The 56,802-nt window shown below is 71.4% G+C and carries 49 protein-coding genes (2 of these 49 running past the window's edge); 26 read left to right on the top strand and 23 right to left on the bottom strand.

Features of this window, described 5'->3' with window-relative positions; all coding sequences use genetic code 11:
• On the bottom strand, positions 1-3,030 hold the 5' portion of the coding sequence (locus tag ACQP1V_RS19365; RefSeq protein WP_433425885.1) for a phosphodiester glycosidase family protein. 372 nt of this gene lie to the left of the window's left edge; the window shows 3,030 of its 3,402 coding nt (coding positions 1-3,030); it begins with the start codon at positions 3,028-3,030; its stop codon lies beyond the left edge, outside the window.
• 361 nt (positions 3,031-3,391) lie between these two features.
• On the opposite strand from ACQP1V_RS19365, the gene ACQP1V_RS19360 reads away from it, so the two are divergent.
• A complete protein-coding gene (locus ACQP1V_RS19360; RefSeq protein ID WP_433425000.1) occupies positions 3,392-3,709 on the top strand; it encodes a hypothetical protein in 318 nt (105 codons plus the stop codon).
• 364 nt (positions 3,710-4,073) lie between these two features.
• Here the strand turns inward: ACQP1V_RS19360 and ACQP1V_RS19355 are convergent, their stop codons facing one another.
• From ACQP1V_RS19355 to ACQP1V_RS19345, 3 genes are all read right to left on the bottom strand, one after another.
• On the bottom strand, positions 4,074-5,393 hold the full coding sequence (locus ACQP1V_RS19355; protein ID WP_433424998.1) for an aspartyl protease family protein: 1,320 nt from the start codon (positions 5,391-5,393) through the stop codon (positions 4,074-4,076).
• Positions 5,394-5,617: 224 nt separating this feature from the next.
• Positions 5,618-7,000, bottom strand: coding sequence for an alpha/beta fold hydrolase (locus ACQP1V_RS19350; protein ID WP_433424997.1), 1,383 nt, complete (start codon positions 6,998-7,000; stop codon positions 5,618-5,620).
• A gap of 163 nt (positions 7,001-7,163) precedes the next feature.
• Entirely contained in the window at positions 7,164-8,078 is a 915-nt protein-coding gene (locus tag ACQP1V_RS19345; protein WP_433424996.1) for a LysR family transcriptional regulator, read from the bottom strand.
• An 80-nt stretch (positions 8,079-8,158) separates the two neighbouring features.
• Between ACQP1V_RS19345 and ACQP1V_RS19340 the strand changes: the two genes are divergently transcribed.
• Positions 8,159-9,121 (top strand): EamA family transporter, encoded by a 963-nt coding sequence (locus ACQP1V_RS19340; protein WP_387418078.1) that lies wholly within the window; start codon positions 8,159-8,161, stop codon positions 9,119-9,121.
• Between the two features lie 152 nt (positions 9,122-9,273).
• Here ACQP1V_RS19340 and ACQP1V_RS19335 read toward each other — a convergent pair whose 3' ends face one another.
• The 3 genes from ACQP1V_RS19335 to ACQP1V_RS19325 all read right to left on the bottom strand — a co-directional run bounded on the left by ACQP1V_RS19335 (position 9,274) and on the right by ACQP1V_RS19325 (position 13,824).
• On the bottom strand, positions 9,274-12,021 hold the full coding sequence (locus ACQP1V_RS19335) for a DUF6493 family protein (protein WP_433424994.1): 2,748 nt from the start codon (positions 12,019-12,021) through the stop codon (positions 9,274-9,276).
• 263 nt (positions 12,022-12,284) lie between these two features.
• Positions 12,285-12,812 carry a hypothetical protein gene (locus tag ACQP1V_RS19330; RefSeq protein ID WP_433424993.1) on the bottom strand — a complete coding sequence of 176 codons (528 nt, stop codon included), beginning with the start codon at positions 12,810-12,812 and terminating at the stop codon, positions 12,285-12,287.
• Between the two features lie 97 nt (positions 12,813-12,909).
• Complete coding sequence (locus tag ACQP1V_RS19325) at positions 12,910-13,824, bottom strand: pseudouridine-5'-phosphate glycosidase (protein ID WP_067126247.1); 915 nt, start codon at positions 13,822-13,824, stop codon at positions 12,910-12,912.
• 134 nt (positions 13,825-13,958) lie between these two features.
• Here ACQP1V_RS19325 and ACQP1V_RS19320 point away from each other — a divergent pair, with 134 nt between their 5' ends.
• From ACQP1V_RS19320 to ACQP1V_RS19305, 4 genes are all read left to right on the top strand, one after another.
• Positions 13,959-14,894, top strand: coding sequence for a LysR family transcriptional regulator (locus ACQP1V_RS19320; RefSeq protein ID WP_433424991.1), 936 nt, complete (start codon positions 13,959-13,961; stop codon positions 14,892-14,894).
• Positions 14,895-15,014: 120 nt separating this feature from the next.
• Entirely contained in the window at positions 15,015-15,704 is a 690-nt protein-coding gene (gene ureA / locus ACQP1V_RS19315; RefSeq protein WP_433424990.1) for an urease subunit gamma, read from the top strand.
• A complete protein-coding gene (locus ACQP1V_RS19310; RefSeq protein WP_433424988.1) occupies positions 15,701-17,347 on the top strand; it encodes an urease subunit alpha in 1,647 nt (548 codons plus the stop codon). Before ureA ends, ACQP1V_RS19310 begins: the two co-directional genes overlap by 4 nt.
• A gap of 18 nt (positions 17,348-17,365) precedes the next feature.
• A complete protein-coding gene (locus ACQP1V_RS19305) occupies positions 17,366-18,346 on the top strand; it encodes an agmatine deiminase family protein (RefSeq protein ID WP_433425883.1) in 981 nt (326 codons plus the stop codon).
• Positions 18,347-18,406: 60 nt separating this feature from the next.
• Here the strand turns inward: ACQP1V_RS19305 and ACQP1V_RS19300 are convergent, their stop codons facing one another.
• On the bottom strand, positions 18,407-18,922 hold the full coding sequence (locus ACQP1V_RS19300; protein ID WP_433424986.1) for an NUDIX domain-containing protein: 516 nt from the start codon (positions 18,920-18,922) through the stop codon (positions 18,407-18,409).
• A 160-nt stretch (positions 18,923-19,082) separates the two neighbouring features.
• On the opposite strand from ACQP1V_RS19300, the gene ACQP1V_RS19295 reads away from it, so the two are divergent.
• The 5 genes from ACQP1V_RS19295 (at position 19,083) to ACQP1V_RS19275 (ending at position 24,438) form a co-directional block, all read left to right on the top strand.
• Positions 19,083-20,222, top strand: a complete 1,140-nt coding sequence (locus ACQP1V_RS19295; protein ID WP_433424984.1) for an ADP-ribosylglycohydrolase family protein — start codon at positions 19,083-19,085, stop codon at positions 20,220-20,222.
• A gap of 170 nt (positions 20,223-20,392) precedes the next feature.
• Entirely contained in the window at positions 20,393-21,886 is a 1,494-nt protein-coding gene (locus ACQP1V_RS19290) for an alpha/beta fold hydrolase (protein WP_433424982.1), read from the top strand.
• 136 nt (positions 21,887-22,022) lie between these two features.
• Positions 22,023-23,249: a histidine kinase gene (locus tag ACQP1V_RS19285; RefSeq protein WP_433424980.1), complete on the top strand. Its 1,227-nt coding sequence runs from the start codon at positions 22,023-22,025 to the stop codon at positions 23,247-23,249.
• Positions 23,240-23,881, top strand: a complete 642-nt coding sequence (locus tag ACQP1V_RS19280) for a response regulator (RefSeq protein WP_433424979.1) — start codon at positions 23,240-23,242, stop codon at positions 23,879-23,881. The genes ACQP1V_RS19285 and ACQP1V_RS19280 overlap by 10 nt, the downstream gene beginning before the upstream one ends.
• A gap of 8 nt (positions 23,882-23,889) precedes the next feature.
• The gene (locus ACQP1V_RS19275; RefSeq protein WP_433424977.1) at positions 23,890-24,438 is read left to right on the top strand and encodes a hypothetical protein; all 549 of its coding nucleotides are present in this window, start codon (positions 23,890-23,892) and stop codon (positions 24,436-24,438) included.
• 98 nt (positions 24,439-24,536) lie between these two features.
• Here ACQP1V_RS19275 and ACQP1V_RS19270 read toward each other — a convergent pair whose 3' ends face one another.
• From ACQP1V_RS19270 to ACQP1V_RS19260, 3 genes are all read right to left on the bottom strand, one after another.
• A complete protein-coding gene (locus tag ACQP1V_RS19270) occupies positions 24,537-26,798 on the bottom strand; it encodes a heavy metal translocating P-type ATPase (RefSeq protein WP_433424975.1) in 2,262 nt (753 codons plus the stop codon).
• 100 nt (positions 26,799-26,898) lie between these two features.
• Positions 26,899-27,108, bottom strand: a complete 210-nt coding sequence (locus ACQP1V_RS19265) for a heavy-metal-associated domain-containing protein (protein WP_387418388.1) — start codon at positions 27,106-27,108, stop codon at positions 26,899-26,901.
• A 101-nt stretch (positions 27,109-27,209) separates the two neighbouring features.
• A complete protein-coding gene (locus ACQP1V_RS19260) occupies positions 27,210-27,491 on the bottom strand; it encodes a metal-sensitive transcriptional regulator (protein WP_433424973.1) in 282 nt (93 codons plus the stop codon).
• A 397-nt stretch (positions 27,492-27,888) separates the two neighbouring features.
• Here ACQP1V_RS19260 and ACQP1V_RS19255 point away from each other — a divergent pair, with 397 nt between their 5' ends.
• Positions 27,889-28,764 (top strand): D-alanyl-D-alanine carboxypeptidase family protein, encoded by an 876-nt coding sequence (locus ACQP1V_RS19255; protein ID WP_433424971.1) that lies wholly within the window; start codon positions 27,889-27,891, stop codon positions 28,762-28,764.
• A gap of 108 nt (positions 28,765-28,872) precedes the next feature.
• Here the strand turns inward: ACQP1V_RS19255 and ACQP1V_RS19250 are convergent, their stop codons facing one another.
• Entirely contained in the window at positions 28,873-32,019 is a 3,147-nt protein-coding gene (locus ACQP1V_RS19250) for an AfsR/SARP family transcriptional regulator (RefSeq protein WP_433424969.1), read from the bottom strand.
• A gap of 203 nt (positions 32,020-32,222) precedes the next feature.
• Here ACQP1V_RS19250 and ACQP1V_RS19245 point away from each other — a divergent pair, with 203 nt between their 5' ends.
• On the top strand, positions 32,223-33,161 hold the full coding sequence (locus ACQP1V_RS19245; protein WP_433424967.1) for a M23 family metallopeptidase: 939 nt from the start codon (positions 32,223-32,225) through the stop codon (positions 33,159-33,161).
• 120 nt (positions 33,162-33,281) lie between these two features.
• Positions 33,282-33,692, top strand: a complete 411-nt coding sequence (gene panD, locus ACQP1V_RS19240) for an aspartate 1-decarboxylase (RefSeq protein ID WP_433424965.1) — start codon at positions 33,282-33,284, stop codon at positions 33,690-33,692.
• 90 nt (positions 33,693-33,782) lie between these two features.
• On the opposite strand, the gene ACQP1V_RS19235 is transcribed toward panD, so the two are convergent.
• The 3 genes from ACQP1V_RS19235 to ACQP1V_RS19225 form a co-directional block, all read right to left on the bottom strand.
• Positions 33,783-34,664 carry a carbohydrate ABC transporter permease gene (locus ACQP1V_RS19235; RefSeq protein ID WP_433424963.1) on the bottom strand — a complete coding sequence of 294 codons (882 nt, stop codon included), beginning with the start codon at positions 34,662-34,664 and terminating at the stop codon, positions 33,783-33,785.
• Positions 34,664-35,569: a carbohydrate ABC transporter permease gene (locus ACQP1V_RS19230; RefSeq protein ID WP_433424961.1), complete on the bottom strand. Its 906-nt coding sequence runs from the start codon at positions 35,567-35,569 to the stop codon at positions 34,664-34,666. Before ACQP1V_RS19230 ends, ACQP1V_RS19235 begins: the two co-directional genes overlap by 1 nt.
• Positions 35,570-35,659: 90 nt before the next feature.
• A complete protein-coding gene (locus ACQP1V_RS19225) occupies positions 35,660-36,928 on the bottom strand; it encodes an extracellular solute-binding protein (RefSeq protein WP_433424959.1) in 1,269 nt (422 codons plus the stop codon).
• Positions 36,929-38,485: 1,557 nt separating this feature from the next.
• Here ACQP1V_RS19225 and ACQP1V_RS19220 point away from each other — a divergent pair.
• Together ACQP1V_RS19220 and ACQP1V_RS19215 are read left to right on the top strand one after the other, a co-directional pair.
• On the top strand, positions 38,486-38,671 hold the full coding sequence (locus tag ACQP1V_RS19220) for a hypothetical protein (RefSeq protein WP_433424957.1): 186 nt from the start codon (positions 38,486-38,488) through the stop codon (positions 38,669-38,671).
• Between the two features lie 146 nt (positions 38,672-38,817).
• On the top strand, positions 38,818-39,918 hold the full coding sequence (locus ACQP1V_RS19215; protein WP_433424955.1) for a DUF222 domain-containing protein: 1,101 nt from the start codon (positions 38,818-38,820) through the stop codon (positions 39,916-39,918).
• A gap of 789 nt (positions 39,919-40,707) precedes the next feature.
• On the opposite strand, the gene ACQP1V_RS19210 is transcribed toward ACQP1V_RS19215, so the two are convergent.
• On the bottom strand, positions 40,708-41,493 hold the full coding sequence (locus ACQP1V_RS19210; protein WP_067134861.1) for a DeoR/GlpR family DNA-binding transcription regulator: 786 nt from the start codon (positions 41,491-41,493) through the stop codon (positions 40,708-40,710).
• A gap of 125 nt (positions 41,494-41,618) precedes the next feature.
• On the opposite strand from ACQP1V_RS19210, the gene ACQP1V_RS19205 reads away from it, so the two are divergent.
• From ACQP1V_RS19205 to ACQP1V_RS19185, 5 genes are all read left to right on the top strand, one after another.
• Positions 41,619-42,542, top strand: coding sequence for a 1-phosphofructokinase family hexose kinase (locus ACQP1V_RS19205; RefSeq protein ID WP_433424952.1), 924 nt, complete (start codon positions 41,619-41,621; stop codon positions 42,540-42,542).
• On the top strand, positions 42,515-43,351 hold the full coding sequence (locus ACQP1V_RS19200; protein ID WP_433424951.1) for a class II fructose-bisphosphate aldolase: 837 nt from the start codon (positions 42,515-42,517) through the stop codon (positions 43,349-43,351). Before ACQP1V_RS19205 ends, ACQP1V_RS19200 begins: the two co-directional genes overlap by 28 nt.
• Positions 43,352-43,620: 269 nt before the next feature.
• Complete coding sequence (locus ACQP1V_RS19195; RefSeq protein WP_157570430.1) at positions 43,621-43,797, top strand: hypothetical protein; 177 nt, start codon at positions 43,621-43,623, stop codon at positions 43,795-43,797.
• A gap of 235 nt (positions 43,798-44,032) precedes the next feature.
• Complete coding sequence (locus tag ACQP1V_RS19190; RefSeq protein ID WP_067134866.1) at positions 44,033-44,287, top strand: monovalent cation/H+ antiporter complex subunit F; 255 nt, start codon at positions 44,033-44,035, stop codon at positions 44,285-44,287.
• A complete protein-coding gene (locus tag ACQP1V_RS19185; RefSeq protein ID WP_433424949.1) occupies positions 44,284-44,583 on the top strand; it encodes a monovalent cation/H(+) antiporter subunit G in 300 nt (99 codons plus the stop codon). Before ACQP1V_RS19190 ends, ACQP1V_RS19185 begins: the two co-directional genes overlap by 4 nt.
• Positions 44,584-44,661: 78 nt before the next feature.
• Here ACQP1V_RS19185 and aztA read toward each other — a convergent pair whose 3' ends face one another.
• A complete protein-coding gene (gene aztA, locus ACQP1V_RS19180) occupies positions 44,662-45,348 on the bottom strand; it encodes a zinc ABC transporter ATP-binding protein AztA (protein ID WP_433424947.1) in 687 nt (228 codons plus the stop codon).
• 52 nt (positions 45,349-45,400) lie between these two features.
• Between aztA and aztB the strand changes: the two genes are divergently transcribed.
• The 5 genes from aztB (at position 45,401) to ACQP1V_RS19155 (ending at position 51,133) form a co-directional block, all read left to right on the top strand.
• Positions 45,401-46,318: a zinc ABC transporter permease AztB gene (aztB, locus tag ACQP1V_RS19175; protein WP_433424945.1), complete on the top strand. Its 918-nt coding sequence runs from the start codon at positions 45,401-45,403 to the stop codon at positions 46,316-46,318.
• On the top strand, positions 46,315-47,541 hold the full coding sequence (locus tag ACQP1V_RS19170; protein ID WP_433424943.1) for an ABC transporter: 1,227 nt from the start codon (positions 46,315-46,317) through the stop codon (positions 47,539-47,541). Before aztB ends, ACQP1V_RS19170 begins: the two co-directional genes overlap by 4 nt.
• 5 nt (positions 47,542-47,546) lie before the next feature.
• Positions 47,547-48,575 (top strand): zinc ABC transporter substrate-binding protein AztC, encoded by a 1,029-nt coding sequence (aztC, locus tag ACQP1V_RS19165; RefSeq protein WP_433424942.1) that lies wholly within the window; start codon positions 47,547-47,549, stop codon positions 48,573-48,575.
• 173 nt (positions 48,576-48,748) lie between these two features.
• The gene (gene aztD, locus ACQP1V_RS19160) at positions 48,749-49,942 is read left to right on the top strand and encodes a zinc metallochaperone AztD (protein ID WP_433424940.1); all 1,194 of its coding nucleotides are present in this window, start codon (positions 48,749-48,751) and stop codon (positions 49,940-49,942) included.
• A gap of 273 nt (positions 49,943-50,215) precedes the next feature.
• Positions 50,216-51,133: a phosphotransferase family protein gene (locus ACQP1V_RS19155; RefSeq protein ID WP_433424938.1), complete on the top strand. Its 918-nt coding sequence runs from the start codon at positions 50,216-50,218 to the stop codon at positions 51,131-51,133.
• A 64-nt stretch (positions 51,134-51,197) separates the two neighbouring features.
• Here ACQP1V_RS19155 and ACQP1V_RS19150 read toward each other — a convergent pair whose 3' ends face one another.
• The 6 genes from ACQP1V_RS19150 to ACQP1V_RS19125 form a co-directional block, all read right to left on the bottom strand.
• Positions 51,198-51,386 carry a hypothetical protein gene (locus ACQP1V_RS19150; protein ID WP_433424936.1) on the bottom strand — a complete coding sequence of 63 codons (189 nt, stop codon included), beginning with the start codon at positions 51,384-51,386 and terminating at the stop codon, positions 51,198-51,200.
• 285 nt (positions 51,387-51,671) lie between these two features.
• Positions 51,672-51,974 (bottom strand): hypothetical protein, encoded by a 303-nt coding sequence (locus ACQP1V_RS19145; protein WP_433424934.1) that lies wholly within the window; start codon positions 51,972-51,974, stop codon positions 51,672-51,674.
• A 392-nt stretch (positions 51,975-52,366) separates the two neighbouring features.
• Positions 52,367-53,749 (bottom strand): family 2B encapsulin nanocompartment shell protein, encoded by a 1,383-nt coding sequence (locus ACQP1V_RS19140; protein ID WP_433424932.1) that lies wholly within the window; start codon positions 53,747-53,749, stop codon positions 52,367-52,369.
• Positions 53,750-53,753: 4 nt separating this feature from the next.
• Positions 53,754-56,024, bottom strand: coding sequence for a terpene synthase family protein (locus ACQP1V_RS19135; RefSeq protein WP_433424931.1), 2,271 nt, complete (start codon positions 56,022-56,024; stop codon positions 53,754-53,756).
• A 21-nt stretch (positions 56,025-56,045) separates the two neighbouring features.
• Positions 56,046-56,675: a family 2B encapsulin nanocompartment shell protein gene (locus ACQP1V_RS19130; RefSeq protein ID WP_433425881.1), complete on the bottom strand. Its 630-nt coding sequence runs from the start codon at positions 56,673-56,675 to the stop codon at positions 56,046-56,048.
• Positions 56,676-56,703: 28 nt separating this feature from the next.
• Positions 56,704-56,802, bottom strand: partial view of a cyclic nucleotide-binding domain-containing protein gene (locus ACQP1V_RS19125; protein WP_433424929.1) — the final stretch only. 630 nt of this gene lie beyond the right edge of the window; 99 of the gene's 729 nt are visible here — the last part of the coding sequence; the start codon falls outside the window, past its right edge; its stop codon occupies positions 56,704-56,706.

The raw sequence follows: 56,802 nt of genomic DNA, 5'->3' as shown, positions 1-56,802 counted from the left end.
GGCCTCCTTCGCCGTCACCGGGTCGACGCCCCACAGCGACCAGCCGGTGAACCCTCCGTCGTCGGCCGCCGTGGCCGGGTTCTTGCCGGAGTTGCCGTTGATGAAGTACGGCACGGCGTCGACGTGCGAGGCGTGGAACGTCCCGACGTGACCGCCGATGTAGGCCGCCCCCTTGCCGGTGGTGCGCTGGAAGTCGGCCAGCCAGCCCTCGACCAGCGCGGCCTCCTTGCGGTCGCCGAGCTGGCTGCCCTTGCCTGGCGTGGGGTCGCGCGGGGGCACGTGGAACAGCACGGCCACCGAGCCGATCGCGGGGTCCTTCGCGGCCGCGTCGAGCTGCTTCCTGAGCATGGCCACCTGCTCGAACCCTCCGCCGAGCAGGTTCAGCCGCGAGGTGTCGAGGGTGATGAAGCGGGTGCCCTTGTGGTCGAACGTGCCGTAGGTGTCGCCGAAGACCGCCTTGAAGTTGTCGATCTTCCCGCCCATCACCTCGTGGTTGCCGGGCACGTAGTGGAACGGCAGCTCGCCGCCGAGTTCCTCGTCCAGGATGCGCTTGGCCAGCGCGAAGTCCTCGGGGGACGCCTCGTCGACGAGGTCGCCGTCGATGATCAGGAAGTCGGGCTTGGCCGCCTTGATCTCCCGCAGGGTGCGGCGGACGTTGGCGACGATGTCGCTGCCGGGGGCGCGCGCCACGAACTGGCCGTCGGACATGACCGCGAACCGCCACGGCATGCCGGCCACCTCGGTGCCGGTACGGACGACCGGGTCGGTCACCTTGGCGGCGGCCGGGGCGCTCACCTGCGGCGGCACCTTGGCGACCAGCCCGTCGATGGCGATCTCACCGTTGTACAGCGTGTCGGCCCTGGTCTCCGCGACGTAGAAGCGCCGGAGCTTCAGCGGGTAGTTCACCCCAGGCGGGACGGCGAACTCGACGTACTTCCAGCCGGTCCAGGTGAGGTAGGGGCCGCGCAGGATCTGCGACTGTCCCTGGGCATCGTAGAACTCCAGGCTCGGCCACTCCCCGTGCCCGGAGGAGTTGATCCACATCCCGAACGCCTGCGGCTGCCCCTCCACCGTGATCTGCTGCGGCGGGCTGGCGTAGGCCGCCCGCGTGGCGGTCGACTGGGTGAAGTCGTACGCGAGCCGCAGCCCGCCGCCGCTCTGCCCCGGCGTCGGCGACAGCGATCCGGTGGCGCGCGCCGCGGAGAACGTCCAGGACTTGGCGTCCTCGAAGTCGGCGACCGAGACGTCCTGGTAGCCGATCGTCACCGGCACCGCGGTGGTCACCTTGCCGGCCGTGACGGTGATCGTGCCCGAGCCGGTCGCCTTCTTCGACGTCACCGTGAACAGGCCGTGCTCGGCGGGGGCGACGTCGAACAGGGTCGTGTCGTAGTCGAGGCGCAGGTCGCCGGGCTCGATGGGGGCGGAGTTGCCGTTGCGGTCGTAACCCACCACGCCGAAGACGCCCGCGTCGTCCGCGCCGCCGAGGCCGACCAGGTCGGCCGTGGCGCCCAGCCGTTCGAGGGGCTGCAGGACGGTGAGCTCGATCGTGCCCTTGACGCCGCCGCGCGAGGCGGTGACGGTCGTCTGGCCGGGCGTCGAGGCGTGGAAGACGCCGTCGCGGCCGACCTGCCCGTGCACGGCCGGTGTGGCCCGCCACGAGGGCGCGCCGTCCACCGGGCCGTACGTCTCGTCGTAGCCGTCAGCGGTGAGCTTGCGGGTGAGCCCGGGGAAGACGCGGTCGGTGCTCCCGCCCGCGGTCGGCCCGGTGCCCGGCGCCTTCACCGGGTCGGCGGCCGTCTCGACCCAGAAGCCCTTGAGCTTGCCGCTGCCGGCGGGGGCGTAGAGGGCCAGGCCGTTGGGGACGTGCCGCTCCTCGCCGTCGGAGGGGCTGTTCTCCACGCGGGCGTCGGCGGAGCCGGGCTTGCGGGCGAGCATCGTGGAGGAGCCGCCGCCGTCGAGGTTGATCGCGTTGTGCGCGCCGAGCTCGGCCATCATGGTTCCGAGTTCGGTGAGGGTGACGCCCCGGCTGTCGGCCTGGCGGCCGTCGACGGTCAGCATGTACATCGTGCGGCCGTCGGCGGAGAAGCCGACGGCGGTGCGCGGGTGGGCGGCGTTGTCGGAGGAGACCTGGGCGACACCGTCCTTGACGAGGATGTCACCGCCGCCGACCGCGGTCTTGACGGCGCCGCCGTCGGAGGCCTTCGGCTGGTACGCCACGTCGACGCGGTCGCCCGGCTTCAGTCGGGCCAGGGCCGCCGCCCCGGCCTCGCGGCCGAGGAGGATCGTCGTGCCCGCCGGGATCGGGCCGCCGCCGGCGGCGGAGCGTACCTCGGCCACGGCACCGTCGCGGAGCACGACCTCGGTGACCGTGGCGGCACCCGCGACCGCGCGGCCTCGATCGTAGGAGCCCCAGAGCGGGGTGAACACGCCGACGCCGCCGGCCTGGATGAGCTGGTTGAACTGGGTCAGGGTGATCGGTTCGCCGCCCGCCGGGGTGGCGGTGCCGTCGAACCGCATCTGCAGGACGCGCCCGACGCCGTCGGGCGTGAGCGCGACCGCGTTGCCGTGGCCGGCGACCGAGGACTGGACGAGCTCCCCGTCGCGGACGCCGACGCCCTGGGCCGCCCCCGAGTTGTTGATGTCGAAGAAGTCGCCGTTGACGGCGGCGATGGCGCGGCCGCGCTTCACCGGCCCGGACAGCGGCTCGGTCTTCGACACCTCCCCGGAGAAGACGTAGCCGGCGCTCGCTCCGCCGGTGAGGTCGGCGGTGATCGCGTCGGCGCGTAACCAGCCGGCCGCGTCATAGCGGTCGAACGAGGAGAGTGTGACGCCCGGCGCGACCGGCCGGGTCTGCTTCGCCGTCTCCAGCCGCTGTGTGCCGGGGGTGGCGAGCAGCGTGGAGGCGGCCGGATACGAGGATGCGGGGGCGGCGTCCTCGACGAGGGGGTGCTGTGGCTGCGGGGGTTGCGCATCGGCCGTGGCGGGCCCGGCGGTCGCGCCGAACGCGAGCAGCGGGGCGAGGAGGGCCACGGCCAGCAAGCGGGGGTGGTGACTTTGATGACGTTGTGACACGAGCGAACTCAATCGCGTTCTGGTTACAAGTTTCAAGACTTGGACGTGTCCTAAAAGAAAACTTCATGCGGCCTCCGCGATCTCTCATCCCACCCCCGACCCGGCCTCCATGGGCGCGGATACCGCCTCAGACCTGGGCAAATGACCGCTGCCGCCAACGCCGCCCCCGCCACCGAAGCCGACCCGAGCAGAGCAAGAAACCCAGTGCCGCCCTTTACAACGTAGATCACCAAGAGACTCAACTACGGCGATCACGGATGCCGAGCGCGGCTGAGTGCATCATTGCCGCCCGATATACCGATTGGGGAAGATCGAATGCATGAAAGCCACCCGCCTCCTCCCCTACCCGGCACTGCTTGTCGCGGGCGTGTTCTACGCCCACGGCGTATGGGAGGGACGTTTCTTCGAACTGCGCCCCACCAGCGAATACTGCGCCGACAAGCCGTTGGCGTCCCCTGCGACGAGTTGGACATGGTTGCCGCTCACCCATCGATGCCGGTGGAGCGACGGCACCACCACCGACCTGGTGCCCGCGTACGTCAACCCCGTCGTGTATGCCTGCTTGGCCCTTGTCCTGGCCTGCATGGTGATGGCCGTCCGGGCCGCCCGTCGCAACAGGCGGCAACCTTTGAAGTAGCCCGCCGGGGCAGGCGCGCGCACGGCCAGGCACGGTCTGGTCAGCTACGACCGGGCGGCGGAGCGGGTGAAACCACGTTCACTCAGCGCTTGGCCTGGTCGTTGAGATGCCCCAGCCGGACCATCGCGGAGCGCCGGATTCGCTTCGTCCTCCCAGTCTCCGCCAGCTTCTCCAATACGCTGACATCATCACCTGTCTGCGCGAACTGCAACTGCAGCCAATCGGTCCAATCCGAGATCGAATACCTTCCATTCTCCACGCGCCCTTCGGGAAGGGATCCCAATATCTCGATGTCGCGCGCCCTGATATCGGCGTATTCCTGATGCGAACCACGGGAGAGCCGTTGGCGCCGCGGGGTGCCGCGCTACCTGCTCGCGATGTAGAAGTTCATGCCGGCGTAGTCGAAGGTGATGGCGTGGGGCTTGAAGAACTCATGAGTGAAGTTGGCGATCGTCTCGAACCCGAAGAGCTTGATCCACGGCCATCCGCCGGCAACGCCGGGGATGTTCCGACCGACCGTTTTTCCTAGACCTATCCTGGCCGGGGTGATCGGGTAGAACGTTATTCCACCACCTGTCGTCGGATGATCGTAATCGATCTCGATACCCGCTCGTTTCGCATTCTCCTCGGTCGTCATGACGCCCATGCTCATGCCTCCCGTGTCGAGAGAGACCACCCGCGGCCCGTAATCGTTGAGGCTCCCCAGGGTGCAAGGGATGTGGTCGCCCGCCAGCCACAACGGCAGGCGGTCGACTCCGGCACGCCTGGCCTCCACCAGGAACTCCCGCAGTTGTGTTCCCGTCTTCCGCCGGAGGACGAGCGCCTGATTCGCGTAGTCCATCGTGGCCAGGAAATGGTAGAGCAGCGTGGTCCCGATGACGCCTGACGGCCGAGAGCCGTCCGGTAGGTCCGGCATTCTCAGGTCGTACCAGACGACCGGAACATTGCGCAGCACGATGTCACCCAGTCGGAACGACTCCATAACGCCGTGATAGGTCGTGAGGGTCTGCCCGGCGGGATTGCTCGTGCTGGTGGACACCGCGCGAAGACCGGCCTGCTCCGCCGTTTCCGTGGACAAGGCGAGCGTTGCCCCGGTGTCGATCAAGAACCTCTTCGGCTTCGCCCCATTCACCGCTGCTTCGACGCAGGGCAGAGGATCGACGCACACGAAGGGAACGCGCGTCTTCTGCGCGCCCTGCGTCTCATACGGCGTGCCGGTCACGCTGGCGTACTGGGCGGCGAACGCCGCGTCGCTCAGATCGCCGGTGCCCCGGAGCAGCGGCACCGCGCGGGCGACCCGGTCCTGGCGGACGAAGCATTCCGCCAGCTGCCGCTTCGAGAAGTTATCGTCAGGCGCCAGATGGATGGCCCTGGTCAGAAACTTCTCGGCGTCTTCGAACTTGTTGGACAGCAGCGCGATGCGCCCGCGCTGCGCCGCGGCGTGGGCGTTGCCAGGAGCTCTGCGCAGGAGATGCGCATAGCCCTGATCGGCTTCCTTGAACTTGCCGGCTGTGAAGAGGTCGTCGGGGGTGATCCTCGATGTTGAAGAACTCGGGGTCATTGCGAGGGATGTGCTCGCCCAAGGGGCCCCCAATTGCGGAAGCACAGCGCCGGCACCGACGGCCAGCCCGGTCCGCCGCAGAAACTGGCGTCGATCGATGTTCTCAGGGGCGCTCTTATTCATGCTGGCATGCTCCTTACGTCTTCTTACGTCTTCGTCGGCGACGAAGAAGAAGGTCGCTCTTGCTGCGCGGCTTATGAATCTGGGCGCATGTGAGGACATGTCGTCACTCATTGCGGGCCGGGCAGTCCGTCCATGCGCAAGGGGAGGTTGCTTGATCAGGTGTTAGATCGAAGTAAGACCCCTTGCCCTCGGCTCGGGACGGCGTGCGTGATTGACGTTCTCCGTCAGCACGTCACCGTGGCCGCTGTGGGCAGCACACCGGTGGTGAAATACCGGTTGATGTGGGCGCGGGCACAGGCGTTGGCACCGTAGAGGGTGTGGCCGGGGCCCTCATGGCGGACGGTGGCACTGCCCGGCACCTGCGCGAGCACCCGCTGGACGGCGTCCGACTCGCCCCACGCGCCCGCGCCGAGCATCGGCGGCAGCCCCTTCGGCAGCGGGGTGGGCGGGTTGCTGACCGGGACCGGCCAGCCGACGCAGCCGAGGCTCCCGGTCGCCAGGGTGTTGGCGGCTCCGGCGTCGGGGGCGACCTTGCGCAGCCGGGCGACCAGCGACTCCAGTTCGGCGCGGCCGGAGGGACGGGGCCAGTCGAGGCATTCGGTGACGCCGGTCGACTGGTCGGGATAGCGAAGGCCACGCTCGGGGACGAAACCGGAGGCGTCACCGGCGGCGGCCGCGCGGATGTCGCGTGCCAGCTTCGGCCACGCCTCGGCGCCCTGCTTGGCGGAACCGATCGCGAAGGCCTGGAGGTCGCTGCCGTCGTACGCGATGCCGGACTTCTTGGCCGGTATCGGCGCGCGGCCGGCCCTGGCGATCAACGTGCGCCACTTCCCCGGCACGTCGCGGCACTTGCCCGCGGCCGCGCACCAGTCGAAGAACCGGTCGATGGCCCGCTGGTTGCTCCTGGCCATCTCCTCCTGCTCGCCGGCCCAGTCGCCGGTGCTGTGGTTCCACGTGCCGTCGAGCACCATCGTGCGCACCTGGCCGGGGAACAGCCGGGCGTAGTCCTGCCCGTAGAACCCGGCGTAGGAGGCACCGTAGAAGTTGAGCTTGGCGCCGCCGAGCGCCTTCCTGATCGCCTCCATGTCCCTGGCGTTGTCCGCCGAGCTCATGGCGGCGAAGAGCTCGGGGTCCTTGGCGCGGCAGGCCTCGGCGTAACCGCGGTTGGCGTCGGCGAGCCGCCCGAATTCGGCGTCGTCCCCGGGGAGCTTCGGGAGCGGGAGCCGGGTCCAGGTGCACGCCAGGCCGGTGCCGAGGCCGCCGAACTGCTCGCCGTACCCCCGGGTGTCCCACGTGACGATGTCCATGCGCTCGCGGAGCCCGGACCACCAGTCGAGGGACTGGGTGAGGGCGATCCCCGGCGCGCCCGGCCCGCCGTACGCCACCACCACAGCGCCCTCGGAACGGCCGGTCGCCTTGAGCCGGCCCAGTTTCAGCGTGATCGTGCGGCCGTCGGACTTCCGCCAGTCGACCGGAACCTCGAGGTCGGCGCATTCCATCCCGACCTTGTCGCCGGGGCAGGGCTTCCATTCGAGCGGATCGGCGGTCTGCGGCGCGTGCGCGCCCGAACCCAGCAAGGTCAGCGCTACGGCGATTGATTTCAGCATGCCGATCACGATCGCCGAACCGGCGCCCCGGCCGCATCGGACCGGGGGCTGGTTCGGGGACCGGCGGGTCAGACCGGGGGATGTCATCCCACCGCGGCACGACGGCGCGCCCGTCAGCCCGCCGGTTCGCGGCCGGAGTGACAGGGGCCCGATCTCACCCCGGTCACTCCTGTCGCTCCTCAGAGCTGTGCCGTTCCGCAAGCAGCTCGGCCGGGGCTCCGACGGCGGCGAGGAACGCGGACGCCGCGGGTGTGAGGCTGAACCGGCTCCACGCAAGGTGCTCGACGCGGGCCGGCGCGTCGGACACCTGGACGGTGATCACGCCGGTGAGCTGCGGCGTGTAGGCGGACGGTAGCATGGCGATGCCGAGCCCCTGCCGGACGAGCTGCGCCATGAAATCCGCGGCGGTCACTTCGAAGGCGACCTCGCGGCCGAGGCCCGCGGCCGCGAAGGCCTGGTCGGACTGGATCCGCCCCGCCGTACCGGCCGGGAAGTCCACGAACACCTCGGACGAGAGCCGGTGGAGATCGACATGCGGCTCCCCCGCCAGTGGATGCCCCGGTGCGACCACGGCGACGAGCCGGTCATGGGCGAGCTCGCGGGAGCGGACGCCCTGCGGGCGGGCCGTTGCCGGCAGGCCCAGGAAGGCCACGTCGACGGTCCCGTCCTTGATCTGTTCGACGAGGTCCTCGCTGGCGCCCACGCGCAGACCGACGCGCACGTTCGGGTATTTCCGGCGAAAGCCATCCAGCGTGGCCGGGACGTCGATCGCGGCGACGGTGGGGATCACCCCCACGGTGAGCCGTCCGCGTACCTCCCCGGCAGCGGCGGCGACCTCGGCCACGGCGCGCTCCGCGGCGTCCAGGCATTGGCGGGCGGCGGGAAGGAACGCCTCACCGGCCGGCGTCAGCCGCACCATGCGGCTGGTGCGGTCGAAGAGCCGCGCGCCGAGTTCACGTTCCAGCCGGGCGATCTGGTGACTGAGTGCGGACTGGACGACCAGGCACCGCTCGGCGGCGCGGGTGAAGCTGTTCGTCTCGGCCACCGCGAGGACGTAGCGGATCTGCTGGAGCTCCATGGATCTATCGTGGATCACGATCGATGAAGTGACAAACATGTGTTGGACTCATTGATGCCGTACGGCCCAGACTCGGTGACGTGAGAAACACGGCGACACACACCATCTCGACGGGAACCACCACAGGTCGCTCGTACGGGAACCTGGCCGGTACGGCGGCGACGGCGCTCGCGCCCGTGGTCTGGGGCACGACCTACATCATCACCACCGAGTTCCTCCCCCCGGGGCATCCGCTGTTCGCCGGACTGCTGCGGTCGCTCCCCGCGGGCCTGATCGCGCTCGCGTTCACCCGGACGCTGCCGCGCGGGGCGTGGTGGTGGAAGGCCGCGGCGCTCGGTGTGCTGAACATCGGCCTGTTCTTCCCGTTCCTGTTCACGGCCGCGGAGCGGCTGCCGGGCGGCGTCGCCGCCACGCTGGGGGCGGCTCAGCCGATCATCGTCGCCGCCCTGGCCGTGATGGTCCTCCACGAGCGCCCGTCCCCGCGCCGCTTCGTCTGGGGTGCGGTCGGCGTCGCGGGCGTCGGCCTGGTGGTGATCGGCCCTGCCGCGGCCTTCGACGCGGTCGGGATCGGGGCCGGACTCGCCGGCGCGGTCGTGATGGCGTTGGGCGTGACGCTCACCAAGCGCTGGGGACGCCCCGCCGGCGTCAGCCCCACGGCGTTCGCCGGATGGCAACTCACCTCCGGCGGCCTGTTCCTGGTGCCCGTCACGTTCCTCGTCGAAGGGCCGCCGCCCGCGATCGACGGCACCGCCGCGATCGGCTACCTCTGGCTCGGTCTGGTCGGCGGCCTGCTCGCCTACGTCCTGTGGTTCCGCGGCGTGACCGCGCTGCCCGTCACGTCGGTCGCGGTCCTCGGCCTGATCTCCCCGATGGTCGCCGCGCTTCTCGGCGCCCTCCTGCTCGGCCAGACGCTGGGCCCGATCCAGCTTCTCGGGTTCGCGCTGGCGCTGGCCTCGATCGTCGCGGGACAGCTTCCCCCGCGCACGTCCACGCGCCGCCGCCTCGGCGTCCGCGCGGCGTCCGAGCAGCACACCGCCGCATGACACCGTGAAAACGACACCGTGAAAACGACACGGTGAAAATGACACGGTGAAAACGTCGACGCCGTCCCCGCTGCTTCACCACCTTCTCCCACCAAGACGAGATCATCGGGCGGGGCGGGGCGGAGTCGCGACCGGGACGGCGTTCCGGCTTTCTAGCCCCCGCCGAGCCGCTCGTGCAGGCGCCGGGCCGCACGGACGAATCCGCTCGTCCCCTTGCGCGCGGCGATCTCGGAGATCACCGGGAGCGGGCCGCGCGCGTCCGCCCGGCGGGCGGCCTCGCCGGCGAAGGTGAGCGCCTGGGTGTGGCCGGAGTGCGCGCGTTCACCCGGCCCCGGCAGGTAGACGGGCAGTAGGCCGGTCATGATCTCCCAGACCTCCCGGTGCGCGCCCTTTCTCGCGCAGGCGTCCAGCGACTCCGTCACCCGGCTCAGCTTGACCGAGGCCCGCCGGAGGATGAGGCCGAGTTGTCTGCCGCACTCCGCCGCGGGCAGGCAGCCGGCGGCGACCGCGCGCAGCAGCAGCTCCTGGCCACGCTCAGGCGTGTGGTGCCAGAAGTGCTCCGCCAAAAGGCAGGCGATCAGAAGCGCCAGCCCCTCACCCACGGGTCCGTCTTGGTGGAACAGCTCGGTCACGCGCTCCTGCAAGTAGACGGGCCGCTCCTGCAGGGGGAGCAGGGAGGGCACGAGGTACATGGCCACCGCCTCCCGGTCGGAGGGCAGGACGAGCCGCCAGTACGCCATGGCGGCGCTGTCGTCCCGGCTCCAGCAGTGCGGGTCGGCCAGGAGCGCGTCGACCAGCTCCATCCCCGTCGGCTCCAGCAGGATGCGGGGACGCAGCCTGGGGCTCTGCTCTCCCGGCTGCCGGTCGTGGGTGTAGTCGCCGCCGGCGTGGGACCAGTCGACGCGCATCGCGGGCTCGGGCCGTTCCTTCAGCCAGCGGGCCAGCGTGACGCCCGCCTCCGAGGTCAGCCTCCCGGCGCGCCCCATCACGTCGGGATCCGCCTCCCTCGGCAGGCGGAGCAGCGCCTGCTGCAGGTCGGCGGACAGCGCCCGCACACCTGCCTGCTCGTAGCCCTCCAGGCGGTCGACCAGCACGGCGGGGTCGATGTGCCCCGAGGTGAGGGTCGGGGTGGCCAGCAGGTACGGCGGGAGCTCCCCAGCCTTCAGTGCGGCATGGATCTCGGCGCAGCGCAGGAGCACGGCCCACTGCGGCAGGGCGAGGGTCTCCGGGCCGGGCAACCGGTCTCGCGACATGCCCGGCTCGGGCTCGCAGGTGGTCGGTTCCTGGCCGGGGTCGGCCGCTTCACGGAGCAGCGCCTCGATCCACTGCTCCGGCCGGGACCAGTGCCGCCGGCGGTACAGCTCCTCCTGGCCGGGCCGCCCACGCTTGTCGCCCGCCGCCTTCCTGGCCGCCGGGTTGCGCACGAAGGCGTCGAGCCAGCGCTCGAACGCGACTGCAACGTCGAGATACCTGTGGATGCCGGCCAGATCGTCGCGGGTGGATGGGAAAGGCCTGCGGGTGGGCGTCGGGAACGACGGAAGCGGAACGGCCTGGAAGTCGTCGGCCTCCACCGGCGGGGAGTCCACCTCGCCGTACGCCTCGGCCAGCCGCGCCACCAGGTCCCCGGGCAACACGGTCGCCGCCTCGCGAACGGCCTCGGCGCCGATCGGCGAGAAGCGCCCGGCGTACTTGGCGGCCAGCCGTACCGCCCGCTCCTGCGCCTCGTACGACTCGCACAGGAACGCGGACGCGAGCGCGGGCGCCAGATGGTCGAGGTCGTCGCCGGCGTCGCGGGCCGCCTGGTCGAGCAGGGCCAGCCCGGCGCGTACCAGCTTGCCCTCGGCACGAAACAACAGCGCCTCCACCGCCTCGTTGACCTCGTCGCCGCTGAGGCCGCCGGCGCGGCGCAGTTGCTTCAGGGCCAGCTCGGCCACCGGCCCCGGTGCGGCGGGCAGCAGCCGCAGGTAGTCGCGGGAACGCTCCTGGCTGGGGGCGGGGTCGAGCAGTTCGTGCAGCCGGACGAAGAAGCGCAGGTCGGCGGCGTTGCCGCCGAGCAGGAACCGCCGGACGCAGCCGTCGACCAGCAGGTCGCGGCTGACCCGGCCCGCGTCGGCCAGGTCACGGAGCGCGAGCAGCCAGGAGCGCCGGTCCCGGTCGTGTTCGGGGGCGTCGAGCCGCTCGTCGCGCAGCGCCCGGCCCACGCCCTCGGCCTCGAAGACGCGGTGGACCAGGTGCTCGGTCAGCGGGTCGCCCTCCAGGTCGGGCGGGGTGGACACCCAGGCGACCACGAGCGGATCGTGGTCGGGCGGGACCGCTCCGGTGCGGCGCAGCAGTTCCAGCGCCAGCGCCGCGCTGTCGTCCCTCGCCTGTGCCCGGGTGCCGCGCAGCCGCAGGGCCAGCCGGACGGCGAGGTCGGCCTGCCATTCCGCCGGACGGGCCGTGATGACCTGGAGCAGCGGGCCCAGCTCGGTCACCGCTCCCCAGCGGGCGAAGTCCCGCCGGTACAGCCAGGTCGCGACGGCCGCCGCGCCGCCGAGCGTGCCCGCGCCGGCGACCCGCATCGGCTCGATCCAGCGGTCGCGCTCGCGCCAGTCCACCGTAAACGAGCGGCGGTTGTGGCGCCCACTCATCCTCCAGTTCCGGTGCGCCTCGTCGCTGGAGACGCCCCGGGCCGTCTCGGCGCGGACGAACTCCTTCATGGCCAGCTCCTCGGCCTGGGACACCTTGGCCTGGCGGCGCTCGTGGCGCTCATGGGCCTCCTGCCTGGCGGCGCCGATGTGGCCGGGCAGCTCGCGGGCCACCTCGCGTCGTCCCGCGTCGTCGAGGCCGAGCACCTCGGCCACCGTCCGCACGGCGTCGCCGGCGGCGATGACCTTGCGCACCCTCTCCCAGGCGTTCATGCGGTCTCCGCCTGTGCCATGAAGAGGCGCGGGTGGGAGCCCGGCAGCACGCTCCCGCCATACGGGGACGGCCCGAGGAGGGCACCGGCGGAAGATATGGGGGAACAGACGTCGGAACACGCCTGCGTCGCAGTCGTCATGCCGCAGAGGCTAGAGATCACCTCCGACAAAACCACGGCGCGGGGACGGCCCCGGCAGCCTCGTCGCGCTTCAGAAAGGCGGAATGTCATCCGCCGGGTCAGGTGGCGGGCCGGCCGGCGGCCTCAGAGCCGGGAGCCCGAGGCGATCCCGGCCCTCCACCGGTGGACGGCACGGCTGGAGCGCAGGTGGACGAGGGTGAGATCGGGATGCCGGGCCACGCGCTCGACGGTCTCGCGTCTCCTGCGTTCGTACTGGGACCAGGCCCAGCGGATGGGATGTCCGGGGTCCAGCCAGTCGCTGAAGCCCTCGCGGTTGCCGTTCCACAGCTCGCGCCGTGTGACGGCCCGGACGATCGAGCGCCACACGACGCGCCGCGTCACCGTGAGACGGGGCAGGTCAAGCCAGACGACCGTGTCGGCCCGCTGCCACAGCAGATCCCCCAGGTCGTTGTGGTACTGGTCCTCGGTCACCCAGCGCGGCCCCGCCGAGAACGACTCCACGTCGGACCGGAACTCCGGCCGCTTGCGCCAGCCCGGTCCGTGGTGCAGGGCGTCGAGCTCGTACCGGGGCAACCCCAGCGTCGCGGACAGCGCCGCGGCCAACGTCGTCTTCCCCGATCCGGAAATTCCGGAGATCAACACCCTGTCCATGGCACCTAATCTGGCCTGTCGCGCCGCCACCGGTCCAATCGCCGCCGCCCGATCCACCCCGGGACCGGGTGCGGCACGGCGCTGGCCGTCGGCCCGGCTACTCGGCGGACAGCGCCCCCGCGACCTTGGCGGCGAGGGTGACATTGCCGCGGTAGACGTCCACGTTGACCTCCAGGCTCCGCCCGCCCGTGTCCCGCTGGATGAAGTCGAGCAGGAACGGCGTCGCGGCGTTGCCGCCGATCCCCTGCCGGTCGGCCTCCGCCCAGGCGCGTCGCAGCACGTCGTCGAGTACCTCCGGCGGCAGCTGCCGCGACTCGTCGACGGGGTTGGCGAGCAGGACCGTCTGCCGCAGCCCCAGCTCGTCCCGCGCGGAGATGATCTTTGCGGCCTCCTCGGGAGAGTTCACCGAGTAGTGCAGCTCGTATCCGGAGTCCGAGACGTAGAAGCCGGGGTAGCGGCGGGTCCCGTACCCGATGACGGGGATGTTCAGCGTCTCGAACCGCTCCAGGGTCGCCCCGATGTCGAGGATCGACTTCACGCCCGCGCTGACGATCGTGATGGGGGTCACGGCCAGCGTGGTCAGGTCCGCCGACTCGTCGAACGTCTCGGACGCCCCGCGGTGGACGCCGCCGAGCCCGCCGGTCGCGAAGACCCGAACGCCGACCCGGTTCGCCAGGTACGCGGTCGCCGCGACGGTCGTGCCGCCGTGCCGTCCGAGCCCGGCGACCACCGGCAGGTCGCGCAGGCTCACCTTGTCGATGTCGTCGGTCTCCGACAGCGTCGCGATCTGTTCGGCGGTCAGCCCGACCGTGGGGACGCCCTCGTAGACGCCGATCGTCGCGGGGACCGCGCCCTCGGCCCGGATCCGGTCCTCCGCCTCCAGGGCGACCGCCAGGTTCCGGGGCCGCGGCAGGCCGTGGGTGAAGATCGTGGATTCGAGCGCGACGACGGGCGCGCCGGCCTCCAGCGCGCGGGTGACATCGTCGGAGACGTGGATCGCAAGACGTGACATACGTTCAGACCTTCTTCGGAGCAGACCTTCGTCGAGCCGCCCACGGAGCGTCACGTGAGCACGGGCTTCCCAGGCTAGAGAGGCGCGTACTCAAGAACCAGAATGAAAAACGCGGTCTGCGATAGCTTCACGCTATGAAGTTCACCCTCCGGCAGGTCGAGGTCTTCCTCGCCGTCGCCGACTGCCTCCATTTCGGCCGCGCCGCGGACAGGCTGCACATCTCGCAGCCGACGGTGAGCCAGGAGGTCGCCCGCCTGGAACGGGCCGTCGGCCTCGCCCTCCTCGACCGCAGCCGCCGTACGGTCACGCTGACCCCGGCGGGCAGGGTCATGGCGTCCGAGGGCCGCCTGCTCCTCGACCAGGCGGGCTCCCTCATCGGGAAGGTCCTGCTCCACGAGGACTCGAGGATGAACACCGCCCGCCTCGTCGCGTCGCCGAGCGTGGTGAACCGGCTGCTTCCCGCCGTCATCAGCCAGGCGGAGACCGAGCTTCCCACCCTGAAGATCGACGACATGTCCGTCGAGACCGGCGCGGTCTCCTCGACGCTCGCCGCCGAGGTGGCCGACATCGGCCTGGGACGCTTCCTCGACGACCTGCCCGGCTTCCGCACGGAGACGATCGCCGACGAACCGGTCTACGTCGCGATCAGCCGCGGGCATCCGGCCGCCGGGCGGCCCGCCGTGGCCCTGCGCGACCTCCAGGACGTGCCGCTGCTCCTGTGGCCGAGGGAGCAGCATCCGAGGTACTACGACTTCATCCTGGCGATGTGCGCCGATCGGGGGCTCGAGCCGCACGTGCTCATGAGCCCGCCCCGGATCGTCGGCTCCCGCCTCTACCTGCTGTCGCAGGGGCGGGCGTTCTCGCTCGTGCCGGGCTCGACGACCGGGCATCTGTCCGGGGACGTCGTCGCCGTTCCCCTTCAGGAGCGGGCGACGCTTCCCCTGGAGATGCAGTGGCGGTCGGACGACCGGCGACCGCAGCTCCTCGCGCTGCGCGATCTCATCCGCGCGAAGGGGGCGGAGCTGGCGGACCGTACACGCCTCGGCGAGACGGCGCCGACGGCTCCCTGACGACGGATCCCGGACCTGGGCTAGGCGACAAAACTTGAGTAGGATTCAAAATCTATCGGCCCGCTGTCCGGTGTCCTCGTGAGGGCCGCGCCGCTCCCCCTGTCCGATCCGGAGGAAGACGTGAGACTGACGCCCACAGAGCGGGACCGGCTGCTGCTGTTCACCGCGGCCGAGCTGGCCCGTTCCCGGCGGGCCAGGGGTGTGCGGCTCAACGTGCCCGAGGCGACCGCGCTGATCGCGGACACTGTGTGCGAGGAGGCCCGCGCGGGCGCGCGGCTGGCCGACGCGATCGAGGCGGGCCGCGGTGTCCTCGGCCCGGACGACGTACTGCCCGGCGTGCCCGACATCGTGACCGAGATCCAGGTCGAGGCCGTCTTCGACGACGGCACCCGGCTCGCCGTCGTCACCGACCCGTTCGGCGGCGGCTCGCTCGGCTCCGACGCCCCGGGCGCGGTCCTGGCCGCCGAGCCCCCGGCCGACGACGACGAGGAGCCGGTGGAGACCGTCGAGATCGAGGTCGTCAACACCGCCACCGTCCCGATCAGCGTGACCTCGCACTTCCACTTCTTCGAGGTCAACCCGCTGCTGCGGTTCGACCGCGCCGCCGCCTACGGCCGCCGGCTGGCCGTCCCCGCGGGCTCCACGATCCGGTTCGACCCCGGCGCCCGCCGTGCGGTGCCGCTGGTCCCCATCGGCGGCGCGCGGGTGGCGATCGGCTTCGCGGGCCTGGTGGACGGCCCGCTGGACGCGCCCGGCGCGTTCGAGACCGCGATGGAGCGGGCGCGGGCCTGCGGATATCTGGGGGCATGATGAGCCTGTACGGCTACCGCAAGGGCGACCGGGTACGGCTGGGCGACTCGGGACTGGTCGTCGAGGTCGAGCACGACTCGCAGAAGCGGGGCGAGGAGTTCCTGGCCGGGTTCGGCAAGACCGCCAGGGACGGGCTGCATCTGAAGGCCGCGTCCGTACGCGACACGTGCGACCTGGTGATCAGCAACGTGCTGATCCTGGACCCGGTCCTGGGCGTGCGCAGCGCCTCGATCGGCGTGCGCGAGGGGCGGATCCACGCGATCGGCCGCGCCGGCAACCCCGACACGCTCGACGGCGTGGACGTGGTGGTGGGCACCGGCACCACGATCGTGTCCGGCGAGGGCCTGATCGCGACGGCCGGCGCGATCGACACCCACGTGCACCTGCTCTCACCGCGGATCATGGAGGCGTCGCTGGCCTCCGGCGTGACAACGATCATCGGCCAGGAGTTCGGCCCGGTGTGGGGCGTCGGGGTGAACTCGCCCTGGGCGCTGCGGCACGCGTTCAACGCCTTCGACGCCTGGCCGGTCAACATCGGCTTCCTGGCCCGCGGCTCTTCCTCCCACCCCGCGCCCCTGGTCGAGGCCCTGGTCGAGGGCGGCGCGTCCGGCTTCAAGGTGCACGAGGACATGGGCGCGCACACCCGCGCCCTGGACACCGCCCTGACCGTCGCCGAGGAGTACGACGTCCAGGTGGCGCTGCACACCGACGGGCTGAACGAGTGCCTGTCCGTGGAGGACACCCTGGCCGTGCTCTCCGGGAGGACGATCCACGCGTTCCACATCGAGGGCTGCGGCGGCGGGCACGTACCCAACGTGCTCAAGCTGGCCGGGGTGCCGAACGTGATCGGCTCCTCCACCAACCCGACGCTGCCGTTCGGCCGCGACGCCGTCGCCGAGCACCACGGGATGATCGTCTCGGTGCACGACCTCAAGCTCGACCTGCCCGGCGACGCCGCGCTCGCCCGGGACCGGATCAGGGCGGGAACCATGGGCGCCGAAGACGTCCTGCACGACCTGGGCGTCATCGGCATCACCTCCTCCGACGCGCAGGGCATGGGCCGGGCCGGGGAGACCGTCCGGCGCACGTTCGCCATGGCCGGCAAGATGAAGGCCGAGCGCGGCGCCCCCGACCGGCACGACAACGAGCGCGTGCTGCGCTACCTGGCCAAGCTGACGGTCAACCCCGCCATCGCGCACGGCCTGTCCCACGAGGTCGGCACGCTCGAGGTCGGCAAGCTCGCCGACATCGTGCTCTGGCGCCCGGCCTACTTCGGGGCCAAGCCGCAGCTCGTCCTGAAGGCGGGCTTCCCCGCGTACGGCGTGACCGGCGACCCGAACGCCTCCACCGACGTCTGCGAGCCGCTGGTGCTCGGGCCGCAGTTCGGCGCGCACGGCGCGACCGCCGCCGACCTGTCGGTCGCCTTCGTCGCGCAGGCCGCCGTGTCCGGCGACCGCATGCCCACCCGCAGGCGCCGGGTCGGCGTGCGCGGCACCCGCGGCATCGGCCCCGCCTCGATGGTGCGCAACGCCCGTCTCGGCCGCGTGGACGTCGATCCGCACGGCCGCGTCTCGCTGGACGGCGAGCCGGTCGAGTCCGGCCCGGCCGACTCCGTTTCCCTGAACCGCCTCTATTTCCTCTGAGGAGCGATCTCCGTGTTCATGCCGCCGGAGTGGCACCCGCACAGTCGTACCTGGATGTCGTGGCCCGTCGGCTACGCCCTGGACCGGGCGGAGGCGTCGTACCGGGCGTGGTCGGCGGTCGCCAACGCGATCGTGCGCCACGAACCCGTCACGATGCTGGTCGACCCGTCGGAGCGGGCGTCCGCGGCCGCCTGGCTCGACCCGCGGGTCGAGGTGGCCGAGCAGCCGCTCGACGACTGCTGGATGCGCGACAACGGCCCCACCTTCGTGGTCGACGGCGGGCGGCTCACGGGGATCGACTGGACCTTCAACGGCTGGGGCTGGGCCCCGCACGAGAAGGACGACCTGGTCGCCGCGTCCGTCCTCGACCGGGTGGGCGTGCCGCGGCGCCGCACCGCGATGGTCGGTGAGGGCGGCGGCATCCACGTGGACGGCGAGGGCACGGTCATCGTCACCGAGACCGTCCAGCTCGACCCCCGCCGCAACCCCGGCTGGACGAAGGCGGACGCCGAGGCCGAGCTGCGCGCCCTGCTGGGCGTGGAGAAGGTGATCTGGCTCCCCCGCGGCCTGACCGCTGACTACGGCGGCTACGGCACGAACGGCCACGTGGACCTGCTGGCCTCGTTCGTACGGCCCGGCCTGGTGCTCTGCCACGTGCAGCCCGACCCGGCACACCCCGACCACGAGGTCACCCGGGAGAACCTCGCGATCCTGCGCGCCGCCACGGACGCCAAGGGCCGCCCCCTCGAGGTGATCGAGCTGCCCGCCCCCACCGTCCTGGAGGCGGACGGCAAGCCGGTCGACTACTCGTACATCAACCACTACCTCGCCAACGGCCTGGCCCTGCTCTGCTCCTTCGACGACCCGAGGGACGCCGAGACCGCCGACCTTTTCGCGAAGCTCTTCCCCGGCCGCACGATCGCGTCGGTCGACGCCCGCGACATCTTCGCGCTCGGTGGCGGCATCCACTGCATCACCCAGCAGCAACCCGCGATCTGACCCCCGCATCCCGGCCGGTTTCCCCACCTCGAACCCGGCCGGAAGTCGTACGGACGCGGGTTAGCGTGTGGGTTCGGCGAGGTGGGCGAACTCGGGGTGATGCCAGGGGAGCCGGACCGGCTCGGCCGGGATCTCGCCGGCGTAGAGGCGCTCCAGCACGCCGGCCAGCCCCCAGGGGACGACGTTCTCCGTCGTGGCCCGGATGTCCGCGAACGTCCACCATCGGTGCCCGGTGATGTACGTGCGCTCGTGGCGTTCGAGACCCGCCGGGTCCAGGTCGAAGACGGGCGCCCGGAGGAAGAAGAACGACTCCACGGAGAACCGGATCCGGCCGTCCCAGTCCGCCCTCCAGTGGCCGGAGGTGGTGGCGACGACGGGGCCCAGGTCCTCCGGCGCGACCCGGCGGCCGGTCTCCTCGCGCAGCTCACGCGCCGCCGCCACGTTGAGCGGCTCCCGCTTGGCGACGCCGCCGCCGGGGGTGAACCAGGTGGCGTCCACGCTGCTGAAGAGCAGGAGCCGGTCGTCGTCGTCCGCGAGAAGGACCCGCGCGGTCGGGCGCTGGATGAAACGGGGCATGATCAGAGCCTAAGCGGATCGCTCTCGCGGGTGGCGCGGCTCACCCCCGCCCCTGCCTGCCGGGCGATGTTCCGTGATACCAACCTGTGGGACACCGGACAGCGTGAGGGAGAGCATGGACGCGGACGCCAGGGCACAAGACGCCATATATCAGGACAGCATGCCGGAGGATTCGGGGACGGCAGCCGGCGTACGGCAGTTCGCAGACAGGGTCCGGGGCTGCCTGTTGGGCGGAGCGATCGGCGACGCGCTCGGCGCGCCCGTGGAGTTCGACTCGATCGCCACGATCCGCCGCGCCCACGGCGCGGCCGGGGTGACCGATCTCGTGCACGATTGGCGTGCCGCGTTGGGCCTGATCACCGACGACACCCAGATGACGCTCTTCACCGTGGAAGGGCTCATCCGCGCCCACCTGCGCGCCCGCGGCCGGGGCGTCGGCGGTGCGGAGGTGGGCCCGGAGGTGGGCGCGGAGGTGAGCGCGGAGGTGGCCGTCGTCCGCAACGCCTACCTGCGCTGGCTCGACACGCAGAACCACCGGCTGCCGCCGCCGCCCGACGGCCTCGTCCGCACCGGCCGGCTTCGTGAGGAGGCGTGGCTGTATTCGCGGCGCGCTCCCGGAAACGCCTGCCTGTCCGGGCTGCGCTCGGAGCTCGGCCCGCTCGCGGCTCCCGGGATGCCGGGGCCGGTCAACCCCGGGTCCAAGGGGTGCGGCACGGTCATGCGGTCCGCGCCGTTCGGGCTGGCCGCCGCCGACGCGGGCCGCGCCTTCCGGCTCGCCGCCGAGTGCGCCCAGATCACCCACGGGCACCCCACCGGCTATCTGGCCGCCGGGGCCTGCGCGGCGCTCGTCTTCTTCCTCGTACGGGACGTGCCGCTGGGGAGGGCCGTCGACAGCACCCTCGACCTGCTCGGCGCGCACCCCGGGCATGGGGAGACCACCGCCGCGCTCCGGGCCGCGGTCGCCCTGGCGGCGAAGGGGGATCCGTCGCCCGAGGCGGTCGAGTCCCTCGGCGGCGCGTGGATCGCGGAGGAGGCCCTGGCGATCGCCGTCTACTGCGCCCTGGTCGGCGGGGAGGACATGGAGCGGGCGCTGCTGCTGGCCGTCAACCACTCCGGCGACAGTGACTCCACCGGCGCGATCTGCGGCAACCTCCTGGGCGCGCGATACGGCGAGGCCGTGCTCCCCCGGCGCTGGCTGGCCCGGCTCGAAGGCCGTGACTCCATCTCGCGGCTCGCCGGCGACTTCGTCACCGCGTTCACCGGCGGCGACCTCTCCGCCGACGCCTATCCCGGCTGCTGATCGGCCGACGCCTTCGTGAACTCGCCGGCGCGGCCCCGGAGGTGCCGGGCGGCACCGCGGCGGGTTCCTGTGCGGCCGGGGCGCACGTGCGAATGGTGGGGTGGGCCTCACCGTGTTTCGGGATGCCTCGGCCATGTCACCGGGCCAGTCGTGATCTCTACGGTGAGCGCATGACAATCCGCACGAAACGGCCGGTCAGCCCGGCATCGGCCCGCTCCGCGAATCGGGCGAAGACCGTACCGGTCGCCCTGTCGGCCCTGTCCGCGCTCCTGGGCCTGCCCGCGCTGCCGGCGGCGGCTCAGGCCGCCCCGGCCCTCGCCTGGAGGGCCTGCCCGTCCGGCCAGGGCCCGGCGGAGATGGAATGCGCGGCGATCGAGGTGCCGGTGGACTGGTCCGCGCCGGGCAAGGCCACGATCACGCTGGACCTCGCCCGGCTGCCCGCCACCGAGCCGTCGCTCCGCCTCGGCAGCGTGCTCGTCGTGCCCGACGGCGGTCCGGGGATCCAGGGCGTCCTCTCCCCTGCCCCGGAGTCGTTCACCACGTTGCGCCGGCGCTTCGACGTCGTCGGCTACAACCCGCGCACCAGCGCGGCCGGACGTTATCTGCCGCCCTCGTGCGGGGTTCCCGGGCTGCCGCTCAACGACCCGCGTGACCGCGCCGCGTACGAGGCCCAGGCGGCCGGCCTGGAACGCCTGGTCGAGCGGTGCCGCCAGGACGACACGACCGGGCTGGCCGACCACCTGGACTCGGACTCGGTGGCCAGGGACATGGAGGCGATCCGAACCGCCCTCGGCCAGGACAGGCTCACCATGCTGGCCTTCTCCTACGGCGGGGTTCCGGCCGCCGCCTACGCGCGGCTTTACCCCGGGCACGTCCGAGCGGTGGTCTTCGACAGCACGCCGGACCCGACGGTGGGCTGGCGCGGCATGGAACGCGCGCAACTTCGCGCGACCGAGGCGGCGTTCAAGCGCTTCACCACCTGGTGCGCCGGTGACGACGCGTGCGCCCTGCGCGGGCGGAACGTGCGCACGCTCTGGCGCGCGCTGGTCAAGAGCACCGGCCGCAGGCCCGTCACGTACGCCTCCGCCCGGCTGGGCGAGATCAGACTGACCGATGTGCACCTCAAGGCGCTGGCCCGGGTGGTCCTCCCCGTTCCGGAGAAGGCGCCCGAGTTCGCCGACGCGCTGCTCAAGGCGAGCAAGGGCGACTTCGCCTGGTTCGGCGAGCAGGTGCTGGGCATCTCCGCGAGCTGGAGCTCGCCGGGCGCGGCGGCCACCCGCTGCCCGGATGGCCTGGTCGGGCTGGGTTACGAGGCGCTGGTCAGCGACCGCCGTTACAGCGAGCGGATCTCCCGCGACTTCGGCGGCGGGGTCGGCACCGGGCTGGAGGCCCTGGCCTGCTCCGGCTGGCGGCACCGGCCGGTGAACCCACCACGCCCGCTGCCGGCCGGCCTGCCTCCCGCGCTGGGACTCGGCGGCGACCGCGACTTCCCGGTCACCGATCTCCTGGTGAGCAGGATCCCCCGCTCGGTCACCGTCCGCTATGACGGCCCCGTCCACGTCGTCTACCTGCGCGCGAAGGACCCGTGCGTGACCGGGTACGCCGACCGGTATCTGACGGAGCTGACGTTGCCCCGCGCAGGCACCCTCTGCCCGCCCCGGTAGTGATGACACGACGCCCACGCGGCCCACGCGCCGTTCCTGCTCGGGCCGCGACTCAGGGAAGGGTGGGGCTTACCTCACCTTTTTCTGGGATATCCGAGTCATGTCGTCGAGCTGTGCCGATCTCTAGGGTTGGCGCATGACCACTCCCTGGGACCGGATTCGCGGCCACTGGTCGTCACCGACCTGGCTCCGCACCGTCCACGTGACGGCGGGCGTCCCGATCGCGCTCATCTCGATGGCATTGATCTTGGTGCTGGTCGCGCTGTCGGTCGTCGTGGCGTGGACGGTCGTCGTCCCCCTGGTCGCGCTGCTGATCCTCACCCGGATCGTGCCGCTGCTCACCTGGCTGCAGCGCTGCCGGTTCGCCGCCTTCCTCGGCCAGGACATCCCCCCGCTGCCGCGTCTCCCCCGGGACGGGAGCCCGCTCAGACGGCTTCTCCTTCAAGCGCGATCGGGCAGCCTGTGGCGGCAGATCGCCTATCACCTGGCGGTCGGTCCCCTGATCGGCGCGGCGGGCTTCCTGGGCGGGGCCGTGGCGTGGTCGGCCTGCCTGGTCGCGGCCATCATCACCGTGCAACTCCTGCTGGCCGGAGGTGGCTGGACCACCGCCCTGCCCGCGGCGGGCGCGCTGGCGCTGTTCGTGGTGGTGCCGTGGCTGCTTCGCGGGATCACCGCACTCGACACGCTCGCGGCGCGGGCGTTGCTCGGTCCCAGCGTGAAAGACGAGCTGGCCAGGCGGGTGGAGACGCTGCGGGAGAGCCGGGCCGAGGTGGTCGAGGCCGCCGACGCGGAACGCCGCCGGATCGAACGCGACCTGCACGACGGCACGCAGCAGCGGCTCGTGTCGCTCGCCCTCAACCTCGGCATGGCCCGCACCGCCTTCACCGACCTGCCCGAGCCCGCCCGCCACGTGATCGTGCGCTCGCACGAGGAGGCCAAGCAGGCGTTGAGGGAACTGCGCGACGTCGTGCAGGGGTTGCACCCGGCCGTGCTCAACGATCAAGGCCTGGACGCGGCGCTGTCCGGCGTCGCCGCGCGCGCCCCCTTCCCGGTACGGCTCAGCGTCGACGTGCCGGAACGGACCTCTCCCGTGGTCGAGGCGGTGGCGTTCTTCGTCGTCTCCGAAGCGCTGACCAACGTCGCCAAGCACGCACGAGCCTCCGAGGCCGAGATCACCGTGCGCCGCGACGGCGACATGCTCCGCCTCGTCGTACGCGACGACGGCCAAGGCGGCGCCGATTCCGCCAAGGGGTCGGGTCTGCGCGGCCTGGCGCAGCGTGCGGGCTCGGTGGACGGGACCCTGCGCATCGACAGCCCGAGCGGTGGCCCGACGACGATAGAGGTGGAACTGCCGTGCGCGTAGTGCTCGCCGAGGACTCCGTCCTCCTCAGGGAAGGCCTCGTCTGGGTCCTCGGATCCGCCGGCTTCGAGGTCGTGGCCGCGGTGTCCGACGCCGAGGGGCTGCTGCGGGCGGTGGACGACCACGAACCCGATCTCGTCGTCACGGACGTGCGGATGCCGCCGTCGCACACCGACGAGGGCCTGCGCGCGGCGCTGCTGCTGCGCCACCGGCGGCCGAAGCTGCCCATCCTCGTGCTCTCGCAGTACGTCGAGGAACGCTACGCGACCCGGCTGCTGTCCACGGCGACGACCGGCATCGGATATCTGCTCAAGGACCGGGTGGCCGACGTGGCCGAGTTCCTCGACTCACTGCGCCGGGTCGCCGCGGGCGGCACCGCGCTGGACCCCGAGGTGGTCGCCCAGCTGCTGCTGCGCCGGCACAGCGATCCGCTGGATCTGCTGACCCGCAGGGAGTCCGAGGTGCTCGCGCTGATCGCGGAGGGACGGTCCAACGCCGGCATCGCCGAGGCCCTGGTGGTATCCGAAAGCGCGGTCGGCAAGCACATCAACAACATCTTCGCCAAGCTCGGGCTCTCCGGCGCCGAGAAGGATCATCGCCGGGTGCTGGCCGTACTGCGATTCCTGAAGATTTGAGAGGCGACATGATGCGACGAGCGGTGCGGACCAGGTGGATCGTCGCCGGCGCGGCGCTGACCGTGTCCGCGGTGGTGGCGATGACGTTGGCGGCGTGGTCGGAGATCCGCGTTCCCCACAGCTACGACTTCTCCTTCCCCGGCTCCTACCAGTCGTCGGTCCTCGATCAGAGGGGGACCGAGACGAGGACCGTGACGTACGCCGTCACCACGCCCCAGATCATCGTGGACGTGCGGGGCAGGGTCGACGTGCGGGTCGCTCCGGGCGTCCCCGGACGCCTCTCCGTCAAGCGGGAGACGACCTGGCACGGCGGGTCACCCTCGATGCGTGAGACCTGGGAGTCGGGGAAGACGCTGCGGGTCGAGGTGGCCTGCCCCCGGGACCTGGGGCGGGAGGATCCCGGCTGCCACACCGTCTACACCTTGAGCGCGCCCCCCGGCGTCGCCGTTCTGGTGACGGCACCCGGCTGGACTATGCGGTGCCCGCCGGCCGCGGCCGAGGTGACCTGCGGCCCACACCACGAGACCCAGGTCACCGAAAGCCCGAACAACGCTTAGCGCAGACGTTCCTCAACCCCTTGATCCCGCACAGCGAACGGCGGCCCCCGGAACATCTCCCGGAGGCCGCCGCTCGCCCTGCTCCCACGTGAAACCTTCTACTTGAAACCGCGCAGGCGGAGACTGTTGCTGACCACGAACACCGACGAGAACGCCATCGCGGCACCCGCGATCATCGGGTTCAGCAACCCCGCCGCGGCCAACGGCAACGCCGCCACGTTGTACGCGAACGCCCAGAACAGATTGCCCTTGATCGTCCGCAACGTCCGCCGCGACAACCGGATCGCGTCCGCCGCCACCCGCAGATCACCCCGAACCAGCGTCAGGTCCGACGCCTCGATCGCCGCGTCCGTACCTGTCCCCATCGCCAGACCGAGATCGGCCTGCGCGAGCGCCGCCGCGTCGTTGACGCCGTCCCCCACCATCGCGACCGTACGGCCCTGGCCCTGCAAGCGCTTGACCACGTCCACCTTGTCGGCGGGCAGCACCTCGGCGATGACCTCATCGATGCCGACCTCGGCCGCGACCGTCCGGGCCACCGCCTCGTTGTCGCCGGTGAGCAGCACCGGAGTCAACCCCAGCGCGCGCAACTGACCGATGGCCTCGGCCGAGGTGGCCTTGACCGTGTCCGCCACGACGAGCACGGCGCGCGCCTTGCCGTCCCAGCCCACCGCCACCGCGGTACGCCCCGCCGCCTGAGCCGCCTCAAACGCCCGCTCCAGCTCCACCGGCAGGTGCTGGGACCACTCGGCCAGCAGCTTCGGCCGTCCGACCAGCACCGCGTGCCCGTCCACGATCCCCTGGACGCCGAGTCCTTCGATGTTGGCGAAGTCCTCGGGCGTGGGCAGCGGGCCGACCCGCTCGGCCGCGCCCTTGGCCACGGCCTGGGCGATCGGGTGCTCGGAGGCGTGCTCCAGCGCTCCGGCCAGGCGCAGCACCTCGGCCTCGTCGGAGCCGTCGGCGGTGTGCACCTCGACCAGGGTCATCTTGCCCTCGGTGACCGTGCCGGTCTTGTCCAGCACGACCGTGTCGATCTTCCGGGTGGACTCCAGCACCTCCGGGCCCTTGATCAGGATGCCGAGCTGGGCTCCCCGGCCGGTCCCGACCAGCAGCGCGGTCGGGGTCGCCAGGCCGAGCGCGCACGGGCAGGCGATGATCAGCACGGCGACCGCCGCGGTGAACGCCGCCCCCACCCCGTCCCCGGTGCCCAGCCAGAAACCGAGCGTGCCCAACGCCAGCGCGATCACGACCGGGACGAAGATGCCGGAGATCCGGTCGGCCAGCCGCTGGACCTGCGCCTTGCCGGTCTGCGCCTCTTCCACCAGCCGGGCCATCTGGGCCAGCTGGGTGTCGGAGCCGACCCGGGTGGCGCGGACCACCAGGCGGCCGCCGGCGTTGACGGTCGCGCCGGTCACCGCGTCGCCCGGCCCTACCTCGACCGGGACGGACTCCCCGGTCAGCATCGAGGCGTCGACCGCGGAGGTGCCTTCCTCGATCACGCCGTCGGTGGCGATCTTCTCGCCGGGGCGGACCACGAACCGGTCCCCCACCGCGAGCTGGTCGCTCGGGATCCGGACCTCAACCCCGTCGCGAAGCACCGCGACGTCTTTTGCGCCCAGCTCCAGCAGGGCCCGCAGCGCGGCGCCCGCGCGGCGCTTGGAACGCGCCTCGAAGTAGCGTCCGGCCAGGATGAACGCCGTCACCCCGGCGGCGGCCTCCAGGTAGATGTTGCCGGAGCCGTCGCTGCGCTGGATCGTGAAGTCGAACGGGTGGGTCATGCCGGGGGTGCCGGCGGTGCCGAAGAACAGCGCCCACAGCGACCAGCCGAGCGCGGCGATCGTGCCGAGCGACACCAGCGTGTCCATGGTCGCGGCGCCGTGGCGCAGGTTGGTCCAGGCCGCCTTGTGGAACGGCCAGCCCGCGTACACGACGACCGGGGCGGCCAGCGTCAGCGACAGCCACTGCCAGTTGGTGAACTGCAGCGGGGGGATCATCGCCATCGCGACCACCGGGACCGCCAGGACCAGCGCGGTGATCAGCCGGGCGCGTAGCGGGCCGAGTTCGTCTTCCGGCTCCTCCGGCCCGCCGCCGTTCTCGTTCTGCTGGCGGGGCGGGGCGGGCAGCTGCGCGGTGTAGCCGGCCTTCTCCACCTCGGCGATCAGGTCGTGCGGGGCGATGCCGTCGGGGAAGGTGACCTTGGCCTTCTCGGTGGCGTAGTTGACCGTCGCGGTCACGCCGTCCAGCTTGTTGAGCCGGCGCTCGATCCGGTTGGCGCAGGACGCGCAGGTCATGCCGCCGATCGAGAGCTCGAGCGAGCCCAGGGGCTGCTCCTCGACGGCGTCAGACTCGCTGACGGTCATCGTCTCTCCTCCCCCTTCTCAGCCGACCTGGCGCCGGCACCGACGCCGAAGACCGCGGCGGGGCCGAGAACGCAGGCTCCGCGCGTCGCGGGAGTGTTCATCAGCGATCCACCACTTCGTATCCGGCCTCCTCAACGGCGGCGGCGATCGCGGCCGCGTCGACAGGCCCCTCGCTGTCCACCGTCACCAGGCCGGTGGCGAGGTCCACCTCGACGCCGGTGACGCCGGCGACCTCTCCGACCTCTTCCTTGACCGAGCTGACGCAGTGGCCGCAGGTCATGCCCGTGACGGTGTAGGTGGTGGCGGTCATAACAATCACTCCTGGCGTCAGAGATAGGGAAATGTCGAAACTCTAAGTTCACGCCGGTCGATCGGCGGAAGTCGCCGCGCCGTTCGCGGGGGTGTGAGGAGTCAGGAACGGACGAGGCGGGCGATGGCGTCGGAGGCTTCCTTGATCTTCGCCTCGGCCTCCGCGCCACCCTTCACCGTGGCGTCGGCCACACAGTGGGCCATGTGCTCGTCCAGGAGGGCGAGAGCGAAGGACTGCAGGGCACGGCTGGCCGCCGACACCTGAGTGAGGATATCGATGCAGTATTTGTCCTCTTCGACCATCCGCTGCAGACCCCGGACCTGTCCCTCGATGCGGCGCAGCCGCCGGAGGTGCTCCTGCCTGGTATCGCTGTATCCGGCCATCTCTCCCACCCCTCTCAACTCGTGTTCGACGACTATAACACCATACCCCCCTACCGTATTTCCTCGGACTAGACGCGCCGCCCGCGCGTTTTCCCCGGCCGCGCCATGCCAGGTCGACGCCCAGGTCGGCGGCCATGGATCACGCCGCCGCCGGCAGACTCCTGACCAGGCGGTTACCCAGGGGCCGGCAATCGCAAAGCGACCCCCACACCGCCGGACGCACGCTCGCGGCGCGCGAACGGCACAGGAACGGCACGGAAACGGCGTGGGACACGACCCACCTGGACAGATGATCTCGCCGGACGACCGATCACCGCTTCACGGAGGCGGAAAAGCTTTACCTAAAACCTGTCCGGCGAAGTCAACTTTTCCGTCAAATGGATGGCAACCTGGAGAAATGCACAACGGGAAAGCTCGACTCACCGTCTGCGCAGCCCTTCTTACCTTCGCCGCCGGCTTTGCTACGCCCGCGGTCGCGCAGGCCACTCCGACACAGACTCCGGTCATCCAGACCGCACAGAACGCCCCGGCCGTCTACGGCCGGGCGACATATCTGATCGACGCCACGACCGGCAAGGTCGAGCTCAGCAAGCAGGCCGCTGAGCGCATGCCGGTGGCGAGCCTCACCAAGACGATGACGGCGTACGTCGTCCTCAAGGAAGCCAAGCTGACGGACAAGGTCACGATCACCTCCGCCGACGTCAGCCACGCCGACGACAACGGCGGCACCAGCGCCGACCTCCGCGCCGGTGACCGGGTCACGGTCAAGGACCTGCTGTACGGCCTGATGCTCCCGTCAGGCGCGGACGCGGCGCACGCCCTCGCCCGCACTTACGGCCCCGGCATGGACGGCTTCATCGCCAAGATGAACACCACCGCCAAGCAGCTCGGCATGAAGGACTCCCTGTACACCACCCCCGACGGCCTGCCGAAGGCCGGCGGCGACGGCTACTCCACCGCGCGGGACCAGGCGCGGCTCGCGGAGATGGCGCTCCGTAACAAGACCTTCACCGCCGTCACCTCCACCCGGACCCACTACGTCCCGCGCGCTTCGGACCACAAGTCCTACACCTGGACGAACACCAACAAGATGCTCGACACCCCGGGCGCGCTCGGTGTGAAGACGGGCTTCACCCGTGCCGCGGGCTTCTGCCTGACCTTCGCCGCCGACCGGGACGGGCACCGCCTGATCGGCGTCATCCTCGGCGAGTCCGCCTCCAACCGGCGGTTCGACACGGCCCAGAACCTGATCGACTGGGCTGTCAAGGCATAACCGAAGGCGCTCAACCGGGCGTCACCGAGAAACGCGCGACAGAGGGTGTCGCCGGGAACCGGGTCGCAGTTACACGACCCCGTTCCCGGCGGCGCCCTCTGTTCGTTTTCAGGGAAGGCGGCGGAGGCCGCGGCGCAGGAAGACGGCCCGGTCCAGGTAGTCCCGGGCCAGGACGGTACGGCCGGCGGAGCGGTGCAGCTCACCGAGCATCTGGGTGCTGGCGGCGGCGCCGCTCAGGTCTCCGAGCTGCTGGAAGATCGTCAACGAGCGTTCGAGCTGGGCGAAAGCGGGCCGTAGGTCGCCGCGCGCCGCCTGGAGGCCGCCGAGCCCCTGCATCGCGTAGGCCCCGCAGTGCCGGTCGCCGAGGCTCTCGAAGATGTCCAGCGCCCGCCCCTGGAAGTGCATCGCCGTCTCGACGTCCGCGGCCAGGTCGTGCAGGCGTCCGACCTGGATGGAGACGCATCCCTCGCGGTGGGCGTCGCCCATCTCCCTGGCCAGCCGCAGCGCGCCGTCCAGCCATCGCGCCGCCTGCGTGAGGTCGCCGGACCTCAGCCAGACGCGCCCGATCGCCTGCCGGGCGTACGCCTCGCCCTGCCGGTCGTCCAGCCCGAGGAACATCGCGAGGGCCTGCCGGAAGTAGCGGAGCGCGATGACGTGGTCGTCGCGGAACTGGGCGACCGCGCCCAGCCCGCAGACGGAGATCGCCTCGCCTCTGCTGTCACCCACCTGCCGGAACATGGCCCGCGAGCGCCGGAACATCTCCCCCGACTCCCGATAGCGGTCCTGGTAGAGGCACACCTGCGCGAGCCCGCGCAGCATGGCCGCCTCGCCGTGCCGCTCCCCGGCCGCGCGGGCGGCGTCGAGGGCGGCGCGGTGGGTGCGCTGCCACATGTCGAGGTGGCAGCGGAGGTCGAGGAACGGCACGAGGGCCGCAGCGAGCCCCCAGGCGGCACCGGCCAGCCCGCCTTCGGCGGCCAGTTCCACCGCCCGCGCCAGGGCGTCCCGTTCCTGGTCGAACCAGAGGATCGGGTTCTCCAGGACCCCTGTCAGCGTGCCGCCGGCCGGGGTCCAGCGCGCTGCCTCGGTGGGGGCGACGCTGAAGACGGTGGTGGGCAGCCCCGTGGCGGCCCGCTCCGCCGCCACCAGCCAGGCGCCGACGACGCGTGCCAGGACGCCGGGTTCCGGTTCCCGTTCCGCGCGTTCCTTGGCGTCGCAACGGACCAGGTCGTGGAGCAGGTATCGAGGCTGGCCGAGCGTGTCGACGCCGACCTGCCGCAACAGGTTCTCGTTGATGAGGACGTCCGTCACGTCGTCGGCGCGATGCCGGTCGAGGACGGCGTCCACCACCCACGCGGGGAGGGGATGCGCGCCGAGCGTGCCCAGCGCGCGCATGGCCCGTGCGGCCTCGGCGGGCAGCAGGCGGTAGCTCCGGTCGAGGCTTTCCCGTACCTCCAGATCGCCCGCGCGCAGCTCGCCGAGCCGGGTGGACTCGTCCGCCAGGCGCTGTTCGAGCAGGCGCAGCGGCCATCCCGGCCGGGCCGCCAGCCGCGCCCCGGCGACCCTGATGGCCAGCGGCAGGTGTCCGCACGCTTGTGCGATGGCTGCGGCCGACTCCGGTTCGGCCTCGATCCGGTCGGCCCCGGCGATCCTGCCGAGTAGTTCCACCGCCTCGCGCCGCGGCAGCGCGTCCAGCTCCACCAGCGCCGCGCCAGGGATCTCGGTGATCCGCCGCCGGCTCGTCACGAGTACGGCCGAGCCGTCGCCGGGCAGCAGGTGCCCGACCTGAGCGCCGCCGGCGGCGTCATCGAGCAGCACGAGCATGGGACGCTCGGCGAGCAGCGACCGGTAGAGCGCCGCCCGCTCGTGCACGCCGTACGGCAGAGCGGCATCGGCGACCCCGAGCGCGCGCAGCGCCTCGGCGAGCAGATCGGCGGGCTCCACGGGAGTGCCGGACACGCCGCCGAGGCACAGGTAGAGCTGCCCGTGGGGGAACCGGTCCCGTACGGCATGCGCGCAGTGGACGGCGAAGGCCGACTTGCCCACGCCCGGCGGCCCCACGACGACGGCGATCACCGGAGGTCCGCCCGGAAGCCCCGGCGGCGGCCCGGGTTCCGGCCCGACCGGTGGCCCGATTGGTGGCCCGGCCGGAGGCCCGGGTTCCGGCTGGGCCGGTGTCGGGGCCGGGGATCGAGGTGCCGTCAGCACGTTCAGAAGCGCGGCCACGGCTTCCGCGTGGCCGGTGAAGTCCGGTACGTCCGGAGGGAGCTGGCGCGGGGCGGGAACGGCGCGTCCCGGCGCGGCGGGCGCCTCCCCCGCCTCAGCCCCCGCGTCAGTCCCCGCCTCCCCGGCCAGGGTGCCCGTGTTGTCTCCGGACGGCCGGCGCACGCCGCCGGGCGGGGACGACGCGTTCGCGCGCGGGCCCGGCACGGCGTCGGGCGCGGGTACGTCCACGAGCCGCACACCTCCGGGTGGTGCGGACACGTTCGCGAGCGGGAGGAGCACGCCCTCCGGCAGGGCGGCCGGGTCTCCGGACAGGATGGCGAGGTGGGTGCGGCGGAGTTCGGGCCCCGGTTCGACGCCGAGTTCGGCGATCAGCTGCCGGCGGATGTCTCCGTAGCACCGCAGCGCCTCGGCTCGCCGGCCGCTCCAGTGCAGCGCGAGCATGAGCCGCTGCCAGAGGTCCTCACGGAAGGGATGCTCGGCGAGCAGGCCGCGCAGCTCGGCGACGGCCGTCGGATACTCGCGCGCGGCCAGCCGCACCGCGACCAGATCCTCGGCCGCGTCGAGGCGTGCTCCGGAGATCTCCTCGATGCGGCGGTCCCACAGCGGGCTGCCCGGCAGGTCGGCGAGCGGGGTGCCGCGCCACAGCGCGAGCGCGCGGCGCAGGTGGGAGCTCGCGCCCTCCGGGTCCCGCCTGGCCCGCTCGACCAGCTCCTCGAAGATCAGGAGGTCGACTTCGTGCGGCTCCACCTCGATGGTGTAGCCACCGGGCCGGGCCTGGAGGCCGGTTCCGCTCGGGGCGAGCGCGGCACGGAGCGCACTCGCGTACGTGCGCAGGTTCGCGACGGCCGAGCGCGGGCGGGCCCTGGGCCACAGCACCTCGACGAGCATCTCGGTGCCGACCGTCTGGTTGGTGTCGAGCAACAGTGTGGCGAGCAGCATCCGCGGTTTCGGTCCGCCGATCCGGAGGGTCTGCCCTGCGGATCGGACGTCCAGCGAGCCGAGGACTCTGTACGTGGGCTGATCAACCGTCATGACCGCCTGCTCTTCTTACAGAGGCACTGTCACCATTTATCGCCCTTTGTCATGTCTTCGCCAGCCCTTTGTATGGATTTTTGATGCTCCCTGTGCGGTCAATCCCGACCCTTGGGTCCCATCAGCACCTTTGGACACGCTCCACAGTCAGTTCGCGGCTTCCGTCAGGAGCAACCGGCGGTCGTCCGCGAGGAAGGATCCGCATGAGACTCACGTCCATCGTCAAGGCGGGGCTGGCGCTGCTGCTCGGCGTCACCGCGGGCGCGTCCACCGGCGTCGCCGGCGCCTCCGCCGCCGGCCTCACCGCCTCCGCCGCCACCGCCTCGGCGGTCATGGCGGAGCCCGCCTTCCAGGTTCCCTTCCCCTGCGGCCAGACCTGGACCGGCAACTCCAACGCGAGCAGCGCCCACCAGTCGTGGGAGATCGACTTCAACCGGGGCAGCACGCCCGACGCCGACCTGGGCGACACCGTGGTCGCCGCGGCGGCCGGCACGGTCGTGATCTCCGCGCACCAGGGATCGACGAACGGCTTCGGCAACCTGATCAAGATCGACCACGGCGGCGGCTGGTCCACGTACTACGCCCACCTGCTCACCCGCTCCGTGAGCGTGGGCGCCACGGTCAGCCAGGGCCAGAAGATCGGCGAGGTCGGCAACACCAGCAAGCCGGGCAACAACATCGCGCCGCACCTGCACTACGAGGTGCGCGCCGGCACCGCGTCCTACCCGGCGAACATCCAGAAGGCCAAGTTCAACGGCGCCACCTTCGGCTACCCGGCCCAGACCGTGACGTCCAAGAACTGCGGTGCGACCAGCAGCAACCCGTACACGCCCGAGCAGGTGTGCGGCAGCGGCTACGAGGTGATCGACTCGGCCGCCCTCGGCTCCGCCGGAACCGTCTACCTCCTCTACAACAGCTCCAACGGCTACAACTGCGTCACCACCCTCAAGCGCACTTCCCTCGGCACCAACACCGCCACCAGCGCCTACCTGGAAGTACAGGGCAAGAGCCGCATCACCGACTCGGGCAACTTCGGCTACTACGCGGGTCCCGTACGCGCCTCGGCCGCCGGAACCTGCGTCAAATGGGGCGGTTCCGCGGGCGGCGTCAGCTACAACAGCCCCCTCTCACACTGTGGGTGACCGTCGCCCCAGATGAGGCGAACGATCGGAAAGTGGCCGGTGCGGGATCACGTACCATCGACGGCGCGAGACCGGAGCCGCCGAGCCCGGTACCCCATTTCCGAGACCCTGCGGGGGACCATGTTCCGCACGATGATGAAGTCCAAGATCCACCGGGCCACCGTCACCCAGGCCGACCTGCACTACGTGGGATCGGTGACGATCAGCGGCGACCTGATGGTCGCGGCGAACCTGGTTGAGGGCGAGAGGGTCGACATCGTCGACATCGACAACGGCAACCGCCTCTCGACGTACGTCATCGAGGGCCCGGCCGACTCCGGCGTGATCGGGATCAACGGCGCGGCCGCCCGGCTGGTCGGCGTCGGCGACCTCGTGATCATCATCGCGTACGCGCTGGTGGCCGAGGCCGAGGTCGGCGCGCTGCGGCCGAGCGTGGTGTTCGTCGACGAGAACAACCGGGCGGTCGAGACCGGCCACGACCCGGCCGGGGTCCCCGACGGCGTGGGCCTGGTCCGCGGCGATCTCGGCTGACCCCCCACGCCTTCACGCAACAGGGCCCGTTCCCCTCCGGGAACGGGCCCTTCCGCGCTCCGCCGTACGCGCTCCTACTTGATCGGCGCTCTACTTGATCGACCCGGCGGTCAGGCCGGACACGACCTTCCGCTCGATCAGCGCGAACAGCATGATGACCGGGACGGTGGCGATCACCGATCCGGCGAAGAGGTTCTGCCAGTCGACCTGATACTGCCCGATGAAGGAGTTCAGCCGCACGGTCAGCGGCTGCTGCTCGGGCGACGTGGTCAGGGTGAGCGCGACCACGAACTCGTTCCACGCCGCGATGAACGTGAAGATCAGCGCGGTGACGACGCCCGGCGCGGCCAGCGGAAGCGTGATCCGGAACAGCGCGCCGAACCGGCCGGTTCCGTCGATGAACGCCGCCTCCTCCAGCTCGCGCGGGATCGAGGAGAAGTACGCGTTGAGGATCCACACCGCGAAGGCCAGGTTGAAGCCGCCGTTGACCAGGATCAGCGACCAGATCGAGTCGACCAGCCCGAGCTGGGAGAACTCGCGGTAGATCCCGACCAGCATCGCGGTCGGCTGGAACATCTGGGTGACCAGCACCAGGATCAGGAACGCCGTCCGGCCGCGGAACCGGTGCCGGGCGGTGTAGTACGCGGCGGGCAGGGCCACCAGCAGCACCAGGATCGTCGATCCGGCCGCGACCTGCAGGGTGATCAGCAGGTTCCCGGACAGCCCGCCCGACCAGAAGTTGACGAAGTTCTCCCAGGCGAAGTCCGTCGGCAGATACGCCGGCTCGCGCAGCTCGGCCTGCGGCCGCAGCGCGGTCAGGATCATCACCAGGTACGGGAACAGGAAGAGGAACGCGATCAGGTACGCGGCGGCGGCGACGACCACCGTCCTGGTCCGCGGCAGCCGCCGGGCGGGACCGGCGCTCGCGGCGCGCGACGCCGCGGCGACCGGAAGGGTCTCGGTGGCGGTCATCACGACACCTCGTTCTTCCACTTGCTGACCTTGAGGAAGATCGCCACCAGGACGATCACCATGCCGAAGTTCACGACGGACATCGCGGCGGACTCGCCGATGTCGGAGCGCTTGAGGATGAACATGAAGATCGTGGATGTGGCCGTCGAGTAGCCGGGCTGCCCGTGCGTCATCACCCAGATGATCGGGAAGTTGTTGAAGACGTTCATCACGTTGATGAGCGTCGCCACGGTCAGCGCGGGCCGCAGCAGCGGAAGCGTGATCGACCAGTATGTGCGCAGCCGGGACGCGCCATCCGTCTTGGCCGCCTCGTAGACCTCCGCCGGGATCGTCGAGAGCCCCGCGAGCAGCGCGTACGTCGTGAACGGCAGCGAGACGAAGACCGCGACGGCGATCAGCCAGGGCATGGCGGTGGCCGCCTGGCCGAGCTGGTCGGCGTCGGCGCCGCCGAGGGCGTCGAGCAGGCCGAGGTCGTGCCGCACCATGTTGATGAGGCCGACCTCGGGGTCGAGCATCCATTTGAAGATGATCGCCGTCATCAGCACCGACGCCGCCCACGGCGCGATCATCGCCCAGCGGGCGAGGCGGCGGCCCGGGAAGCGCTGGTTGAAGAGCTGGGCGAGGGCGAGCGAGAGCAGGATCGTGATGGCGACGACGGCCACCACCCAGATCACGCTGCGCGCCATGACCCCGGGGAAGTCGGGTTCCTCGAACAGCTTGGCGTAGTTGCCCGTGCCGTTCGAGCCCTGGACCACACCGGACCGGTTGATCTTCAGGAACGACGACTGGATCATCGCGACGACGGGCCACACGACCACAACGGCGATCAGCACGATGGCCGGGCCGATCCACGCGAGGGGCGCCATCGCGCGCGCCGCCCGCGTCAGAGGGGAGGTCTGCTGCATTACTCCTGCTTCCTGCGGAGACGTACGGCCGGAGGCGTACGACCGGACGCGGCGCGGCCCGCGCCGTGAAGACGCGGGCCGCGCCACCGGTCATCCGGCCGCGGCGACCTTCTGGATCGCTCCGAGGACCTTCGCGGGGTCACCCGTGACGGCGCCGCCGATCGTCTGCTTGATCTGCGTGTTCACCTCCGACCACTTCGGGTCGGTGAAGGGGTAGAAGGTGGCGTTGGGCAGGGCGTCGAGGAACGGCTTGAGCTTCTCGTCGCCGGAGAGCTTCTCGATGCCCGACTTCGTCACCGGCAGCAGCTTGTAGGTGTCGCTGATCTTCTGCGCCGCGGACGAGGAGTAGAAGAAGTCGAAGAACTTCTTGATCTCCTCCTGGTGGCCGTTCTTGTTGAAGGCCATGATCCAGTCCTCGACGCCCAGGGTCGTCTCGAGCGGGCTGCTCTTGCCGGGGATCGCGGCGACGCCGTAGTTCGTCAAGCCGCCCTTCTCGAAGATCGGCATCGACATCGGGCCACCGTTGACCATGCCGACCTTGCCGGCCGCGAAGTCCTCCCAGACCGTCTTGCGGTCCTTGGTGCCGGGGTTCGGCGTGGTGAGGCCGGCCGCGGTCAGCTCCTTGAGGAAGGTGAACGTCTCAACGTTCTGCGGCGAGTCGATCGCCCACTTGCCGGAGTCGTCCTTGTAGCCGCCGCCGTTGCCCATGAACCACAGGAACGACTCGCCCTGGGCCTCTTCCTGGCCCAGCGGCAGGCCGAACGGCTGGGTCACGCCCGCCTTCTTCAGCTTCTCCGCGTCGGCCTTCAGCTCGTCCCAGGTCTTCGGCGGCTCGCTGATGCCGGCCTTGGAGAAGAGGTCCTTGTTGTAGAACAGCGCGCGGGCGGAGGAGACGAACGGGATGCCGTACGCGGTGCCGTCCACCTTGCCGAACTCGGCGAACTTCTCCAGCATGTCGGACTGGGTGTTCGCCGAGAGCACCTCGTCGACCTTGTACAGCAGGCCGTCCTTGACGAAGCCGGAGTAGTCGCCGGTCTGCAGGATGTCTGGCATCTGCCCGTTCTGGACCATGGTGGCGACCTGCGTGTCGATGTCGTTCCAGTTGATGACCTGGACGTCGACCTTGATGCCCGGGTTGGCCGCCTGGAACTCGTCGACGACGCCCTTCCAGAACTTGTCGCCGCTGTTGTCGGCGGTGGGGCCGTCGCCGTAGTCGGCGGCGACCAGCTTCAGCGTCACGGAGCCGCCCGCGGCCTTGTCAGCGCCGCCGTCGCCCCCGGCCGACTCGCCGCCGCAGGCGGACAGGGCCAGCGCCGCGGCCACACCGAGGGTAACCACCCCGGCGAACCTCTTGCTCATCACGAATACCACCTTGCTCTGGGGATGACTGGTCTGTACCGGTTGAGACCCGAACAGCGGATAGGCCGCGAATGAGCGGCTTGGGTGCCAAGGGTAAACATGCGGCAAAGGGCCGGTCTATACCGGCAAATATCGGATTCACAACGAAGGGGCATCGCTGACGCAGAGCCGGTCTATACCGGGCAGCCCATGGCGGGGGCGGTGGCGCTCGGCGACCCTTTACGGCGCCTCTCGCCCGCACCCACCCTCACATTGCGCGATGTTGCGCATATTAGCCCTTTACTGCTCGAAAACGAGCTACCGGCACGGGCGAAAAGCACACGAATGATCATATATCGCACTCTGCTGTCGCAAAGTCACGTTCAGTGCGGGCCATCGCCCACTCACACCTGGGCCCCACGCCCGGGAAGCCTCGGAGCCACCCCCACCCAGACCCGGGGCCACCACCCCCAAACTCGAGCCCGCCCACTCATCCCGAGAGGCCGGCGCACCCATACCCTGGGCCGCCCACCCGTCCCGCCTGGACCCACTCCCACACCTGGGCCCCCATCCGCCTGCCCCAGGAGCCACCCCCACGGACCCGCCCATCCGCGCATGGAGCACCCCCACGCCCGGAGCCAACCCGGAGTGCGACTCCGCCGCTCCGAATGCCCACTAAACGGAATGTCGTCCGCAGTGGTCGCAATTAGTACAAGCGTGACTACTTAGAGTTGCCTATCGAACGCGTGAACGATATCCTCACAGAGGCTCGACCGTCAGATCGGGAGGGGAGGTGCGAAGAGATGATGTTTTCGGGTGGCGTGCTGATGTCGCGCCGACCGGAGGACGCTCTTCCGTCCCGGCCGTCTGACGCGCCTGCGATGTCCCCGCGACGGCGGCGTGGGTCCAGGCGGCACACGCCGTTCATCGGATCGGATCGTTTCTCCGGTGACTCCTACGGGGCGGTGCTCCTCGACCGCACCCGCAGTGCCGGGCTCCTCGATGACGGCCGCGGTTTCGGTGGCCGCGAAGGAGCCGCTCATCCCGCCCCACACGACCCGGCGCGCCCCGAGGGGCGAGCTGCGCGACGCGGTCAGCCGGACGCCACGGCGCGCGTTGACGGGCGAGGTGCGCGACGCGAGCCGGAGACGACACAGTCCTGGGCTCGGCGGCTACTCGGCCTCCCGGACGCGCCAGAAGACCAGAAGCCTGACAGCGGCGGACGGCCTTCAAGTCCGGCGCGATCGCCGATCGCCTCCGCTTTTCCAGGGACCGCCTGCCCTGGCGAGCGGACAGCCGAGCCAAGGGAAAAGGCCGACGGAGGGGGCGGGCCGGAGCGTCCCGGGAGCGATGGCGGTGCTCTTTCCGGTCGGGACGAGCTACCGCGGCCCGGGCTCGACCGTGACAGCCTTTCGGCCTGGGATGGGATTTGGCAAGGCCGCCGCCCCACCCTCGGCGAGCCGTCCGTGAACCGTCCCTTGCGGGCCGGTCGCGATAATCGGCAGCGGAACAGCTCGGGCCCGCAGAATGTGGGTCGGGGTGGCGGTGACTTGTGGTCCGGCGGCGATGCTGCCGCCGTTGGCCAGGGCATCGGCGGTGATGGCCCGGCCGTTGGTGGTGACCGCCGGGGCGCTGGTCGGAGTGGCCAGAACGCAGCTGGCCGGCGCGCTGCCACCGACCGTCGAGACACCGATGCAGGCAGCGCTGGCGGTGACGGCCAGAACGGCGCGGGCCCGGATGCTGCTGGTGGTGACAGCCGAGTAGGAGACTGGCCCAACCTGAACCTGGCCGGACGCGACGTCATCGACCTGCTCGCCCGTGCCAAGCGGCTGGCCGCAGCTGCGGGGAAGGTTCTGGGCCAAACCGAGACCGAGATCGGTGCTGAGACCGGTGCCGAGGTTGAGGTGGCGATGGCAGAGATCGTCGCGTTGGCGCGGGCGATCGATCTGGCCGAAGCCGCGATCGCCGCCCGCCTCCCGATAGCCGAGACCGGGAAAGGCCACCACCTGTTCGGGCGGCGGTCGATCGGAGCATGGCTGGCAGCAGCCACCGGCTCTCGCACCGCCCGCGCCGGAGAACGCGTCACACTCTCCCGGCAACTCCCGCGCCTACCCCACACCGCTGGTCTGTTCGCCACCGGCCGCCTGTCATACGGGTATGCGGCGACGATCGCGTCCGCCACCCGCCACCTGGACGACGCCGAAACCGAGCTGGCCGAACCGATCCTGGTCCAGTTGGCACAAGCGTCGGCGTCCACGGTCGAGGACGTGGCCCGCGCCGGCCACACCATCATCGAGACGATCGACCCGGACGGGAGGCTGGCGCGGGCGGCGGCCAAGACCGAACGCCAGCACCTGACGATCTCCGACACCACCGATGGGATGGGCCGCCTGCGCGGGCTGCTCGACCCAGAACTGAAGATGCAGCTGAAAACCTGGCTGGAACCGCTGGCAGTCAAAACCGACAGCACCGACCTGCGCAACCACGGCCGCCGCATGGCCGACGCCCTCGCCATCCGCCTATCGCAGGGCGGCAGGCGCACCGTGATGCACGTATCCGTCACCGAGCAGACCCTGACCGGCCAATCAGAGGAACCAGCCTTTCTGGAGGACGGCACGGCTGTCCCGGCCGAGGATGCGCGCAGGATGGCCTACACCGCCGAACTACGGCGGGTGCTCCGCGACGCCGACGGCATCGTGAAGGATTTCGGGCGGGCACGCCGGCTGGCCTCAGCCGACCAGCGGGAAGCGATCCTGGCCATGTATCGGACCTGCTGCCGCGAAGGCTGTGACGTCCCCGCCTACCTGGCCGAGATCGACCACATCGAACCCTGGTACCCGACCGGCCGCACCGACCTGGACAACCTCGCACCGCTGTGCGCCGCGGACAACAAATGGAAGTCCCGCCACCCCGACCGGGTAGAAGTGATCGACCAAGGCAACGGGACCGTCTCAATGCGGTTCCACCGGTACTCCAAACTCCGCCCCCGACACTGGACCGACAGACAGTGACCAACAATCCCGCGAACAGCCATCCGTGGTCAGTGATCCGCGGTCGGTGATCCGCGACCCGCGAACGGCGAGCCGCGATTCCTCATCCATGATCGGCGATCGGCGAGCCGTGACCCGCCAGCCGTGATCGACGAGCTTGATCGCGGCGGCCACCCGGCGATCCGGCCCCTCCCCGCGGGCCGGCCCCGCAGCATGCCCGAACTCCACCCGCCGAGGCCCCACACGCCGGGGCACCCGCGTGCCGGAACTCCCACGCACTTGGATTCCACACGCCAGGGCTGCACGCGTCGGACGTCAGCGTGCCGGAACTCCCGTCCGCACCTACCCCGGGCCGCCCCAGACGATGCGCGAGCAGGCAGTGACTCGGCGCGGCGGTCGATCACCGGTGATCCGGACCCGCCCACCGACCGGCCCGGCAACATGCCCGAACTATGCCGGGGCCCCGCGTGCCGGAACTCGCACGTACTGGGGTTCCTCTCGCCGGGGTTGCACGCGGGAGGTCAGCGTGCCGGGCATCCGCGTGCCAACTCGCACGTGCCCGAACTCCACGCGCCGGGGCGTCCCCATGTCGGAACGGTCGAGAGTACCGCCGCCGCGATCGCCGCGGACGTGGGGCGCGTGGGAGCGCTTTCGGGCGTGCTGGCGACGCGTCCTCGTCAACGCGACGACCCCAAAGGCCGGACGACCCCCAGGCCGGACAGACCTCAGGGTCGGACAGACCTCAGGGTCGGACAGACCTCAGGGCCGGACAGACCTCAGGGCCGGACAGACCTCAGGGCCGGACAGACCTCAAGCCTGGACGACCTCGACGCCGGCGTCGCGGAAGCGTTGGACGGTGTCGGCGGGCGCGTCCTTGTCGGTGACCAGCGTGTGGATGGCCGAGCAGGGGCAGATCCGGGCGAAGGCGCGAACACCCAGCTTGGAGGAGTCCGCCACGACGACCACCCGCGCGGCGCGGGAGGCCATCAGCCGGTTGATTCCGGCTTCGCCCTCGTGGTGGGCGAAGGCGCCGCCCTCGGGGTCGAGCGCGTTCACGCCGAGGATCGCGAAGTCGAGCGACACCTCTCGCAGGACGCCCTCCGCGAACGGGCCGATCAGCTCGTACGACGCGGGCAGCGCGACACCGCCGATCACCACGATCTTGACGTGTCGGCGGACGACCAACTCGTTGGCGATGTTCAGCGCGTTCGTCACCACGGTGACGCTCGGCTCGCCGCCCTGCCGGTCGAGGTCGGCCCGGCTCGCGAGGGAGCGGGCGACCTCGGTGGTCGTGGTGCCGCCGTTCAGCCCCACGATCGCCCCGGGCGGGACCAGCGCGGACGCCGCCGCGGCGATGCGGTGCTTCTCGGGGGCGTGCCGCGCCGCCTTGTACTGCAGCGGGAGGTCGTAGGAGATCGCGCCGGCGACGGCCCCGCCCCGGGTCCGGGTCAGCATCTGCTGGCGGCTCAGGTGGTCGAGGTCGCGCCGGATGGTGGCGGCCGAGACGCCGAGTTCGACGGCCACCGCGTCCACCTCGACCTTGCCATCCCTGGCCAGGATCGCGAGCAGCGCGTTCCACCGCTCATGGCTCGACATGGGTCCTCCTCGCCGGTTCCGCCCGTTCTCGCCCGGTGAAGCGTATCCAACCACCGGCTTGCACGTATTTGATCGCTAATGGCATATTGTGCTCAGAAATACGCACAAGAAGCTCGGGGCCGCGCATGATCCTCACCGTCACCCTCAACGCCGCACTCGACGTGACGTACGAGGTGGACGGGCTGGTGCCGAACTCCAGCCACCGGGTCAGGGCCGTCCACCAGCGTGCGGGGGGCAAGGGCGTCAACGTCGCCCGTGTGCTGGCCTCGCTCGACGCCGAGGTCCTCGTCACCGGGCTGATCGGGGGCGGAGCCGGAGCGGAGATCGCGGAGGACCTGTCCCGGGCCGGGATCCCGGCCCGCTTCGGCGCGATCGAGGGCACCTCCCGGCGGACCGTCACGGTCGTGTCCGGCGACGCCACGGTGTTCAACGAGCCGGGGCCCGCTGTCACGGCGGAGGAGTGGCGGCGGTTCCGCGGCCTGTTCCGCGAGCTGTGCCGGGACGCCCGGGTCGTCGTGCTGTCGGGCAGTCTGCCGCCCGGCCTCGCCCCGGACGCCTACGCGGAGCTGACTGAGGACGCCCGGACCGAGGGAGCGCGCGTCCTGCTCGACGCCGACCATGAGGCGCTCCGGCTCGGGCTGGCCGCCCGGCCCGACATCGCCAAGCCGAACGCCGCCGAACTGGCCAGGGCGGCCGGGCCGGGCCCGGTCGAGGAGGCGGCGCGGCGGCTGCTTGCCGCCGGGCCGGCCGCCGTAGTCGTCTCCCGGGGACCTGACGGCCTGCTCGGCGTCACCCCCGACGGGAGCTGGGCGGTACGGCCGCCGCGCCGCCTGTCGGGCAACCCCACCGGAGCGGGGGACGCCGTGGCCGCCGCGCTGGCCCGGGCGCTGCACTCCCCCGGGCCGCTCGACTGGCCGGGCGCCCTCGCCGACGCGGCCGCGATGTCGGCCGCCGCCGTCCTCTCCCCGGTCGCCGGGGACATCGACCCGTCCGCCTACCGCGCCTTCCTGCAGGAGATCGCATGCCCTTCGCCACGACCGCCTCGATAGTCGCCGCCGCGCCCGGCGGAGTGTGCGCGTTCAACGTCATCACCCTTGAGCACGCCGAGGCCGTCGTCGCGGCGGCCGAGCGGGCGGGCCTCCCGGTGATCCTGCAGGTCAGCGAGAACGCGGTGCGGTTCCGCCTCGGCCGGCTGCGGCCGCTCGCCGCCGCGGCGGGCGCGCTCGCCGCCGACGCCGCGGTGCCGGTCGCCCTCCACCTCGACCACGTGACCGACGACGCGCTGCTGCGCCAGGCCGCCGAGACCGGGTTCAGCTCGGTGATGTACGACGCGTCCCAGGATCCGTACGAGGAGAACGTGGCCAGGACGAAGGCCGCCGCGGAGTGGGCACACGAGAACGGCCTGTGGCTGGAGGCCGAGCTGGGCGAGGTCGGCGGGAAGGACGGCGCGCACGCGCCCGGCGTGCGCACCGACCCCGGCGAGGCGGCCGCGTTCGTGTCCGCCACCGGCGTGGACGCGCTCGCGGTCGCGGTCGGCAGCTCGCACGCGATGACGACGCGCGTCGCGCGGCTCGACCACGGCCTGATCGGGGCGCTGCGGGCGGCGCTGCCGGTGCCACTGGTGCTGCACGGCTCGTCCGGCGTGCCCGACGACGAGCTGCGCCAGGCCGTCGCGGCAGGCATGAAGAAGATCAACATCGGCACGGCGCTGAACGTGGCCTTCACCGAGGCGGTCAAAACGTCGTTCGCGGAGAAGCCCTCCGGCGCGGACCCCAGGCCCCGCCTCGCGTCCGCCAGGGACGCCATGATCGAGGCGGCCGCCCACCTGCTCCGCACGGTCGCCGTGCCCCCCGCGTGACGTCGGCCGGCCCAGCCAGCGGGTGACGCCCAGACCGAGGAAGAGTGGTCTGGACCAGTGGCGTAGGCGTGTCGTCCGGGCCCGCTCGTTCGGTCTGGCCGCACACCACTCACCTGGCGGTCCTGCCGGATCACCTGATGGTCCGGCAGGACGGCCGAGGCCGATCCGCTCCCTCTCACCGCGCCACCGCGTTTGACCTGAGCGGACCCGGGCAGCGGGGCTGCGAACAAGCGGCCCGCGCGGCCGCCCGCACTGACGTGGGAGGGACGATGACGAACATCTGGCAACCGGGTGGGCGGCCCCCGCGCGCCGGAGACCTGGACTGGCTGCCCCCGCTGGCCCAGTCTCCGGACGCCGAGGGCGACCCCGAGGACGGCCCGTGGAAGGGCTGGTACGTGCCGGGCGCGGACTCCTCCGACGACGTAGAGGAACCCACACCCGAATAGCCCGGGGTCAGCGGTCGTCCAGGGCCGGCCCAAGCCGCCGCAGCCGCCGTTTCACCCGATCTACCGGCGGGAATCTCCCGACGACACATCTGTACCGGCTCGTGGGGGCCTGAGCTCGGGAGGTCGAAATGCGGCCGGTGGGCACGGCGGTCGCCTGGTGGGCGGCGCTCATGGTGGTGTGGTCGGCCACCCCGTCGTCGACGGGAACGGCCGAACCGGTGACCGGAGGGGTCCGATGAGCGTCTGGGCCGTCGCGACGATCGCGCTGGCGGCCGGCGGGCTCGGGCCGGCCCTCTACGTGTCCGCGCGCGGCGACGGGCTCGACCGGCTGATCGGCCTGGAGCTGGGCGGCGTGGTGGCCACGCTGGTGCTGATGCTGCTCTCGCACGGCCCCGCCCGGTCGTCGTACCTGATCGCGCCGCTGGTGCTGGCCGTACTGTCGTTCGCGGGCACGCTCGTGTTCACCCGGGTGCTGGCGGACCGGCCGTGAGCCCCGTCGCGGAGGTCCTGGTCGGCCTGGGGGTGCTGGTCGCTCTCGCCTCGTCCGTGGGCGCCCTGCTGTCCCGCGACGTGCTGACCCGGCTGCACTTCGTCACGCCCGTCACCTCGCTCGCCGCGCCGCTGGTCGGCGCGGGCCTCGCGGTGGACGCGGGCTGGAGCGCCACGGCGGCGATGGACCTGCTCATCGTGTTGGTGCTCGCCGCCGCCGGGCCGGTGCTCGCCGCGGCCACCGCGCACGCGCGGGTGCGGCGGCAGGGCCTGGCGACCGAGAAGGCCCCGGAGTGAGCGAGCCACCGGTCGCGGTGGGATGAACGGCTTCGCCCTCACCGGGCCCTCCCGGCCGCCGGGCAGCCCTCGCGCGCGTCATGAGCCCGGGACCACCGACGCCAGGACCAGGGCGGGCGGGCCTTCGGCGGCGAGCCGTCCCTCATCGAGCAACAGGCAGTGGTCGGCCCGGGTGGCGGCGTCGAGGTCGTGGGTGGCCTGCACCACGGTGGCGCCGGCCGCCACGGCCTCCTCCAGCGCGGCGGCGATGCGCCGCCGCGCGTCGAGGTCGAGTCCGGTGGCCGGCTCGTCGAGCAGGAGCAGGTCGGGCTCCTGTGCCAGGCCGCGCGCGACCAGCACGCGCTGCCGCTGGCCTCCCGACAGGGCGTCCAGCCGCCGCGCGGCCAGGTCGAGGACGCCGAGGCGCGCCATGCAGTCGTCCACGACGGCCCGGTCCCGCTCCGACAGGCGCCGCCACGGCCCGCAGTGCGCCCACCGCCCCATCGCAACGGTCTCCCGGACCGTGATCGGCAGGCTGTCGGGGACCGCGCCGCGCTGCGGGACGAAGCCCGGGCGGCGCGCGCTCGTCCGCTCGACCGAGCCGTACGCCGGGCGAAGGACGCCGGCGAGTACGCCCAGCAGGGTGGACTTCCCCGAGCCGTTCGGCCCGACGAGCGCGGACACGCGCGAGCGCGGGAAACGGGCGGTCAGCTCGTGCAGGACCGTCCTGCGGCCGTAGCGGGCGGTGAGGCCGCGGACTGCGACCGCCGGCTCCTCCTCATCCATGGTGACACCTCCATTTGAAAATGATTTCCGTTTTCATTATATGGTGTTGACCATGCACTGGTTGTTCAGCCCATTCGAGGTGGCCTTCGTACGGCAGGCGCTGTGGGGTGGGATCCTCGTCTCCCTGATCTGCGCCCTGGCCGGGACCTGGGTCGTCCTGCGCGGCTTGGCCTTCCTGGGCGACGCCATGTCGCACGGGATGCTGCCCGGCGTGGCCCTCGCCTCGGCGCTCGGCGGCGACGTCCTGCTCGGCGCCGCGCTGAGCGCGGGGGCGATGGCGGCCGGCGTGACGACGCTCGGCGCGTCGTCCAGCCCGTCCGGCGCCTCCGGCTCATCCGGCTCGTCCCGGTTGTCCAGGTTGTCGCACGACACCGGCGTCGGCATCCTCTTCGTCGGGATGCTCGCGCTCGGCGTGATCGTCGTCTCGCACTCCCGGTCGTTCGCGGTCGACCTGACCGGGTTCCTCTTCGGTGACGTCCTCGCGGTCCGCGAGCGCGACCTGCTGTGGCTCGCCGCCGCACTGCTCGTCGCCGCCGCGGTCGCGGCGCTCGGCCACCGTGCCTTCGTCGCCCTCGCCTTCGACCCGCGCGTCGCGCACACCCTCGGGTTGCGGCCCAGGACGGCGCACGCCGTGCTGCTCGGGCTCGTCACCCTCGCCGTCGTCGCGTCCTTCCACGTCGTCGGCACCCTGCTCGTCTTCGCCCTGCTCGTCGCGCCGCCCGCGGCCGCCGCGCTGTGGGCCCGGCGCATCCCGACGATCATGGCCATGGCGGCCCTGATCGGCGTCGGCGCGACCGCCGCCGGGCTGCTCCTGTCGTGGCACCTTGGCACCGCCGCCGGCGCAACGATCGCCGCCGTCGCCATCTGCGCTTTCTTCGTGTCGGCGGGCGCGACGCTCGCAGTGCGGCCCGCCGGGCTCCTCGAGCGCCGCCGGACCGGCTCCGTGCCGGAAGTGGAGCGGCCGTCGTGACCGGGAACCCGACGGCACGAGCGGCACTCGCCGTCCTCTCCGCCGCGCTGCTGGCCGGGTGCGCCCGGGCCGGAGCGGGCGAGACCGGACACGAGGTCGTCGCCCGGAAGCCGGCCGCGCTCCCTCACGGGTACATCGAGGGCGCGGAGGAGTTGGCGGAGCCGCACCCCCGGCTGGTGATCTCCGACGGCGGCACCGGAACGGCACACCTCCTCGACCTGGTCAGCGGTGAGCTCACTGCCGTGGGCGCCGCCGGAGGCGCCGGGGTCATCGGGGGTGTGGGCGGTGACGGCCGGTTCGCGTACCTGAGCGCGCTGAACGGCACGACGGCCCGCGTCATCGACGGCGGCACGTGGACGGTGGACCACGGCGACCACTCCCACTACTACCGGGCCGAGGCGCGCGACGTCGGGGCGCTGACGGGAGGGCGTCCGCAGCGCGTCCTCGGCGACGCGGGCGTCACCGTCGTGTCCTTCTCCGACGGCACCGCGAAGGTCCTCGACCGCGCCGCGCTGGAGAAGGGCGACCTCGTCGAGACCGCCCGCATCCGCACCGGAGGGCACGGATCCGTCGTGCCGTACGGCGAGCACCTTCTGGTGGCGAACGCGGGCGGCATGGAGGTGCGCGCCCAGGACGGCGGCCTCGTGAGCCGGGTCGGCGCGTCCTGCCCGGAACCGCGCGGCGCGACCGTGACCCGCCGCGGCGCGGTGTTCGGATGCGCCGACGGCGCGCTGCTCGTCACTGTGAAGAGCGGCGAGTTCACCGGCGAGAAGATCCGCTATCCGGGGAAGCCGCCGAAGGACGACCGCGCCCTGGAGTTCCATCACCGTCCGGGCAGCGCGACGCTCGCCGCGCGGGCCGGCAGCACGGGGATCTGGGTGCTCGACGTCGCCGTCAGGAAGTGGCGCCTCCTGAGAACCGGACCCGCGCTGGCCGTGGCGGCCACCGGCGACGGCTCTCCGGTCCTGTCGCTGACCGCCGACGGCGTGCTGCACGCGTACGACGCCGCGTCAGGCGACGAGACCGCGACGGCCGAACTCCTCGCCGCGCCCCTGCCCGCGGGCGGCGCGGCGCCGGCCATCGAGACGGACCGCTCCCGCGCCTACGTCAGCGACCCGGCCGGGAAGGCGGTCCACGAGATCGACTACAACGACGACCTACGGCGGGCCCGCACGTTCGAGCTCGGGTTCCCGCCCGCCGCGATGGTGGAGACGGGGCGGTGACGGCGATGACGGTTCAACTCCAAGGCGGGCCGCGGCGCACCGTCTCCACCGCCCGGACGCTCGTCCGCACCGTGGCTCTCCGCCCGGCGGTCCTCGTCATGGCGATCGTCCTCGGGGCGTCGGCCGCCCTCGCCGGGTGCGCCGGCACCGACGGGCGGCGCCCGGCCGTGGTCGTCACCACGAACATCCTCGGAGACGTCACCCGCCGCGTCGTCGGCGACGAGGCCGACGTGACCGTGCTGATGAAGCCGGACGCCGACCCGCACTCGTTCGCGATCTCCGCCCAGGAGGCGGCCGCGATCGAGCGGGCCGCCCTGGTCGTCTACAACGGCCTCGGCCTGGAGGAGGGCATCCTGCGCAATGTGGAGGCGGCGAAGGACACGGGGGTCGCGACCCTCGCCGTCGGCGATGGGGTGAACCCGATCCGCTACGCCGTCGATCACGGCGACGGCCCTTACGGCGCGGCTCCTGCCGGGAATGGTCTGGCCGGGCGGCCCGACCCACACTTCTGGACGGATCCACGCCGGATGGTCAGGGCCGTCGACCTGATCGCCGAACGGGTCATCGAGAAGGTAGACGGCGTCGACGCGACAGCGGTCCGGGCGAACGCGGCGCGCTACCGCGCCGAGATCGAGGCGCTGGACGCGTGGATGGAGACGCGGTTCGCCGCCATCCCGCCCGCCCGGCGCAACCTGGTGACCAACCACCACGTCTTCGGCTACCTCGCCCAGCGGTACGGCTTCACCGTCGTCGGCGCGGTGATCCCCAGCGGGACGACGCTCGCCTCGCCCAGCGCGTCCGACCTGAAGTCGCTCGCCGACGCCGTACGCGCCGCCGGGGTGCCGGCGATCTTCGCGGACTCCTCGCAGCCGGACCGGCTGGCCCAGGTCATGGCCGCGGAGGCCGGGCTGAAGGTCAAGGTCCTCTCCCTTTTCACTGAGTCCCTGAGCACGGCGCGGAAGGGTGCCTCCACCTACGTGGAGATGATGCGCTCCAACACCGAGGCCGTGGTCGGCGGCCTGAGCGAGGGATGATGCGGCCGCCCGGTTCCTCGCACACCCCACTCCCGCTTCCCGGGCGCGTCCCCTCCCGGGGCCCGCTCCCCCATCCCCCGCGCCATACCCAGGCGCGGCTCCCATTCCGGAATCACAGAACCGACCGGATGCGCAGAACAGTCCGGACGTACAGAAAGAAAGGTGCATCACACATGAATGCCTGGCCGCGTACCCGAGTCGCGGCGCTCCCCGCACTGCTCGTCACGGGACTCGCCCTCGGCGCCTGCGCGACCCAGCCGGACGCGCCGAAGCCCGCCGGAGCGGCGTCCGCGCCCCCGCGGATGACTGAGGGCCCCGTGACGGATCCCCTCGTCGCCACCTACGACGGCGGGCTGTACGTCATCGACGGGAAGACCCTCCAGGTCGCCGCCGACATCCCGCTCCCAGGCTTCAACCGGGTCAATCCGGCCGGGGACGACCGCCACGTGCTGGTGTCCACCTCGACCGGATTCCGGGTGCTCGACGCCGTCTCCACGGAGCTGAAGAACGACGAGTTCGCCGCGCCGAAGCCCGGTCACGTCGTACGGCACGCCGGCAAGACGGTGCTGTTCTCCGACGGGACCGGCGTGGTCACCGTGTTCGACCCGAAGGATCTCGCCTCCGGCGGCCTGCCGAAGGGTGAGACCTACACGTCGGCCGCACCGCACCATGGCGTGGCGATCGAGCTGGTGGGCGGCGAGCTCGTGACGACGCTCGGCACCGAGGAGAAGCGGGTCGGCGTGCTGGTCCTGGACCGGGAGCGCAAGGAGGTCGCCCGCAACGAGACGTGCCCCGGCGTCCACGGCGAGGCCGCCGCGAAGGACGAGGCCGTCGTGATCGGCTGCGAGGACGGCGCCCTGCTGTACAAGGACGGGGCCGTTCGCAAGATCAGCAGCCCCGATCCGTACGGACGGATCGGCAATCAGGCCGGCTCCGAGGCGTCGGCGATCGTGCTCGGCGACTACAAGACGGACCCCGAGGCCGAGCTCGAACGCCCCGAGCGGGTCTCGCTGATCGACACGGAGTCCGGCTCGCTGCGGCTGGCGGATCTCGGCACGAGCTACACGTTCCGCTCCCTCGGCCGCGGCCCGCATGGCGAGGGCCTGGTGCTCGGCACCGACGGCCGGCTCCACGTGATCGACCCCGAGAAGGGCGCCGTCGTGGACCACGTCGAGATCATGGCCGAGTGGCGGGAGCCGCTTGAGTGGCAGCAGCCCCGCCCGGCGCTGTTCGTGCGCGGCGGCACGGCGTACGTGACCGACCCGGCGAAGCGGGAGCTGCACGCGGTCGACATCGAGTCTCGGAAGAAGCTGGGGACCGTGGCGCTGCCCGCGTCGCCCAACGAGCTCAGCGGGGTCGTCGGCTGATCCGGCGCCCGGAACAACGGCGATGACGCCGGCCGTGGGCGGCGCGACCCACGGCCGGTGTCTCATCTCCGCCGGAGAGGACGCCCGCGCGGGACGACTCATGAGCGAGCACGTACCCCAGAGCCGCCACGTACTGATCGCGCACATCGAGCGCACCCCCCGGGGTGCAGAGCATCTCTTCTCCTCTCCCGCCACCTGACCGCGCCTTCAGTGCACCGGATCCGTCCGCTTGGTCCGGGAAATTCGGTTGACCTCGTCAATAGGGTCGCTCTCGTGCTTCCTGTAGCTGAAACCGAAGAGCAATATGACGCGATCGAGGCAGCGGACCTGCGCGCAGGGGTGCTGGCGCTGTGTGAACACCTCGGGCTGACGGGCGACGTCGTCGCCTTCGACGGGGGTTCCCTGCCCGTCTACGCCGTCGGCGACGATCTGGTCGTGAAGCTCTACCCGCCGCTCTACCTGCATGAGATGCGCATCGAGCGGGACGCGTTGCGCACGTTGGAGGGCCGCCTGCCGATCCCCACCCCGGGCGTCAAGGACGCGGGTGAGTTCCACTGTTGGGGCTACATCCTCATGGACCGGCTGCATGGTGAGGACCTCAAGCAGGCCTGGCCGAAAGTCCCGCGGCACGAGCGGGAGCGCCTTGCCGTACAGCTCGGGAGGGCTCTCGCGGAGTTGCATGCCGTCACCCCGCCGGAGGTGCTCGGCCCGGCCGACTGGGCCGCCTTCTGCGCCGAGCGCGCCGCGGCCACCACCGAGCAGAACCGGCGCCGCGGCCTGGACGAGGCGTGGCTGGCCCAGATCCCGAATTTCCTGGCCTCGGTCGACCTCGAACCGGACGAGACCGTCCTGTTGCACACCGAGTTCATGCACGTGCACGTGCTGGTCCGTGAGGAGGCGGGCGCCTGGCGGCTGTCCGGCTTGTTCGACTTCGAGCCCGCGATGCGGGGCGCCCGCGAGTACGACCTGGTCGCCGTGGGGATCTTCCTCACCCGGGGCGACCGGTCGCTGATGCGCGCTTTCCTCGACGGCTACGGCTATCCCGAGGAGCGACGGGCGGCGCTCCCCCGCACGGTGATGGCCTACGCCCTGTTGCACGTGTACTCGCACCTGCCGTGGTACTTCCAGGAGGTTCCCGCTCCCGGCGCCGCCACTTTCGACGAGCTGGCCGACCACTGGTTCGGCGTATAGAAAGGCCCCGGGGTGAGAGCAGGTAAGGGCCTGGACCTCGTGAAGAGGTCCAGGCCCGGACGGCTCAGCAACCGTTGGTCACGTAGCAGCCCTTCACGTACCACTTGCCGCTGTAGTAGGCGCCGCTGGTGACCTTGCTTGGGCCGCCCAGGGAGACCAGGGTGCCCGGCACGTAGGAGCAGGACGAGGTGGAGCAGAAGTAGCCGTAGACCCGGAAGTAGGTCTCAAGCCCGCTGGTGCACTTGACGCTCACGGAGTGGTCGGTGCTGGCGGTCTTGGAGCAGCTGCTCACCGCGGCCGCGGGGGAGGCGGTGCTGCCGACGAGGGCGGCGGCCCCGAGAACGATACCGGCGACGCTGGAAAAGATCTTTTTCGTCGCAGGCGTTCATGATTGTCTGTCGGTGCCTCTCTTACAAGAGGAGGCTGGCGTTTCTCCGCCATCTCGGCGATCCCGCCGACCAGGCCGCGGTCCTTCGGCGCAGGCACGCCCCGCCCGTCAGCCCTTCGCGAGGCATGATCAGGAACCACGACCGGGGTGTCAGGGCAAGGCGTACCTGATTTTGATGGACCGGGCTTCCTGCTCGGTCACCTCGCTCGGCGTGCGGGCCAGCGTCTGGCGCAGGTCGGAGACGATCCTGTCACCTGCTCCCCGTACGCGCGTACGGTGCTGGGCGAGCTGCGCGTCGAAGCGTTCGGCGGCCGGTCCCGTCCACACCGTCCCGGAGCGGAAGTCCTCATAGGGAGCTTCGATGCCCTGCTCGATCTCCCGCACCAGCGGCTCGACCCTGCGCAGCGCGTCCCCCAGCGCCTCGTACAGCGGATTGGGCACCATCTCGGCCATACAGCGGCCTCCACAGCGGCCAGCAGAATTCAACTAATCCGGCAACCCACCCTATTTTCCGCAAAACCCGTTCGTAAAGCTCTATGTGCGGATTCTGCCTTTTACTGCCAGAAGTCACCTTCGCCGAGAAAGCGGCCCTCAATTGTCGGGACAATTATTGACAGGCCGCCCCTGTTCCGGCTGCGGGCGTAACCGCCCATGCGACGGCGTGGCCTCACCTGGATGCGGGGCGCCTTGCCGTGACGCCGATGCCGATGGCCGAGGCCACGCACGGGGCGGGGCCTCGGCCAACGGTGTCCGGCTTCCTCCATTACGCCTGGGATGCGTCTCGCTGCGGCGTGGACGTTTCCGCGTGCCCCGCGCCTCTCACGCTTCCAGAGTCCGACCCGCCGTCAACCGACATCGACGCTGTCGAGCACGCCGAGCGCGTCGGGCACGAGAACGGCCGCGGAGTAGTAAGCGGTGACGAGATAGGAGGCGATCGCCTTCGCGTCGATGCCGGTGCACCTGACGGACACGCCGGGCCGGTACTCGTCCTCCAGCCCGGTGCGGTGCAGGCCGATCACCCCCTGATCCTCCTCTCCCACGCGCATGACGACGATCGAGCTGAGGCCCCGGCGGCCGATCGGGATCTTGTCGCAGGGCAGGATCGGCACGCCGCGCCACGCCGTGACGGTCGACTCCCCCGCCTGGACGGAGTCCGGATATATCCCCCGACTGTTGCATTGCCGGGCGAACGCGGCGATCGCCCGGGGATGGGCCAGGAAGCAGTGCGACTTCCTCCGCCGGCACAGCAGCTCGTCGAGATCATCCGGGGTGGGCGGGCCGGTGCGGGTGTGGATCCGCTGCCCCAGATCCGCGTTGTACAGCAGGCCGAACTCCCGATTGTTGACCAGCTCGTACTCCTGCCGCTCCCGCAACGCCTCGATCGTGAGCCGCAACTGCTGCTCCGTCTGGTTCATCGGCTCGCTGTACAGATCCGCCACCCGCGTGTGCACCCGCAGAACCGTCTGCGCCACACTCAACTCGTACTCCCGCGGCTCCGCCTCGTAGTCCACGAACGTCCCCGGCAGCGCCACCTCCCCCGCATGACCCGCCGCCAGCGCGATCTCCGCCTCGCCGTGCCGGTTCTGCCGGGCGCGGGAGCCGGCCGCGAACCGTCCCACGTGCTCCCGGAGCGGGCCCGACCGGTCGAGCAGCTCCAGGAACGCCTCGACGGGCAGGCTGAGTACCGTGCAGGCGGTGCTCGCGGTCGCGGAGAACCCCCAGGTCATCGCCGTTCCGGACAGCGCCTGCGCGCCGAGGTGGTGGCCGTCAGCCAGCACGCCGAGCGTGCGGGAGCCTCTGTGCCCGCCCGCGGCGGTGACGTCCACCCTGCCGTGCGCGACGACGATCACTCGGTCCACGGGCTCCCCCACGGAGACGAGCACCTGGCCGGGCGCCGCCTCGCGCTGGACGAAGCGCTCGGCCAGCGCGTCCATGACCGAGAAGTCCGCGAAGCCGCGCAGCACGGGCAGCTCCCCCAGGCTGGAGGGGACGATCCTGACCTGCCCGTCCGCCGACGTCACCATGACGCGGCCGGCGCCGGGCCGGTGGTTCCGCCGCCGGTTCACCCGGTACGTCCCGCCCGCGACGTCGACCCAGGGCAGGACCCGGAGCAGGTGCCGGGGGGAGATCTCCCGCATCCCCGGCGTCGACTTGGTCGTCGTCGCCAGGTTCCGCGCGGCTTCGGTGCCGAGGCTCAGCCGGGGGTCCCCGGCGTCGTTCCCGTTCATCGGCTCACACCACCGATCCCAGGAGGCGCGCGGCGGCGGTGCCGAGGCCCGTCGGGCCGTTCGGCACCGCTCCTCTCGGCACCGGATATCTCAGCTCGGACTCCACGTACCGCCGGGTCCGCTCGTGCCACAACTGGATCGCGGCCATCCAGTCCTCCAGTCCCGCGACGTACGCGGTGAGCGCGGCGCGCGCCCCCTCGTCCAGGCCGTAGTCGTCGAACAGCACGGGCAGCTCGGTGGCGACGAGGTGCTGGAACTGGCGCAGCCGCGACGCGATCAGATCGGTGACGACGCCGAGGGCCCGGCGCGCGTCGCAGGTGAAGAAGTCCTGCACGACGAGGACGCAGTTGTGCAGCTCCCCCTCGTACTGGACCTCCTTCTGGTACGAGTAGACGTCGTTGATCAGGCAGCCGACGTCGGCGGTCGCGTTCTCCAGGCCCAGCATCGTGCGGCTGCCGTAGATCTCGGCGGGCACCCGCAGATCGTTGACCGGGCGGGACAGCGCCCGGGTGAGGTCCGATCCGAAGGTCCGGCGCCGCATCTCCATGTAGTCGACGGGATCGGGGATCCGGTTCTGCATGTGGTTCGCCAGCTCCCACAGCCAGCTCTCCGTCATGCTCTCCACCCCGGTGCGGAAGGCGCGCCGGGCCTCCATCGGCATGCCGGCCGCCGTACGGGCCCACAGGTCGCCGAGGCTGCGCTCCACCGGGTTCGCCGGAGGCGGGGTGACGCCCAGGTCCAGCGGCATGAACGCGGACAGCCGCTCGTTGAACACCCGGGCGCCCGCCATGTCGCCGGTGGGGCCGAAGATCACGGGGAAGTAGTCGTCGCCGTACGTCCCCCAGGTGAGCCACTCCGCCGAGAGCGTCAGCTCGGGCGCGGAGACCTCCGGATCGATCCTGGCCGAGCACAGGGCGAAGTCGAAGCCCTCGTTCTGCCGGGCGGTCCACAGGCCTGGGCCGGGCACGCCCGGGATCGGGTCGTAGAACCCCATCCGCCCGGCCCAGGCCAGGCTCTCCCGGCGCGCCGTGTCCAGGTGCGGGTTGAGCCGCACCGGGTACGGCAGAGCGATCCCGTCCCTGGGCAGGGGCTCCACCGGCTGGTGGCGCCGGTAGGTGAAACTCCGGATCCCGCCCGGCCCGCGCAGGCCGGCGGCGAGCCGGATCCGCGTGGACGTGGTGCCGAGCCCGGTGGGCCCGCCGAGCACCCGGCCCAACGGCGCGTGAACATCCTCCGAGGCCGAGGCCGAGGACGAAGGCGAGCCAGCGGACGAGCCAGAGGACGACCCGTTCATGTAGCGGCTGGAGCGCATGTGCCACTCGTGTCCGCCCGACTGCCAGTCCTGCAGCCCCTTGACGTACGCGAGGACGGCCAGCCGTTCGGCCGGATCCAGCGCGTACTCCTCGAAGAGCGGCGGCAGCTCGGTGAGCGCCGTGTTCTCGAACTGGTGCAGCCGGGAGGTGAGCAGGTCGTTGACGGCGTCGGCCGCCTCCTGCGTGCTGTGGCCGAGGAACCGCTCGAACACGAGGATCCCGTTGCTCAGCTCGCCCTCCTCCTCGACCTCCCGCTGGTAGGAGAAGATGTCGTTCCGCAGGTGGACCGCGTCGGCGAAGGTGTCCCTGAGCACGTGCAGGGCACGCGTCCCGGCGACGCGGGCGGGGACCTCGGCGCCCACCGCGTGCTCCACCAGGTTCGCCGACCACGGCGCGCCGCCGACCCTGCGCCGCATCTCGATGTACTCCATCGGGTTGGCGACGCGGCCCGCGTCGATGTTGGACAGCTCCCACAGCGACTCGTTCAGCAGGTTCGCGGTGCTCTCGATGAACCTGCGCCGCCAGTCCGCCGACATGCCGGGGACCGTACGCGCCCACAGGTCGGCGAGGCCGCGTTCGACGGGGTTGGCCGGCTCCGGCGGCTCCGCCCCGTCCCGGGCGGGCATGAAGGCCGGGAGCCGGTCGAGGTACTCTTTGGCGCCGGCCGCGTCGCGGCTCCGCTTGTAGACCTCCAGGAAGTGGTCGTCGAAGAAGAACACCCAGACGTACCAGTCCGTGATGAGGTCCAGCTCGTCCGCCGAGGCGTCCGGATGGATGTAGGCGCACATCAGGCCGTAGTCCATGGTCTCCAGGAGCCGCTCGTCCCAGACGCCGAGCCCGGGGTCGAGCATGCCCATGTCCCGCGCCCACTCCCTGGTGTGCGCACGCGCGCCCTCCAGGTGGGGGTTGAGCCGGGCCGGGTACGGCACGTAGAAGTCGGGAAGTTCGAAGGGTTGCCGCATCATCCGCCTCTTCGCCGGTCACTAGCCGATCTCGACGCTCTCGAGGACGCCGAGGGCGTCCGGGACCAGGACCGCCGCCGAGTAGTAGGTGGTGACCAGGTACGAGATGATCGCCTTGTCGCTGATGCCCATGAACCTGACCGACACCCCGGGCTGGTACTCGTCCGGCAGGCCGGTGCGGTGCAGGCCGATGACGCCCTGGTTCGCCTCGCCGGTCCGCATCGCGAGGATCGAGCTCACCCCGCGGTCGCTGACCGGGATCTTGTTGCACGGCAGGATCGGCACCCCGCGCCAGGCCGGGACCCGGTTGCCGTGCATCTCCACGGTCTGCGGGTAGATGCCGCGGCTGTTGCACTCCCGGGCGAACGCGGCGATCGCGCGCGGGTGCGCCAGGATGTGGCCCGGCTCCTTCCACACCTTGGCCAGCAGCGCGTCCATGTCGTCGGGGGTGGGCGGGCCGGTGCGGGTATGGACCCGCTGCCCCAGATCCGCGTTGTACAGCAGGCCGAACTCCCGATTGTTGACCAGCTCGTACTCCTGCCGCTCCCGCAACGCCTCGATCGTGAGCCGCAACTGCTGCTCCGTCTGATTCATCGGCTCGCTGTACAGATCCGCCACCCGCGTGTGCACCCGCAGAACCGTCTGCGCCACACTCAACTCGTACTCCCGCGGCTCCGCCTCATAGTCCACGAACGTCTAGCGCCACCTCCCCCGCATGACCCGCCGCCAGCTCGATCTCCGCCTCGCCGTGCGCGTTGACGGCCCGGCCGTCGGCCGG

The sequence above is a fragment of the Microtetraspora malaysiensis genome (genome assembly GCF_050947145.1).
Lineage (GTDB): Bacteria > Actinomycetota > Actinomycetes > Streptosporangiales > Streptosporangiaceae > Microtetraspora_A > Microtetraspora_A malaysiensis.
The sequence above is the reverse complement of the archived record's forward strand: the minus strand, read 5'-3'. Positions and strand labels throughout refer to the sequence as shown.

Bases quoted from the DNA above. Each gene is read 5' to 3' on its own strand.
- ACQP1V_RS19210 (WP_067134861.1), bottom strand. From the start codon at position 41,493: ATGTCGAGCCATGAGCGGTGGAACGCGCTGCTCGCGATCCTGGCCAGG.
- ACQP1V_RS19215 (WP_433424955.1), top strand. From the start codon at position 38,818: ATGGCAGAGATCGTCGCGTTGGCGCGGGCGATCGATCTGGCCGAAGCC.
- ACQP1V_RS19200 (WP_433424951.1), top strand. From the start codon at position 42,515: ATGCCCTTCGCCACGACCGCCTCGATAGTCGCCGCCGCGCCCGGCGGA.
- ACQP1V_RS19290 (WP_433424982.1), top strand. From the start codon at position 20,393: ATGACAATCCGCACGAAACGGCCGGTCAGCCCGGCATCGGCCCGCTCC.
- ACQP1V_RS19345 (WP_433424996.1), bottom strand. From the start codon at position 8,078: ATGGAGCTCCAGCAGATCCGCTACGTCCTCGCGGTGGCCGAGACGAAC.
- aztB (WP_433424945.1), top strand. From the start codon at position 45,401: ATGCACTGGTTGTTCAGCCCATTCGAGGTGGCCTTCGTACGGCAGGCG.
- ACQP1V_RS19250 (WP_433424969.1), bottom strand. From the start codon at position 32,019: ATGACGGTTGATCAGCCCACGTACAGAGTCCTCGGCTCGCTGGACGTC.
- aztC (WP_433424942.1), top strand. From the start codon at position 47,547: ATGACGGTTCAACTCCAAGGCGGGCCGCGGCGCACCGTCTCCACCGCC.
- ACQP1V_RS19230 (WP_433424961.1), bottom strand. From the start codon at position 35,569: ATGCAGCAGACCTCCCCTCTGACGCGGGCGGCGCGCGCGATGGCGCCC.
- ACQP1V_RS19140 (WP_433424932.1), bottom strand. From the start codon at position 53,749: ATGAACGGGAACGACGCCGGGGACCCCCGGCTGAGCCTCGGCACCGAA.
- ACQP1V_RS19350 (WP_433424997.1), bottom strand. From the start codon at position 7,000: ATGCTGAAATCAATCGCCGTAGCGCTGACCTTGCTGGGTTCGGGCGCG.
- ACQP1V_RS19245 (WP_433424967.1), top strand. From the start codon at position 32,223: ATGAGACTCACGTCCATCGTCAAGGCGGGGCTGGCGCTGCTGCTCGGC.
- ACQP1V_RS19330 (WP_433424993.1), bottom strand. From the start codon at position 12,812: ATGGACAGGGTGTTGATCTCCGGAATTTCCGGATCGGGGAAGACGACG.
- ACQP1V_RS19360 (WP_433425000.1), top strand. From the start codon at position 3,392: ATGAAAGCCACCCGCCTCCTCCCCTACCCGGCACTGCTTGTCGCGGGC.
- ACQP1V_RS19195 (WP_157570430.1), top strand. From the start codon at position 43,621: ATGACGAACATCTGGCAACCGGGTGGGCGGCCCCCGCGCGCCGGAGAC.
- aztD (WP_433424940.1), top strand. From the start codon at position 48,749: ATGAATGCCTGGCCGCGTACCCGAGTCGCGGCGCTCCCCGCACTGCTC.
- ACQP1V_RS19265 (WP_387418388.1), bottom strand. From the start codon at position 27,108: ATGACCGCCACCACCTACACCGTCACGGGCATGACCTGCGGCCACTGC.
- ACQP1V_RS19255 (WP_433424971.1), top strand. From the start codon at position 27,889: ATGCACAACGGGAAAGCTCGACTCACCGTCTGCGCAGCCCTTCTTACC.
- ACQP1V_RS19300 (WP_433424986.1), bottom strand. From the start codon at position 18,922: ATGCCCCGTTTCATCCAGCGCCCGACCGCGCGGGTCCTTCTCGCGGAC.
- ACQP1V_RS19335 (WP_433424994.1), bottom strand. From the start codon at position 12,021: ATGAACGCCTGGGAGAGGGTGCGCAAGGTCATCGCCGCCGGCGACGCC.
- ACQP1V_RS19205 (WP_433424952.1), top strand. From the start codon at position 41,619: ATGATCCTCACCGTCACCCTCAACGCCGCACTCGACGTGACGTACGAG.
- panD (WP_433424965.1), top strand. From the start codon at position 33,282: ATGTTCCGCACGATGATGAAGTCCAAGATCCACCGGGCCACCGTCACC.
- ACQP1V_RS19320 (WP_433424991.1), top strand. From the start codon at position 13,959: ATGAAGTTCACCCTCCGGCAGGTCGAGGTCTTCCTCGCCGTCGCCGAC.
- ACQP1V_RS19225 (WP_433424959.1), bottom strand. From the start codon at position 36,928: ATGAGCAAGAGGTTCGCCGGGGTGGTTACCCTCGGTGTGGCCGCGGCG.
- ACQP1V_RS19355 (WP_433424998.1), bottom strand. From the start codon at position 5,393: ATGAATAAGAGCGCCCCTGAGAACATCGATCGACGCCAGTTTCTGCGG.
- ACQP1V_RS19295 (WP_433424984.1), top strand. From the start codon at position 19,083: ATGCCGGAGGATTCGGGGACGGCAGCCGGCGTACGGCAGTTCGCAGAC.
- ACQP1V_RS19275 (WP_433424977.1), top strand. From the start codon at position 23,890: ATGATGCGACGAGCGGTGCGGACCAGGTGGATCGTCGCCGGCGCGGCG.
- ACQP1V_RS19310 (WP_433424988.1), top strand. From the start codon at position 15,701: ATGATGAGCCTGTACGGCTACCGCAAGGGCGACCGGGTACGGCTGGGC.
- ACQP1V_RS19305 (WP_433425883.1), top strand. From the start codon at position 17,366: ATGCCGCCGGAGTGGCACCCGCACAGTCGTACCTGGATGTCGTGGCCC.
- ACQP1V_RS19235 (WP_433424963.1), bottom strand. From the start codon at position 34,664: ATGACCGCCACCGAGACCCTTCCGGTCGCCGCGGCGTCGCGCGCCGCG.
- ACQP1V_RS19285 (WP_433424980.1), top strand. From the start codon at position 22,023: ATGACCACTCCCTGGGACCGGATTCGCGGCCACTGGTCGTCACCGACC.
- aztA (WP_433424947.1), bottom strand. From the start codon at position 45,348: ATGGATGAGGAGGAGCCGGCGGTCGCAGTCCGCGGCCTCACCGCCCGC.
- ACQP1V_RS19325 (WP_067126247.1), bottom strand. From the start codon at position 13,824: ATGTCACGTCTTGCGATCCACGTCTCCGACGATGTCACCCGCGCGCTG.
- ACQP1V_RS19190 (WP_067134866.1), top strand. From the start codon at position 44,033: ATGAGCGTCTGGGCCGTCGCGACGATCGCGCTGGCGGCCGGCGGGCTC.
- ACQP1V_RS19135 (WP_433424931.1), bottom strand. From the start codon at position 56,024: ATGCGGCAACCCTTCGAACTTCCCGACTTCTACGTGCCGTACCCGGCC.
- ACQP1V_RS19270 (WP_433424975.1), bottom strand. From the start codon at position 26,798: ATGACCGTCAGCGAGTCTGACGCCGTCGAGGAGCAGCCCCTGGGCTCG.
- ACQP1V_RS19260 (WP_433424973.1), bottom strand. From the start codon at position 27,491: ATGGCCGGATACAGCGATACCAGGCAGGAGCACCTCCGGCGGCTGCGC.
- ACQP1V_RS19145 (WP_433424934.1), bottom strand. From the start codon at position 51,974: ATGGCCGAGATGGTGCCCAATCCGCTGTACGAGGCGCTGGGGGACGCG.